We start from the raw sequence: 55200 nt of genomic DNA on the forward strand, positions 1-55200 counted from the left end.
GCCACCAAACTAGCGGCGGTCAGCCCTCGGGATTCGGTTGTGCGGCAGGCAGAAGCGCCCTCACCTCCTCGATGGTCGTCGCTTCCGACGGGTCCTTGTCCGGGCGGTAGCGCACGACGCGGGCGAACCGCAGCGCGACGCCACCGGGGTAGCGCGGCGAGACCTGCACGCCGTCCAGTTCGATCTCGATCACCAGCTCCGGGCGGACCATGACCACCCAGTCGTTCTGCTCGGCGGCGATCTCCTGCAGGGCCTTGGTCTGCCACTTCAGCAGCTCGTCGGTGAGGCCCTTGAAGGTCTTGCCGACCATCACGGGCGGGCCGCCGTCCGGGTCGCGGGCGCCGAGGTGCAGGTTCGAGAGCCAGCCGCGGCGGCGGCCGCTGCCCCACTCGACGCCGAGCACGACCAGGTCGAGCGTGTGCACCGGCTTCACCTTCTGCCAGGCCTTGCCGCGCCGGCCGGCCGCGTAGGGCGAGGCCAGCGACTTCACCATCACGCCCTCGTGGCCCGCGGCCAGCGCCGCCGTGACGACGGCCGCCGCCTCCTCCGGTGAGGGGTCCAGCACGCCCGGGATGACGTGCTCGCCCGCCACCTGCCGCAGTGCGGCGAGGCGGTCGCGCAACGGCTCGTCGAGCAGGTCCTTGCCGTCGAGGTGCAGGCAGTCGAAGAAGTACGGGTGCAGCAGCAGCTCGCGTTCGTCCTGCGCGCCGAACCGGCTCATCGTCTCCTGGAACGGGCGCGGTCTCCCCTCGTCGGTCAGCGCCAGCGTCTCGCCGTCGAGCACCACCGACGTGCACGGCAGGCCTCGCACGAGTTCGACCAGCTCAGGCACCGTCTTGGTGATCTCGCGCAACGTGCGCGTGTAGACGTGGACCTCGTCGCCGGAGCGGTGCACCTGGATGCGCGCGCCGTCGAGCTTGTGCTCCACCACGACGCTGCCGAGCTCGGTCAGCGCCTCGTCCAGTGACTCCGCGGGCGAGGCCAGCATCGGTCGCAGAGGGCGCCCGACCTCCAGCCGGAACGCCTCCAGGACCGGCGCGCCGCCGTCCAGGGCGGCCACGGCGGTCTCCGGTAAGCGGCCGGACAGCATGAACGCGCGCCGCACCGTCTCGCCCGGCACGTCCGCGGCGGAGGCGATCGCGTCGAGCATCACGCCCTCCAGCGCGCCCTGCCGGAGCTCGCCGGTGAGCAACCGACGTAAGAAGTCCTGCTCGGCCTCTGTCGACCGCCCGAACAACGCCGTCAGCAGGTCGACCCGGCGCTGCGCCGAGCCCTTGCCGGACGTCGCGGCCACCTCGGCGAGCGCGGCGTCGACCTCGGCGATCGTCAGTTCGGCACGATCGGCCGCAGGCACGGCCAGATCGACGACGGTGCGCCAGCCCGCACCGATACGACCCTGCCGCGGGGTGCCGATGAGGAACGACACCACCGCGACCACTACGTCCGCCGTCGCCGCGCGCAGCAACGCGGACAGCGCCTTGACCTTGGCCAGGCGCGACCGCGTCGCCGCGACGGCGGCTGACGTGTCGACCACTTCGGAGAGAAGCACGTGTTCAATGGTGCACCCCGGCACTGACAATTTCTGGAGGCGCGGGCTAGGCTGCCCCGCCAACCGTTCTACCTGGGGGTTTACCGAACCATGAACGCTTTCAAGATCGTCGCGGCCGCACTGCTGTTCGCCGCCGCCGCGGTGACGACGCTCAGCGCCACCGGCGACGGCACCGACCGCGAACACATCATGAGCGACCGCGAGCACATCATGACCACCGCTCGCGAGCACATCCTCTAGGCCACCGCGACGTCGGCGATCTCCCTGACCGCCTCGCGCAGACGGTCAGGGGTGAGCGCCGCGTAACCGAGCACCAAACCGGGCCACATGGGCGTGCGCGTGTACTGCGCCAACGCCCAGACGTGCATGCCACGCTCCGCGAGCCTGCTCTTCAACGCGAGGTCGTCCGTCCCGTCAGGCATGCGCAGCACGACGTGCAGACCAGCCGCGACGCCGATGGGCTGCCATGCGGGCAGATGCTCCGCAACGGCCTCCAGCAGCGCGTCCCGCCTCTTCCGGTAGAGCGCGCGCGTACGGCGCAGATGCCGGTCATAGCCACCCGTCCGCAACAGGTGCGCGAACGCGGCCTGCGGGATCGTGCCGGTGCCCATGTCGTTGTACTGCTTGCGTTGCACGATGCCTTCGCGCAGCCGTTCCGGCACCACGAGCCACCCGAGGCGCAACGCCGGCGCCAGCACCTTGCTCGTCGTGCCCTGGTACACCACGTGCTCGGGCGCAAGGGCTTGCAACGCGCTCAAGGCCGGCCGGTCGTACCGGTGCTCGGCGTCGTAGTCGTCCTCGATGATCAACGCGTCCCGCTCGCGGGCCCAGTCGACGAGCGCCCGCCGCCGTTCCGGATGCAGCACCACACCGAGCGGAAACTGGTGTGCCGCAGTGACCAGCACCGCTTTGCAGTCCGTTTTGGACAGAAGATCGACCCTGATGCCCTTGTCGTCCACCGGAATCGGCACGGTGTTCAGCCCGTGCGACCGCAGCATGTTCTCGCCGCCGAAGTGGCTGGGTTCCTCGATCGCGATGCTGCCGTTCAGGATCCGGGCGGTGAGCTGCAACCCGTCCGCCGCGCCGTTGGTGATCACCGCGTCCTTCGCGACGACCGCCCGCACCCGCGAGAGGTAGTCGACGATCTCCTTGCGCAGCCCCACAAACCCGGCCGGGTCGGGATAAGCGAGGTCCTCGTCGGGGAGCTCGGCGAGCGCCGAGCGGTGAGCCGCCACCCACTCGGCGCGGGGAAACGCACCCAACGCCGGCAGCCCGGGCCGCAGGTTGTACCGCCACCGCGGCGGCGGCTCGGGCACACCGCACACGCCGGCCGGTCCGAGGCTCGCGACCGTCGTCCCCGACCCGCGCCGGCTGGTGAGATACCCCTCCGCGACGAGCTGCGTGTACGCCGACGTCACCGTCCCGCGCGCCACGTCAAGCTGCGCGGCCAGATCCCGGCTCGACGGCAGCCGCGTACCCGGCAGAAGCCGCCCGTCCCGGATCGCCCGGCGCAGTTCGACCTCCACCCCACGCCGCCGCTGATGCCCCGGCAACAGCAGCTCACGAAAAGTGGTCCAGTTCGTAGCCATCGAAGTGGAGCTTAAACCTGGACCAGTCCAGCGCAAGGCTGGTGGACATGAAACTCGGGGTGGCCGCGGGAGCGACAGCGGCAACGATCGTCGGAGCGTCCGTTCCGATCACGGGAATGCTCGAGGGCTACCCGGTCCTGACCGGTCAGGCCATGCGCTACGCCCTCGGCGCGGCCGTGTTGCTGCTGGTGGCACGCCGTCTGCCGATGCCGTCATGGCGTGACGTCCCGCCGCTGCTCGGCGTGGTCATCACGGGCATGCTCGGCTTCAACGCCGTGCTCATCGCCGCCCAGCAGTACGCGGAACCGGGCTTCGTCGCCGCCGTCATGGGCGGCGCCCCCATCGCACTGGCGCTGCTCTCCCGCCAACGAACCGCATCGGCCGTAGTGGGCGCCGTGGTGGTGGCGGCAGGCATCGTGCTGTTGTCCGGCGGCGGCTCGTGGCACGGCCCGGGCCTTGCGCTCGCATTGGTCACGATGGCCGGCGAGGTCTGCTTCACCTTGTTCGCCGTGGGAGTCGTACGACGCCTCGGCGTGCTCGGCGTGGCCACCTGGACGTGCATCCTGGCGACGGTGATCGGCGCGGTGCTCGGCACGTTCATCGGCGGCTGGCAGATGCCGAACGCCAGGCAGGGCTTCTCTCTCGCGCTGCTGGCCGTGGTGGTGACCGCGCTGGCCTTCGGACTCTGGTACTTCGCCGTGAACCGCCTGGGCTCCGACCGCGCGGGCGTGCTCATCGGCCTGATGCCGGTCTCAGGCCTGGCAACCTCCGTGCTGCTCGGCGCACAGGAACTCACGCTCGTGTCCGTCGCCGGCGTCACCACGGTCGCACTCGGGTGCGTCATCGGGCTCCGGAGAGGAACGCACGAGCCAACTGGCGCACACGAACCAACGGACGCCCACCACACACACGACGCGGGCCGGGTACCCCCAAATTCAACAATAGCGAACGGGTCTGACACTGCCGGGCAAGTCGTTGTGCCGTAAGAATTTCAGGGTTTGCCGCCGCGGAACGACGCGGTTGCCTCGGCGGCGTCCTTCAGCAGCGAGATCCGGTTCGCGGCCTGGCTGTCGAAGGTGATGAGAAGGGTCAACGCGAACCAGGCGACCGACGCGACGACCCACGCTCCGCCGATGGGACCGGACAGGTTGAGCCCCAGCAACCAGCACCAAGGACAGCGGTATCAACCCAGGAGCAGACCGCGCGCCTTGGTGCCGGCAACTCGTCGAGGCAGCCGCGCACCAGCACTGGATCAGGGGTGGTGACTTCCGCGAGCAGGTCATCGCGGTTCTCGCGGCGGGGCAAGACGATCCACAGGTCGAACGAACGTAGGCGCTGTGCGCACTGCCGGCATCGGTCACGCCAGATCGCTCGACTCACCGGGTCCACGAGGCGAACCTCTCGCCAGAAGCCGGACTCGAGCACTGCGGCGGGCTCGCCCGCAGTCGTGAGCGAGCACTCCTCGTTCTCGGTCAGAGCACGTGGATCCATGAGTGCGTGAGTCAGTTCGAAGAGCCGCCCGAGCAGTCGAAAGTCGCGGTCGAACGGTCAGCCGTCACCCGCGACCACGACCGCCATCTGCCGCACGATCGCCCGCGAGTCGCCGGGCTCAGCGAGAACCCGGTCGAAGATCTCCCGCTGCGCCGCCGTGAACCGCCCGCGCTCCACCAAGGCAACGGCGAGGCTGTGCACGTCGACGTCCGCGGAGTCGCCCTTCGAGTACCAGAACCACACGGCGTGAAGGGCGGCCTCGCGCGGTGCGCCGTACCAGTGCGACGGACGGTTCGGGTTGGGCGCGGACGGGTGCGGCACGCGGTAGCCCAACTCCTTGGCCCGTCGCCGGAGGACGCCGTAAGCGTGCAGTTCGGCCTGCCAGGCGGTGTAGCTCGCGGTCAGCAGTTCCATCGCGCGCGGCAACGCGGCCGGGTCACGGGTGAAGTCACCTGCCACGAACCGAAGGAAGCTCAACGCCGCGTGGAATCCGATCGGCCGGTAGCGGTTCAGGCAGCCGCACAACGCCGTCACGCGACGACCCAGCGGCAGCGACTCGTCGAGGACTTTCCTTCTGTCACTGGAAAAACTCACGAGCTGACCTTCGCGAGCCAGGAAGCAGCCTCGTCGGCGGGCAGCACGCGGGCGATGTCGACGAGAGGCGTCATCATCGGGTAGAGGCGGCCCGTGTTCCACGACCGCTGGTACGGCGGCGGGCCCAGCACGACGACCCGGCGGCCCTCGAACAGCGGGATGTCGGACGGGCGGCCCTCGTTCCAGATCGTGTCGCCGAAGCCGTCGGACAGCTCGAACTGGCCGCGGATTCCGCCCTCTGGCTGGAGGTCCTCGCCCACCGACGCCGCCTCCACCCACGCGTCCAGCGGCGGTTCGCCGGGCACGTGCTCGGGGACCAGGCGGTACGCGAGCAGCGTGTGGAGCTGGAAGTTGTCGCCGAGGCCGCCGATCGTCACCTCGAAACCGGTGCCACTGGGGCGATGCAGCACCAACAGCGGTTCTAGGTCCACGACCATCAGCAGGCCGTAGAGCCAGGAATCGGTTGGCACCGCGGCCAGAAGGCGTGAGCGGTGCGGCAAGCCGGCGCGGACGTCCTCGTCCTGCAAAGGCAGCAGAAGAGCGCGCTCCCAGGTCTCGCCGTCGCCGCGTTCGAAGGCTTCCACCACGCGCAGGACCAACGGCTCCAACGCATCGCACGCGCCGATGTAGAACAACAGGTTGCCGAGCAACTCGTTGACCTGGACGTCCGGCGACGAGGACAGGACCAGGGCCGCCGCCGACATCTCGTCGGGCGAGCGGCCCTGGGCCTCATCGATGAACTTCTCGAACGCGCCCGGCTCGTCCCGGACGACCGCTTCCGCGACCGACGTCAGATCCACGAGCAGCAGGCTAGGCCAGATCGGGCCCCTGCGAGCGGAGATCGTCGACCTTCGACATGGCGTCACGCAGTTCGTCGAGCCACGTGTCCGCGTGCTCGCCGACCAGGCGCACGGCCCATGCCAGAGCGTCTGCCCGTGAACGGGCCACACCGGCTGCTACCAGCGTGTCGAGCACCTGGCGTTCCGGCTGACGCAGGCGCGTCATGACCGGCACGGCCAGGTGCGTGAAGAGTTCGCGCGTGCTGCCCTGCACGGCACCCCAGGCGACCTTGCGGCCGTAGCGGTGCTCGGCCTGGCGGGCGATCTCGATGCGTTCCTCGCGGGTGTCCTCACGCCAGCGCGAGATGCGGCCCGACTCGGCCGCGGCACGCGAGGCGTCGTCGAACTCGCCCTCCAGCGCGGGCAGCGTGCCGACGACCGTGATCTCCTCGCGGTCGATGATCACCTCGGGCGCGCCGGCGAACCAGGCGTCCGGGAGCCTTCCCGCGAACCACGCCGCCGCGTCGTCGGCCGAGGGCAGGTCGGCCTGCTGCCACCCGCCTCGTCCTCGCCATCCACGTCCCATTACAACCACCCTTGATTACATGATTACGTTGTAATCGACGTTACGCCTGCAATCAGCTGGTGGTGTTCGCCGTCAGCGAAGTGACCAGGGCATCTACCGTCACGACGGGCCTGTCGCACACGTAGCCACGGCACACGTAGGCCGCAGGGCCTTCGTCGACCAACGGCCGGTCTTCCAGCAACGGCGCGGACGAGGGCTCTCCGGCCACGACGACGCCGCCTCCGGGGACATGAGCCACCGCCGCCGCCCACAGCGACGCACGGCGCGAGTCGTCGGCACCCACCACGGCCACCTGCAACGGACCGGCTTCCAGCGCCTCGGCGACGGTCAGCCAGTGGCCGGCGAACCGGGGTGCCCGCGCGGCCAGCAGACCGGCCCGCGTGACGGCCTCCGACGCGGCGGTGAAGTACAGCGAAGAACGATCGGCGCCCGATAGCAGGGACGCCGTCGCCAGGGCCGAGGCCAGCGAGGACGCACCGGAGGGCGACGCGTTGTCGGTCGAGTCGGCGGGACGGCGGACCAGGGTCTCGGCGTCGTCGGCGGTGTCGAAGTAGGCGCCGGGCGAGTCCGGGGCGGCGAACCGCGCGAGAGCGGTGTCCAGCAGGCCGCACGCCAGGTCGAGCCACCGGATCGAGCCGGTGACCTGGTGCAACGCCAGCAGGCCGTCGGCGAGGCAGCCGTAGTCCTCCAGCACGCCGAACGACGGTCCCGCCACGCCGTCCCGCGAGGTCCGCAGCAGCCTGCCTTCGACCACGTGCACCGAGGCCAGCAACTCCGCGGCCTCCGAGGCCGCCGCGATCCACGACGGCTCACCGAAGAACGCGCCCGCCTCGGCCAGCGCGGCGATCGCCATGCCGTTCCAGGAGGCGATCACCTTGTCGTCCCGGCCGGGCTGCGGCCTTCCGGCGCGCACCGCCAGCAGCGCGGCCCGCACCTCCTCCCCCGGCTCCGACACGAACCGGAGCGTCGACCTGCCGTCCTCGAAGTTCGGTTCGGAGGTCACGCCGAACGCGGCCGCCGCGTCGCCCAGTTCCTCGAACGACCACACGTAGGTCAGGCCCTCGACGCCCTCGGTGTCCGCGTCCAGCGAGGCCGCGAACCCACCCTCCGCCGTGCGCAGATCCCTCAGCAGGAACGACGCCGTGTCCCGCGCGACCCGCTCGTAGCGGTCAGACCGCGTCACCCGCGTCAGATGCGTGTAGAAGCGAAGCAGCAAAGCGTTGTCGTACAACATCTTTTCGAAGTGCGGCACCACCCACGACGCATCGACGCTGTACCGCGCGAACCCGCCGCCGAGCTGGTCGTACAGGCCGCCGTTGGCCATCGCGTCGGCCGTCGCGGTCGCCATCGAGACGGCCTCGACCGAGCCGGTGCGTTCGTGGTGGCGCAGCAGGAACTCCAGCGCCATCGACGGCGGGAACTTCGGCGCGCCACCGAATCCGCCGTGGCGCCGGTCGAACTCGCCCAGCAACGACACCACGGCGCCCGCCAGCGCGTCCGAGTCCACAGCGGACGGAGGCAGCGGCGCCGCGTGGCGCGAAATCTCTTCCACCACAGCGGAAGCCGACTCCAGGATCTCACCCGGCCGCTCGGCCCACGTCGCCGTCACGGCCTCGATGAGCTGCGTGAACGACGGCATGCCCGGCCGCGGCGACGGCGGGTAGTAGGTGCCCGCGTGGAACGGCCGCGCGTCGGGCGTGAGGAACACCGTCATCGGCCATCCGCCCTGGCCGGTCATGGCCTGCGTGACCTCCATGTACACGGCGTCGACGTCCGGGCGTTCCTCGCGATCCACCTTCACCGACACGAAGTTCGCGTTCAGGAAGGCAGCGACCTCCGCGTCCTCGAAGGACTCGTGCGCCATCACGTGACACCAGTGGCAGGCCGCGTAACCGATGGACAGAAGCACCGGCACGTTGCGCCGTCGCGCCTCCTCGAACGCCTCCGCGGACCAGGGCCACCAGTCGACCGGGTTGTCCGCGTGCTGCAGCAGGTAGGGGCTGGTCGCGTGCGCAAGCCGGTTAGTCATGCCTCCACCCTAAATCGCCTGCGGAAACAGCGACTGTCGATCAGACTCGACCTCGTGTTGCTCACCATGACCACGACGCACCAGCCGGCGACCGATCTCGGCCACCTGCTGCACAAGCATCCCGACCGGGCTCAGTCCTTCACGACGAGCTCGGGCATCGCGCACGTCTTCTACCCGAAGGCGACGAACGAGGAATGCACGGTCGCCCTCCTGCTGGAGGTCGACCCCATCGCGCTCGTCCGAGGTCCCGGCAGCACGCTCACCCAATACGTCAACGACAGGCCGTACGCGGCCGGGTCGTTGCTCACCGTCGCGCTCGGCAGCGTGTTCCGCACGGCCATGAACGGCCGCAGCGAGAGCTACCCCGAGCTCGCCGCGACGCCGATTCCGCTGGTCGTCCGCGTTCCCGCGCTGCCGCACCGGCTCGCGGAGCGACTGTTCACGCCACTCGGTTGGGACGTAACGGTCTCCGAGCACGGCGACTCGCGCTTCGGCGACGTGACGCTGACCGGCACCGTGAGGCTCAGTGACGCGCTGAAGCACCTCTACGTGCTGCTGCCCGTGCTCGACGGCGGCAAGCACTACTGGGTCGCGGCCGACGAGGTCGACAAGCTGCTCAAGGCAGGTGACGGCTGGCTGGCCGCGCACCCGGACAAGGAGCTGATCACCACCCGCTACCTGGCGCGCAAGCGACCGTTGATCACCTCGGCCCTGGAACGGCTCGCGGACGTCGACGAGGTCGAGCCGGAGGAGCTGGACAACGCGCTGGCCGAACCGAAGATCTCCCTTGCCGTGCAACGCAAGGAGGCCGTGATCAAGGCCCTGAAGGACGCGCGGGCCAAGCGCGTGCTCGACCTCGGTTGCGGCGGCGGGGCGTTGCTGCGCGCGCTCGTCAACGAGCCCGAGTTCACCGAGATCCACGGTGTCGACGTGTCCGCGAAGGCGTTGCAGGAGGCCGCGCGCAAGCTGCACCTGGACCGCATGGGCGACCGTCAGCGCGAGCGGATCACGTTGCGGCAGTCGGCTTTGACGTACGCCGACACCGAGCTGGCCGGCTACGACGCGGCGGTGCTGATGGAAGTCGTCGAGCACGTCGACCCGTCGCGCCTGCCCGCGCTGGAGCACTCGGTGTTCACCGTGGCACGACCGGCGACCGTGCTGGTGACGACGCCGAACGTCGAGTACAACGTGCTGTTCGAGACGTTGCCGGAAGGGCAGATGCGCCACTCGGACCACCGTTTCGAGTGGACGCGGGCAGAGTTCGAAGCGTGGGCGGACGGCGTCGCCGAACGCCGTGGTTACCGCGTGCGGTACGTGCCGATCGGGCCGGAGGACGCCGAACGCGGCGCGCCGACCCAGATGGCCGTGTTCAGCCTGGGAGACGAGAACTGATGGAACTGAAGATCCCTGACCTGTGTCTGGTCGTGCTGGTCGGCGCCTCCGGTTCCGGCAAGTCCACGTTCGCGCGCAAGCACTTCCTGCCCACGCAGGTGCTGTCGAGCGACTACTTCCGCGGGCTCGTGTCCGACGACGAGAACGACCAGTCGGCGTCCGCGGCCGCGTTCGACGTGCTGCACTACGTGGCGTCCAAGCGACTGGAGGCCGGGCGCGTCACGGTCATCGACGCGACCAACGTGCAGGCGCCGGACCGCGCCAAGCTGATCGAGGTCGCGAAGAAGGCGAACGTGCTGCCGGTCGCGATCGTGCTCGACACCCCGACCGAGGTGTGCCTGGCGCGCAACGCACAGCGCCCCGACCGCGACTTCGGCGCGCACGTCGTGAAGCGGCACCGGTCGGCGTTGCGGCGCTCGTTGAAGTTCCTCGGCAAGGAGGGCTTCAAGCGCGTCCACGTGCTGCGCTCAGAGTCCGATGTGGACAACTCGACGATCGTGTACGAGCGACTGCTCAACGACCTCAAGCACGAGACCGGTCCGTTCGACGTGTTCGGTGACGTGCACGGTTGCCGTGCCGAGTTGGAGGAACTGCTCGTCGAACTCGGGTACTCGCTGGTTCGCGACGACGAAGGCCGCGCTGTCGACGCGGTCCCGCCTGATGGCCGCAAGGCCGTGTTCGTCGGCGACCTGGTGGACCGCGGGCCGGACACCCCTGGCGTGCTGCGCCTGGTCATGGGCATGGTCGCGGCCGGACACGCCTTGAGCGTGCGCGGAAACCACGAGGAGAAGCTCGTGCGGGCGATGCGCGGGCACAAGGTGACGGTCCGGCACGGGCTGGAGAAGTCGCTGGAGCAGCTCGCGCACGAGTCGGAGGAGTTCCGCCTGGCCGCGACCCGGTTCTGCGACGGGCTGGTCGCGCATTACGTGCTGGACGGCGGAAACCTCGTCGTCGCGCACGCCGGCCTGCCCGAGCGCTACCACGGCCGCGCGTCCGGGAAGGTGCGCAGTTTCGCCTTGTACGGTGACACGACCGGCGAGACCGACGCGCACGGGATGCCGGTGCGCCTGCCGTGGGCGAACGACTACCGCGGGGCGGCGATGGTGCTGTACGGCCATGTCCTGGTGCCCGAGGCCGAGTGGATCAACAACACCATGTGCCTCGAAACGGGCGTGGTGTTCGGCGGGAAGCTGACCGCGTTGCGCTACCCGGAGCGGGAAACCGTTTCCGTGAAGGCACATCAGGTCTGGTACGAGAGCGACGCGCCGTTCCCGCCGAAGGCCGTCGAGCGCGCGCCGGACGTGCTGGCGCTCACCGACGTCACCGGTCTGCGCCGGATCGACACGGCGCTGCTCGGTGCCGTGACGGTCCGCGCGGAGCAGTCGGCTTCGGCGCTGGAGGTCATGAGCCGGTTCGCGATCGACCCGCACGACCTGCTGTACCTGCCGCCGACGATGGCACCTGTCGCGACCTCGCAGCGCGACGACGTGCTGGAGCACCCGTCGGAGGCGTTCGCCGACTACCTCGCGGCCGGTGTCTCGCAGGTGATCTGCGAGGAGAAGCACATGGGCTCGCGTGCGGTGTTGTTGGTGCGCAAGGAAGGCGGTGCGATCTACACGCGCACCGGGCGTGCGTTCTTCGACGGCGCGCTGGGCGTCGAACTGCTCGACGGTGTGCGTTCGGCGTGCGCCGGGCTGTTCGAGGAGTTCGCCACGGACTGGCTGCTCCTCGACGCCGAGCTGATGCCGTGGAACGCCAAGGCGTCCGGGCTGATCCGCGAGCAGTACGCGGCGGTCGGGGCGGCGGCCGGTGGCGCGCTGCCGGTGGCGGTCGACGCTTTGTCCGCGGCTGCCGCTCGTGGCGTGGATGTGGCGGACCTGCTCGCGCGCACGTCGCAGCGTGCTTCGAACGCCGCGGCCTACAGCGCCGCCTACGAGCGGTACTGCTGGCCGACGGAGGGATTGGAGGGCGTGCGGATCGCGCCGTTCCAGTTGCTCGCGGCGGAGGGACAGACGTTCCACGACCGTTCGCACCTGTGGCACCTGTCGGTGTTGGCCCGGCTGGAAGGTCCGTTGTTCCAGCAGACCCGGCACCTGGTGGTCGACGTCGGCGACCCCGCGCAGGTGGCCGCCGGTGTGCGGTGGTGGGAGGAGCTGACCGCGGACGGCGGCGAGGGCATGGTCGTGAAGCCGCTGGCGAACCTCGGCGGACGCGTGCAGCCGGCCGTGAAGGTGCGCGGGCGCGAGTACCTGCGGATCATCTACGGCCCGGACTACACGACGCCTTCGAACCTGTCGCGGCTGCGCAAGCGCGCTCTCGGTCGCAAGCGCGGACTCGCCCTGCGCGAGTACGCCCTGGGCATCGAGGCGTTGGAACGTCTCGTGCGCGGCGAGCCGTTGTGGCGCGTGCACGAGTGCGTGTTCGGAGTGTTGGCGTTGGAATCAGAACCGGTGGACCCACGACTGTGATCCTCGAAGCCGTGATCGGGTCGCACGCCTACGGGCTGGCGACACCCGAGTCCGATGTGGACAGACGGGGCGTGTTCGTCGCGCCCACCGAGTCGTTCTGGCTCCTCGAGAAGCCGCCGACGTCGGTCGAGGGCCCTGCCCCGGAGCAGCTCAGCTGGGAGGTCGAGCACTTCTGCAAGCTGGGCCTGAAGTCGAACCCGACGGTGCTCGAAACGCTGGTGAGCCCGCTGGTGGAGATCAGCACGCCGATGGGGGAGGAACTGCGGGACCTGTTGCCCGCGTTCCTCTCCCGCTACGCCGTGCGAGCGTTCACGCGCGCGACGGAGATGCAGCTGTCGCGCGCGGGCCGCAACCTCAAGCCGAAGCAGCTCATGCACGTCGTGCGGCTGCGCCTGGTGGGCCTTCACCTGTTGCGCACCGGCGTCTACGACATCGCCGCGGACCGTTCGTTGCTTCAGATCCGCGACGGCTCGATGGCCTGGGACGACGCGGTGGCGTGGGCACATCGGCTCGGCGACGAGATCGCTGAGGCTGAGGGCCCGCTGCCCGAGGACCCGGATCGGGCGCGGGTCGAGGACTGGTTGGTGTCGGTGCGCAGGAGGATGTTGTGAGCTACGAGGTACCCGACCTGAGCGAGGTGGTCGCCGAGCAGTCGCACGGCCTGCTGTTCGCGACCGTGTCCGGCGCGCACCTGTACGGCTTCCCGTCGCGGGACTCGGACGTGGACCTGCGCGGTGTGCACGTGCTGCCGCTCCCGGAGGTCCTGGGCCTGCGGCGCGGCCCGGAGACCAAGGAACGGATGTGGGTGCGCGACGGCGTCGAGATCGACCTGGTCACGCACGACGTGCAGAAGTTCTGCAAGCTGCTCACCCGCCCCAACGGCTACGTGCTGGAGCAACTGCTCTCACCGCTGGTCGTGCACACCACGGACGCGCACCGCAAGCTCGCCGACCTCGCAGCGGGATGCCTGACCTCACGGCACGGGCACCACTACCGCGGGTTCGCCGCGACGCAATGGCGGCTGTTCGAGAAGACCGCCGAGATCAAGCCGCTGCTCTACACGTTCCGCGCGCTGCTGACCGGCGTGCACCTGCTGCGCACCGGCGAGGTGAACGCGCACCTGCCGACGCTGCTCGAGAAGCTCGACGGCCCGGACTACCTGCCGGGCCTCATCGAGGCCAAGATCCTCGGCGAGCACCGGGCGCTGGCCGGGGTGCCGAGGCGGCCCGCTCCCGAGCAGTTGGAGGCGGACCTCACCCACTGGCAGGAGGAGTTGCGGCAGGCGCGGGAGACCAGCGACCTGCCGTTGGAGCCGCCGGCGTTCGACGAGGTCCACGACTTCGTGGTGGAGCTCAGGCTGAGCTAGTCCTTCTTCTCGGACGCGGGCTCGGCAGGGGCTTCCTTCGAAGCCTCCGCCGGCTCGTCGAACGACGCCGGCAAGCCCTTGATGTGCTTGTTCATCGACTTCACGAGGAAGAAGATCGCGATGAAGAAGACGATCAGCAGGACGAGGCCGACCGGGGAGGACTTGCCGAAGTCCTCGCCCTGGCCGCCCTTGTCATTGCCGTCGTTCGTGTTCGACGGCTGCACGGCGACGAGCGCCACCGTGCTGCCGAGGGAGAAGTCTGGGGAAAGCACCCCTAGACCTTAACTCCGGCGAACAGGTCGTTCTCCGGCAGAGTCGAGTCCACCTGCGACCGCACGAGCTCGTACTCCTCAGTCGGCCAGATCTCGCGCTGGAGTTCCATCGGGATGGCGAACCAGCGGCTGGTCGGGTCGATCTGGGTGGCGTGGGCCTTCAGCGCCTCGTCGCGGACGTCGAAGTAGTCCGCGCACTCGACCTGCGTGGTCACGCGGTCCATCACGTCCGGGCGGTCGGTGCTCCAGTTCGCGAGCCACTCGGTGTACGGCGACTCGATGCCGCGCGCTTCCATCGCCTCGTGGAACGCGACGATCTTGGCGCGCGAGAAGCCGTGGCCGTAGTAGACCTTCCGCGGCTCCCACGCCTCACCCAGTTCCGGCTGGTACGAGGCGTCGGCGGCGGCGTCCAGGGCTGCCATCGAGATCTCGTGCGTGCGGATGTGGTCCGGGTGCGGGTAGCCGCCGTTCTCGTCGTAGGTCACCACGACGTGCGGGCGGAAGTCGCGGATGGCCTCGACCAGGGACGGCACCGACTCCTCCAGCGGCACGAGGGCGAAGCACCCCTCGGGCAGCGGCGGCAGCGGGTCGCCCTCGGGCAGGCCCGAGTCCTTGAAGCCCAGCCAGCGGTGCTGGATGCCGAGGATCTTGGCCGCGCGGGCCATCTCCTCGCGGCGGACCTCGATGATGTTCTCGAGCACGTCCGGCCTGTCCATCGCCGGGTTGAGGATGCTGCCCGCACCACCGTCGGTACAGGTCACGACCATCACGTCGTGCCCTTCCGCGATGTAGCGAGCCATCGAGGCCGCGCCCTTGCTCGACTCGTCGTCGGGATGTGCGTGCACTGCCATAAGGCGCAGCTTTTCGGCCATGACCCCCGTGGTCCTCCTGTGTGAACGGTCCTGCGACACTCATCAACTGAACGCCGGGCACCATTGTTCCCCAGAGGCCGAGGAGGACGCGGACAAGTGGCACAGCGCGTGCTCCCCGAGGGGCGCTACAGCAAACAGAGCCGCAAGCCGCTGGCCAAGTGGACGCGGTGGGCGTTACTCGCTGTAGCCGTTGCGGTGGGTGCCCTGATCGCCTTCGTCGGTTACCGAAATCTCGGCACTAAACCGATCGAAGCCAAGCAGACCGCGTTCATCCTCCTCAACGACGACCAGGTGAAGGTCAGTTTCGAGGTTTCCCGCGATCAACCGGAGCGCGCTGCCGTCTGCATCATTCGGGCCCGGTCCAAGGACGGGGACGAAGCGGGTAGACGCGAAGTTCTGGTGCCGCCGGGAAATGACGTCGTCGTAGAGACAACAGTTCTCCGCACCTCGAAGCCGCCGGTCACCGGCGAGGTGTTCGGGTGCTCCTACCAGGTTCCCGCCTACTTGTCCACGAGCTAGCGGCCAAGCGGGTGATCTGCGGTTTAAACGGCGAGATGGGGAACAAATCGCCGTCGCTGAACGTTGTCTGCGTGTTACTATTGCCGCTCAAGCACGGCCCCGGCGCGGGCCGTGTTTTTCCGTTCCGGGCCAGCGGCCCGGGAACTATCTGGTGACACGTGTGCACCAGAGCAAGACGAGGAGTTGGTGACCGTGAGCGACACCCAGGTGACCTGGCTGACCCAGGAGGCCTACGACCGGCTCAAGGCTGAGCTGGACGAACTTATCGCGTACCGCCCGGTCATGGCTGCCGAGATCAACGCCCGTCGCGAAGAGGGCGACCTGCGTGAGAACGGCGGCTACCACGCGGCTCGCGAGGAGCAGGGCAAGCAGGAGGCGCGCATCCGCCAGCTGCACGAGCTGCTCCAGGCCGCCAAGGTCGGCGAGGCTCCCACCACCAAGGGTGTTGCAGCACCGGGCACAGTGCTGACGATCCGCTACGAAGGCGACGACGAGGCGGAGACCTTCCTTCTCGCGACCCGCGAAGAAGGCGCGCACGGGGAGATGGAGGTCTACTCTCCCCTGTCGCCGCTCGGCAAGGCGCTGAACGGTGCGAAGGACGGCGAGACCGTGTCCTACGAGCTGCCGAACGGCAAGCAGCAGAAGGTCACGCTGATCTCCGCGGTTCCTTACCAGTCGTAGTCACGCCACATAAACGTGCGAAGGGGCGGTCACCTCGGTGGCCGCCCCTTCACGCGTTCCAATAGCGGCCGCACGCGTGGAGGCACGGGCGTTGACAAAGCAATGGAGGTCGACAAACGACGAACGTGAGGCACGTCAACAATGTGATCGACCACGCGTTGCAGGTCCGCGTTCGACCTCGCGACCATTCGCACGAACAGATCGCCTTGGCCCGTTGTCGCGTGCACCTCGCACACCTCGCTGATAGCGGCCAGCCCTTCGCACACCTCGGCCCGGCGCCCCTGCGCGATCTCGACCGTCGCGAACGCCGTCAGCCCGTAGCCCATCGCGCCGAGGTCGAGCGCCGGCGGGAACCCGGTGAGCACGCCCCGCTCGACCAGTCTGTCCAGCCGGGCCTGCACGGTTCCGCGGGCGACCCCCAGCCTGCGTGAGCATTCGAGGACGCCCAGACGGGGCTCGTCCGTCAAGAGCAGGAGCAGCTTCGCGTCCAGTTCGTCCACGGGCTGGTCAGAGTGCTCACTCTGCTGATCCAAGGGCATAGATCACTATACAAACTGTCCTGTGAATTCGCTGACTGTTGCTCACCCTGCTAGGTCGAATCATGCTGATGGACATGACGCAGCAGCTTGACGACGTGAGCTACGACCAGCTCCGGCAGCTCGTGGGGTTGGTCGACTACGACGCGACCAAGGACCCCTTCCCCGTGCGCGCCATGGACGCCGTGGTGTTCGTCGCGGGCAACGCCACGCAGACCGCGTGGCTCTACCAGGTGGCGTTCGGCATGGAGCTCGTGGCCTACGCGGGCCCCGAGACCGGCCAGCGCACCCACAAGTCGTTCGTGCTGAAGTCGGGCTCGGCCCGCTTCGTGATCCACGGCGGCGTCACGCCCGGTTCCGAACTCCTCGACCACCACCGCCGTCACGGCGACGGCGTCATCGACCTGGCACTGGAGGTCGGCGACGTCGACCAGTGCATCAAGCACGCCCGCGAGCAGGGCGCGACCGTCCTCGAAGAGCCGCACGACGTGTCCGACGAACACGGCACCGTGCGCCTCGCCGCGATCGCGACGTACGGCGAGACCCGCCACACGCTCGTCGACCGCTCGAAGTACGAGGGCATCTACCTGCCCGGTTACGTGGCGCGCAGCTCGTCCGTGAAGCGTCCGGAAGGCGCGCCGAAGCGTCTGTTCCAGGCCGTCGACCACTGCGTCGGCAACGTCGAGCTCGGCAAGATGGACTACTGGGTCGAGTGGTACAACCGCGTCATGGGCTTCGTGAACATGGCGGAGTTCATCGGCGACGACATCGCCACGGACTACTCGGCGCTGATGTCCAAGGTCGTCTCGAACGGCAACCACCGGGTCAAGTTCCCGCTCAACGAGCCGGCGATCGCGAAGAAGAAGTCGCAGATCGACGAGTACCTGGAGTTCTACGAGGGCGCGGGCGTCCAGCACATCGCGCTGGCGACCAACGACATCATCAAGACCGTCACGGCCATGCGCGACGCGGGCGTCGAGTTCCTCGAAACGCCCGACTCCTACTACGACGACCCCGAGCTCCGCGCGCGCATCGGCGAGGTCCGGGTTCCGATCGAGACCCTGAAGGAACATCGCATCCTGGTCGACCGCGACGAGGACGGCTACCTGCTGCAGATCTTCACGAAGCCGATCGGCGACCGCCCGACCGTCTTCTACGAAATGATCGAGCGGCACGGCTCGCTGGGCTTCGGCAAGGGCAACTTCAAGGCCCTTTTCGAGGCGATCGAGCGCGAACAGGAGCGACGCGGCAACCTCTGATGGCGATCCCCCGGTAGGCTGCCTTACGGGGGACTCACATCGGGTGGAGGTGGCATGGCATTCGCGCGACGCGTGGCCGCGGTGATTCCGCTGGTCGGAGCCGTGACCACGGCTGTGGCACTGACCGGCGCGGCGTTCCTGACCGTGGCGCACGCAGGCTGTGACGAGGCCGGCCGCTTCGTCCGCACCGGCGACGCGATCCAGTTCGTCGGCGGCTGTGTGAACGGCGCCGACCTACCGTCGGCTCCGACAGCCGAGGCCGAGAACGTGGACAGGTTCGGCGGCTCGAAGAAGCCTTAGAAGACGCGAAAGGCCCCTCCCGGCCGGGAGGGGCCTTTCGCGTTGCCGGGAGAACTCAGCCCAGGGCTTCGAGCAGGTCAGCCACCAGGTCGTCGCCGGACTCGATGCCCACCGACACGCGGACCAGATCGGCCGGCACCTCCAGCAGCGACCCGGAAGTAGACGCGTGCGTCATCTTCCCGGGGTGCTCGATCAGCGACTCGACCCCGCCCAGCGACTCGGCCAGCAGGAACAGCTTGGTCCGCGCGCAGACCTCGAGAGCCGCCTCCTCGCCACCGTCGACGATGAACGACACCATCCCGCCGAACCGGCTCATCTGCTTGGCCGCGACGGCGTGGCCGGGGTGCGACTCCAGGCCGGGGTAGATGACCTTCTTCACCTTCGGGTGCCGCGTCAGGGCCTCGGCGACCAGCTCGGCGTTGTCGGAGTGCTTCTCCATCCGCAGCTGCAGCGTCTTGATGCCGCGCAACGTCAGGTAGGCGTCGAACGGCCCGGGCACAGCACCGGCACCGTTCTGCAGGAAGCCGAACGCCGCGTCGACCTCCTCGTCAGAGGTGATCAGCGCACCACCCACTACGTCGGAGTGGCCGCCGACGTACTTGGTGGTCGAGTGCAGCACCACGTCCGCACCCAGCTCCAGAGGAGTCTGCAGGGCAGGCGAAGCGAAGGTGTTGTCCACGACCAGCTTCGCGCCGGACTCGTGCGCGACCGAGGCGATGGCCGCGATGTCGCCGATGTTCAGCAACGGGTTCGTGGGCGTCTCGATCCACACGAGCTTCGTCTCGGGACGGATGGCGGCGCGGATCGCGTCCACGTCGGACACGGGTGCCGGCGAGTGGGTGACGCCCCACTGGGAGAAGACCTTGTCGATCAGCCGGAACGTGCCGCCGTACGCGTCGTTCGGGATGACGATGTGGTCGCCGGGCTTGAGGAACGTGCGCAGCGCGGCGTCGGTCGCACCCATGCCGGAGGAGAACGCACGGCCGTAACGGCCGCGTTCGAGCGACGCGAGGCACGTCTCCAGTGCGCGGCGGGTCGGGTTGCCGGTGCGCGAGTACTCGAAGCCCTCACGCAGGCCTCCGACGCCGTCCTGGGCGTACGTCGAGGTCGCGTAGATGGGCACGTTCACCGCACCCGTGGTCGGGTCCGGGTCCTGACCGGCGTGGATCGCCCTGGTGGCGAAGCCGTATGGGGTGCTCATGTCCGAAGGGTACTCACCCATCTGGCCGCCGACCGCAAGTGTCCAAGCAGTGAAAACAGACCAGCCCCCGGCCGTGATGGCCGGGGGCTGGTCGAAGTGCTGCAGAGGGACTTACCAGCCCTGCTGCTGGCCGCCGTAGCCCTGCTGCGGGGGCTGGCCGTAGCCACCCTGCTGCGGGGGCTGCTGCTGCGGGTAGCCGCCCGTGCTCGGCTGCTGCGGGTAGCCACCGGTGCCGGGCTGCTGCGGGTATCCGCCGCCGCCGTAGGACGCGGTGTCCGGCCAGTTGATGACGACCGTGCCGCAGATCTTGTCGGAGTAGGTCTCCTTCTTCGGCTGGTTCCACAACGGCGCGAGGTAGTTGATCAGCGAGCCGATGCCGCAGAGCAGACCGAACGCGTTGTTCAGCAGAAGGCGCAGGAAGGCCACACCGCCGCCGGGCGGCTGCTGCGTGTCCTCCTTGATGACCTTGATCTTCGCGACCTTCTTGCCGATCGACTGGCCAGTGGAACCGCCCTTGAGGACCGTGTTCCAGATGTAGAAGCCGAAGAGACCGCCGTAGCCGACCACGTAGGCGATCAGCACGAAGAGGCCGGCGGAGGACGCGTCACCCGTGCTCGCGCCGATTCCGCTGAAGACACCGATGATCACGGCGGCGACCAGGCCGGGAGCGCCGTAGTCGATGAGGCCCGCGACGGCGCGCGAACCCCACTCGGCGTAGCCGGTCGGAGGCATCGGGGCGCCGTAGCCGGGCTGGCCGTAGCCGCCGGGCTGGCCGTACGGCTGCTGCTGCGGCTGGCCGTACGGGCTCGACTGCGGAGCGCCGTAGGGCTGCTGCGGCTGACCGTAGGGCTGTTGCTGCTGCGGCTGGCCGTACGGGTTGGACTGCGGCGCGCCGTAAGGCTGCTGCGGCTGACCGTAGGGCTGCTGCGGAGCGCCGTACTGGGGCGGCTGCTGGGCGGGGAATCCGCCAGAGCCGGGTCCCTGCGCCGGGAAGCCACCCGAAGCGGGAGGCACCTGCCCGGGGCTGACGACCTGGGTGGCGTCCGCGTTCTGCTGCGGTGCGGCGGGAGCCTGACCAGGCGAGACGACCTGCGTCGCGTCCGGGTTCGGGTATGCCGAAGTCGGCTGCCCACCCCCTGGGACGATCTGCGTGGCGTCCGCGTTGGGCTCCTGCTGCGGCTGACCGCCGAACTGGTTTCCTGGCGGCTGCGGAGCGTTCATCCGGTTTCCAACCCCCTTGGCTGGGCCGTGGGTACGAGTAAGACTGATGATGATCTGGGGCGTCACGCTATCGGACGCACCGGCCTCTACGCTCAGCGACCAGCCAAGAACCCCAGAATGTCCTGCCGAGTTACCACTCCGGCGGGCTTGCCGTCCTCCAGGACGAGAGCGGCGTCGGCGTGCGAGAGCGCGTTCATGGCGATGCCGACCGGCTCACCGGCGCCGAGCGTGGGCAGCGGCGGCGACATGTGCTTGTCGAGGCGGTCGGACAGCTGGGCCTTGCCGGTGAACAGGGCGTCGAGCAGGTCGCGCTCGTTGACCGCGCCCGCGACCTCGGCCGCCATGATGGGCGGTTCGGCGTTGACGACGGGCATCTGCGAGACACCGAACTCGCGCAGGATCGCGACGGCGTCACCCACGGTCTCGTTGGGGTGCGCGTGCACGAGGTCGGGGAGCATGCCGCCCTTGCGGCGCAGCACGTCGCCGACGGTCGCGCCGGTCGAGTCGGGCGGCAGGAAGCCGTAGGACGCCATCCAGCGGTCGTTGAAGACCTTGGACAGGTAGCCGCGGCCGCCGTCCGGGAGGATCACGACGACGACGGCGTCTTCTGGCAGGTCACGGGCGATGCGCAGCGCGGCGGCGGCCGCCATGCCGCAGGAACCGCCGACGAGCAGGCCTTCCTCGCGGGCGAGGCGGCGGGTGGTGTCGAACGAGTCCGCGTCCGAGACCTCGACGATCTGGTCGCAGATGGTCTTGTCGTACGCCTCCGGCCAGAAGTCCTCGCCGACGCCCTCGACCAGGTACGGGCGACCGGTGCCGCCGGAGTAGACGGAGCCTTCCGGGTCAGCGCCGATGACCTGCACGGCGCCGTCGGAGATCTCCTTGAGGTAGCGGCCGGTGCCGGAGATCGTGCCGCCGGTGCCGACGCCCGCGACGAAGTGCGTGATCTTGCCGGCGGTCTGGCGCCAGATCTCGGGGCCGGTCTGGTGGTAGTGGCTCGCCGGGTTCTCCGGGTTGGAGTACTGGTCGGGCTTCCACGCGCCGGGGATCTCGCGGACCAGCCGGTCGGAGACGTTGTAGTACGAGTCCGGGTGCTCGGGCGCGACGGCGGTCGGGCACACCACGACCTCGGCGCCGTAGGCCTTGAGGACGTTGCGCTTGTCCTCGCTGACCTTGTCCGGGCAGACGAACACGCACTTGTAGCCCTTGCGCTGGGCGACCAGGGCGAGCCCGACGCCGGTGTTGCCCGAGGTCGGCTCGACGATCGTGCCGCCGGGCTGAAGTTCACCCGATTTCTCCGCGGCCTCGACCATCCGCAGCGCGATGCGGTCCTTCACGCTGCCGCCGGGGTTCAGGTACTCGACCTTGGCCAGCACGGTGGCCTTGATCCCCGTGGTCAGGGAGTTGAGCTTGACCAGCGGCGTGTTGCCGACCAGATCGACGACGTGCTCGACGTACTCCACCGGTATCTACTCCCTGCTCCCACTCTCCGAGATAGCGGGACGAAGCCTAGCTCTAGTGGCTGCGGAGGTTAATTCGAACAGCGGAACCGACGATTCCACTGGAAAGGGGGTGTTGCGGATGATCGGACTCAGGACGCTGCGTGCTGTGGCGATGACCGCCGCGACGCTCGGAGGCCTGTCGGGCGCCCTGGTCGGATTGCTCACGGAGCAGGGCAGACGTGCTCGGACGGCCATCGGCGTGCTGGAGCACCTGTGGCCGGCGCCGGACGGCGTGTACCTCGACGACGGCCGCGATCCGCTGCGGCTGGCGGTGCTCGGCGACTCGATGGCGGTGGGCGTCGGTGTGACCCATCCCTCGCAGATGCCGGGCGTGCTGCTGGCCCAGGCGCTGGCGGAGGAGGCCGAACGGCCGGTGCGCCTGTCCACCTACGCCATCAGCGGCTCGACCACCCGTGACCTGGTGCCGCAGGTCGACGCGGCCGTGCAGGACGCGCCCCAGGTCGCGTTGATCATCATCGGCGCGAACGACGTGACGTCGCGGATGAGCCCCGCCGAGTCGGGACGGCTGCTGGCCGAGCAGGTGCGCAAGCTGCGCGCGATCGGCTGCGGCGTCGTCGTCGGCACGTGCCCCGACCTGGGGATCGTGCGGCCGATTCCCCAGCCGTTGCGGATGGTCGGGCACCAGTACAGCCTGCGTCTCGCGGCCGCGCAGACCGCTGCCGTGCGCCGGGTGGGCGGCGTGCCGGTGTCGCTGGCGAACCTGCTGGCGCCGGAGTTCATGGCGCGGCACGTCGACATGTTCAGCTCGGACCGCTTTCACCCCAGTTCCGTCGGGTACGAGGCGGCGGCGGGCGTGTTGCTGGCGCCGTTGTGCCAGGTTGCGGGGCTGGGGTCGGGCTGGGGCGCACCTGCTCTGCCGTTGCGGTCGGCGGCCGCTTTGGCGGTCCGGCCATCCCGCGTGCCCGGATGGCTGCAAAGACGGCACGCATGAGTTCCGGAATTCTCGTCACGTGCGCTGGCCGGGGTGAGCGGGCGTTAACTAGGCTCGAAGGCAACCTTGACTCTCAACGAGGAGTTTCGTGATGCCTGAGGCCGTGATCGTCTCCGCCGCCCGCTCCCCCATCGGCCGTGCGGGCAAGGGCTCGCTGAAGGACGTGCGGCCCGACGACCTGGTGGCGCGGATGATTCGCGCGGCACTGGACAAGGTGCCGCAGCTCGACCCCGCGCAGATCGACGACCTGATGCTCGGCTGCGGCCTGCCCGGCGGCGAGCAGGGCTTCAACATGGCGCGCGTCGTGTCCGTGCTGCTGGGCTACGACAACCTGCCCGGCACGACCGTGACCCGTTACTGCGCCTCGTCCCTGCAGACGACGCGCATGGCGCTGCACGCCATCAAGGCGGGCGAGGGCGACGTGTTCATCAGCGCCGGCGTCGAGACCGTGTCGCGGTTCGCCAAGGGCAGCTCCGACTCGTGGCCGGACACCCACAACCCGCTGTTCGGCGAGGCCGAGGCGCGCACGGCCTCCGTTGCCCAGACGGGCGCTTCGGAGTGGGTCGACCCGCGTTCGGTCGACGTCGTGCCGGACGTGTACATCCCGATGGGCCAGACCGCCGAGAACCTGGCTCTGCTCAAGGGGATCTCGCGCCAGGAGATGGACGAGTTCGGCGTCCGCTCGCAGAACCTCGCCGAGAAGGCCATCGCGGACGGCTTCTGGGCCCGCGAGATCACGCCGGTCACGCTGCCCGACGGCACCGTGGTCTCGTCCGACGACGGTCCGCGCGCCGGCGTCACCTACGAGGCCGTGTCCCAGCTGAAGCCGGTCTTCCGTCCCGACGGCCGCATCAACGCCGGCAACTGCTGCCCGCTCAACGACGGCGCCGCGGCCCTCGTGGTCATGTCCGACACGAAGGCCCGCGAACTCGGCATCACGCCGCTCGCCCGGATCGTGTCGACCGGCGTCTCCGGCCTCTCGCCCGAGATCATGGGCCTCGGCCCGGTCGAGGCCTCGAAGCGCGCGCTGGCGCTGGCCGGCCTGTCGGTCTCCGACATCGATCTGGTGGAGATCAACGAGGCGTTCGCCGCCCAGGTGATCCCGTCCTACCAGGACCTCGGAATCGACCTGGACCGGCTGAACGTGAACGGCGGCGCCATCGCGGTCGGTCACCCGTTCGGCATGACCGGTGCGCGCATCACCACGACCTTGATCAATTCGCTGCAGTTCCACGACAAGCAGTTCGGTCTCGAGACCATGTGCGTGGGCGGCGGCCAGGGCATGGCGATGGTCATCGAGCGCCTGAGCTGAGCTTTTGCTCAAGATCTGCAAATTGACGCTTGCAAGTAGCTCCGCTTCACCCGAACGGAGCTACTTGCCTGCCCCCTTTCTGCCGATGAGATGAAACATCGCGCAATGACGTCATCAGGCGAGGGGAAGTCCGTCCCTACCGATGAGCAAGGAGGGGTCGGACATGCCCTACGTGTGGTGGCAAAGCGAATATGACCTGCAATGTCATGCATTCCCCAGAGCCCAGGCCGATGGTTCGCGCAGCTTTTACGAGGCCGTCTGCGAGCATTCGGTGCCCGACGAACGGGTGTCGCGCGCGCAGGCGGGCGCGCTCTGCACGACCTGCCTGATCAAGGTGGGCACCGAACTGCCCGACGTCCGCTGGCGGGTCTAGACCCGTTTCATGCCAACACTCGCCGGTGCGCTCTCCACGAACCCGTGTCGTGCGTAGAGACGACGGCCAGGCGGGTCGGCCAGCAGGTTGACGTACGCGTTCGGCGAGTGCGCGGTGATTCGCTCCAGCAGCGCGCCGAGGATCGCGTCGCCGATGCCTTTGCGTTGATGCGCGGGCAGCACGGCCATGTCGATGATGTGGAAGTACCAGCCGCCGTCGCTGAGCACTCGTCCCATGCCGACGGTCTCGCCCGATTCCACGTGAATGACAATTGCGCTGGCCCATGCGCCGTTGACACCGCTTTCCGCTTCTTCGCGAGTTCGCGCACTCAGCCCGGATTCCTTGCGCAACCGCAGGTAGTCGTCGACCGATGGCGGTTCCATGACGAGCCGATATGCGGAGTCCACCGAATTCCCCCTCAGTTGTGCGCGTTGTTCGCACGATGACGATAGAGGGCGATTCGCGCTTCCTTGGTGTCGAGCTTCTGGAGCCCGTCGACGGCCCTGTCCGCCAACGACTCGTTCTCGTGGTCCAGATGCTCGACCAGGATCGGCAACGCCTCGGGCGAGCGGGCCTCACCGATCAGCGTGAGCAGCAGAACGCGCATGTTCCGCTCGTCCCCTTCACCCCTGAACGCCTCGATCAACTCGCCGAGGTGCTCCGCGGCGTGCCGCTGCAACAGGTAGAACCCGTCGTCCCTGTCCTGTCCGCTGCGACGCAGCAGGCGCATGCCCTCGTCGAACCTCTTCGTCATTTCCCATCCCCCCAGAACGCCGAAAGGGCGCCCCGCCGCAGCGGAACGCCCCTCCAGAACACCCGAAGCGTCAGTCCGAGTTGAAGTACGACAGCAGGCGCAGGATCTCGGTGTACAGCCACACGAGGGTGACGGTGAGACCGAACGCGATCTGCCACGCGTACTTGGCCGGCACGCCGGCCCGGATCGCCTGGTCCGCGGCGTCGAAGTCGATCAGGAAGCTGAACGCCGCGAGACCGATGCAGACGAGGCTGAAGATGATCGCGAGCGTGCCACCGTTGCGCAGGCCGAGGCCGCCGGCGGTGAAGAAGCTCATGATCAGGTTGAACAGCATGAGGACCGCGACGCCGATGATGGCGCCGGTGATCCACTTGGTGAACTTCGGCGTGACGCGGATCGCGCCCGTCTTGTAGACCACGAGCATGCCGGCGAAGACGCCGATCGTGCCGATGATGGCCTGACCGATGACCACGACGCCCTGGCCGGGGTTCTGGGTCCACCGGTCGATCATGCCGCCGATGATCCCGCTGAACGCGCCGAGGAAGACGCCCTCGACGGCCGCGTACGCGATGACGAGCGGCGGGCTCGGCACTCGCTTGAACGAGATGATCAGGCCCAGCACCAGGCCGATGATCGCGGCCGGGAAGAGCAGGACCCACGCCTGCATGAGGTAGGTGACGACCGCCGTGACGGCCACCACGGCGAGCGTGATGCCCGTCTTGGTGACGACGTCGTCGATCGTCATCGGCCGCTCGCTGGTCAGCGGCGGCGGGGCCTGTTGGTAGCCGGCCTGGTCCGGCTGACCGAAGCCTGCGTAGCCTCCGTACCCGCCGCCGGTCGGCAGGTTACGGAAAGCCGGGTTGCTGCTCGAGCGCACCTGGTCCTCCTGTGGCGTTGCTTTACGCCGTCACTGGGTTCAACGAGCACGCTCGGTGCCATGTTCCCCATCGGTAAAGGCGACTTTACCCCCGACGACGATCACACGTGCGCAAATACTGCGCCAACTCCAGAGCGTTATGCGCCTACGGCGTGTCGCGGCGTGTCTGACCCGAAGGACGTAAGGCCCGTCACATTCCAATCACGTTCACACGCTGAGTAGCGAGAGACTTCCTCCTCGTGGCGGCTTGTCCCCGGTCTGGGGGACCGACAGGCTCGCACGCGGGATCTACACAGGTCAGAGGGGATCACGATTCATCATGGGCTGGAAACGTCTGGCCGCCGTGGCGATGGTTTCGGGGCTCGCGCTCCTGACCGTTCCCGCGACGGCGTCAGCGGTCGGCGTCAAGGGCATCGGCCACAACGCGTCAGGGCTCCAGCCCAACGCCACACCGGGTAGCGAGTGGCACGGGTCATACATCTGGCAGGACAAGCAGGTGTGGTGCGTCCAGTACGCGCTGCCCGCGCCGGACAGCAACGTCGGTTACAAGGAAGGCGACGCGCTGCGCACCAAGGCGGGCAAGGACCTCGCCCCGGACGTCGCGGCGAACATCTCCTACCTGCTGCTGCGCTACTCGACGACCAAGTCGCCGGACGAGGCCGCCGCGCTCGCGCACCTGTTGCACAGCTGGACTTCGGCGCCCGACGGTGACGTGCGGTTCGACACGACCGACCCGAAGTACCTCGCCTACAACGCGCCCTTCTACGCCGAGCGGCTTCCGAAGTCCGTCATGGACACCGTCGCGCGCATCAAGACCGACGCCGAGGCCAACCGCGGCCCGTGGACGCTCACCGCGACCGCGCCGAAGGAACCGCTGATCATCGACACGGAGTCCACCTGGACGCTGTCACTGATCAAGGCCAACGAGAAGGGCGTCACGAACGCCCCGATCGACTTCACCCTGACCGACGCCAAGCTGGCCGACGGCAAGACCAGCGGCACGGCCACCACGGGCGCCGACGGCCAGCCGGCCACCGTCAAGGTCATCCCCACCGGCCCGAAGCCGTCCATCGCGGCCGTCGCGGACTCCCCCGCCGACAAGCCCGTCGTGCACTTCCCGATCCAGACCGAGAACATGCAGCGCATGGTCACGACCGGCGGCGAGAAGAAGCTGAACGCCGCCGCGAACGGCCAGGCCAAGACCGCGCCGGGCGTCGTGAAGATCACGAAGATCGACTCCGAGACCAAGAAGGCCATCGCCGGTGTCGCGTTGCGCGTCACGGCCAAGGACCAGACGGCCGCGGCGAAGAAGCAGGACGACACGGACCTGGTCGGCACGGACGGCAAGCCGCTGGTGCTGCAGACCGGCCCCGACGGCACGGTCGAGGTGCCGGACCTGCGCACCCCGCAGGAGATCTGCCTCGTCGAGGTGGCCGCTCCCAAGGGGTACGAGGAGTTCTTCGACCCGAAGGCGCCGCCTGCCTCGTGCGGCACGGTCGCGGCGGGTCAGACGCTCGCGCTGGAGCTGGTGAACAAGCCGAACAAGCCGGTCGTGCCCAGCACGATCCCCGCCGGCGCGGACGGTCAGACGCCGGTCGCGACCGCGTCGTTCGACACGCAGCTGCGTCCGGGCCTGATGCTGACGGTGGGTGGCCTGGTGCTGCTCGGCGCGGCGCTGGCAGGCTTCCTGGTGTGGCGCAGGCAGTGAGTTCCAGGGCTTTTCTGACCGGCACGCTGGTGGCGGGCATCGCCGCCGCCAGCGTGCTGGTCAGCACGTCCGAGACCGAGGTCCTCAAAGGACACGCGGTCGTGGACGAGATCCCGGTCGTCGGACCGGGACCGGTGGCGGACAGCCTGAGCACCGGCCGCGGTCCCGACCTCACCGGGTTGCTCGGCGGGGCGAACACGGCCAACGCCAGGCCGGTCGAACCCACCGCGCAACAGCAGCCCGCGCCGCCCAAGGCCGGTCCGGGTTCCGTGCGGCTGCCCTCGGGCGGCTCGGCCACGCTGGTGCGCAAGGAGGTCAAGGACGGCGTGCTGCCGGTGCCCGACGGCATCGGCGAGGCGACCTGGTGGGGCACCGAGCTCGCGGGTGCCGAGGGCGCGACGGTGCTGGCCGGGCACGTCGACTGGAAAGGCGCGAAGGGCCCGTTCGCGGAGCTGTGGCAGGCGCAGAACGGCCGTGAGGTCGTGATCGCCGACAGCGCGGGCAAGGAGTTCAAGTTCCGCATCAAGCAGATCGAGACCGTCCGCAAGGAAGAGCTGCCCGCACGCGCCGTCGAGTTCTTCGGCCCGCGTGGCCCGCACCGGCTGGTCCTGGTCACCTGCGGTGGCACCTGGGTGGGCGGTCAGCAGGGGTACGAGGCGAACAGAGTGGTCATCGCCGAACCCGTTGAGTGACCAATCGCGCACCTCGCGCAACCCGTTCGGGTAATCAGTCGTCTCCTAAGGTGTGAAGCGGTGGGGATGGTTGACCACGGGCCTGGCTCTGGGGCTGGTTCTGGCGATGGTGATGACCCTGGGGTCGCACAAGGAGCAGACACCTCAGGCGGACTCCGGCCCGTTGCCGATGGCACCCAGACTGCCCGCCCCCAAGGACGCGGGGCCGACGCCGACCGTGCCCGCGGCCACCCAGGAACAGATGCAGAAGCTGTCCTGGATGCACAAGCTCGCACCGGGTGAGAAGCCTCCGCAGTTCGTGCTCTTCTCTTTCGACGGCGCGGTGTCCAAGCAGCACTGGGACAAGATCCTGCCGATCGCGAAGGCCAAGAACGCGCACGTCACCGGCCTGCTGTCCGGCGTCTACATGCTGGCGGACCAGGACGGCAACCAGTACCAGCCGCCCGCCGGACTCAAGCGCGGCCTGTCCGACATCTCGTTCGGCGGCACCAGGCAGGACATCACCTCCCGGATCGGCTACCTGAACCAGGTGATCGCCGACGGCCACGAGATCGGCACGCACTACAACGGCCACTTCTGCTCGAACGGCTCCCAGCCGTCGGTCGACAAGTGGGACACGGCGGCCTGGAACGCGGAGCTCGACCAGTTCAGGCAGATCGTGGACAAGTCGCGCGCCGCCGGCCTCAACCTGCCCGCCGACGCAGTCCGAGGTGGACGGACGCCGTGCCTGGAAGGCAACTGGGACCAGGCTTTCCCCGCGATGGCCTCGCACGGGCTCGTCTACGACACCAGCAAGGTCGCGCTCGGCGTGCAGTGGCCGACCGTCCAGAACGGACTGTACGAGTTCCCGATGCCCGAGGTGCGCGTTCCCGGGCTGGCCAAGCAGGTCGTGATGATGGACTTCAACCTCTGGTACTCGCTCAACCAGGCCAAGGAACAGCCGGAGCGCGCGGCCGACTTCGCCCAGATCGTCCTCGAAACGTACAAGTCGGTGCACCAGGCCGCGTTGAACGGCAACCGCGCGCCGATCGTCGTCGGCAACCACTTCAACGAGTGGAACGGCAACGCGTTCTCGACGGCGATGGAGCAGTTCATGGAGTTCGTGTGCGACAAGCCGGAGACGGTGTGCGCCACCTACACCGAGGTGATCCAGTGGATGCAGCTGCAGGATCCGGCGGTGCTGGACCAGCTCCGCCGGATGCCCGCTGCGCGCAACTGAGCTGCTAGCCGTCGGTGGAGATGATCCGGTCGTCGTTCGCGCCGGGTGAGCCGTTGGCGTCCTGATTGGACGTTCCGAGCCACAGGGTGCCGTCCGGCGCCGTGGTCACCGCGCGCACGCGGCCGTAGCCCGTGAACACCGCCTGCGGAGTGCCGAGCGTGGTGCCGCTGACCGGGATCTTCCACACGCGCTTGCCGGTGACCGCGCCCACGTACAGGGAGTTCTTGTAGTAGGCGATGCCGGTCGGGCCGGCCTGGCTGGTGGACCACGTCTTGACGGGGTTCGTCATGCCGGCGGTGTTGCAGTTGCCCTCACACGTCGGCCAGCCGTAGTTCTTGCCGGCCTCGATCCGGTTGATCTCGTCGGTCGTGTTGTTGCCGAACTCCGTGGCGTACGCGGTGTTCCCGATCCAGGTGATGCCCTGGACGTTGCGGTGGCCGATCGAGTAGACCACGCTGCCGGCGCGAGGGTTGCCGGCAGCGGGCTGGCCCGCGGCGTCGAAGCGGAGGACCTTGCCGCCCAACGAGTTCCAGTTCTGCGCGTTGGCGGTGTTCTGGCCGTCGCCCGTGGTGGCCCACAGGAAGCCGTCCGGACCCCATTCGAGGCCGCCGCCGTTGTGGTAGCGGTTCTTGGGGATCCCGGTCACGATCGGCTGCGGCGTACCGCCGAGCTGCAGCTTGGCGACGCGGTTGTCGCTGGCCGTCGAGTAGTAGATGAAGACTGAGTTGTCGGTCGCGAAGCTCTTCGACACGGCGAGGCCGAGCAGGCCGCCCTCACCGCCGGTCGTCTGGGCCTGTTCCACCGTGTCCAGTTCGGTCACGGTGGTGCCCTTGATCTTCTTGATCTTCCGGGTGTCCCGCTCGGTGAAGATGCCGCTGCCGTCCGGCAGGAACTCGATGTCCCACGGGATGTCGAGCTTCGTGGCGAGTGTCCGTTCAGCCAGGACGGAGGGATCGTCCTGGGCCGAGGCGGGCATCACGCAGAGGGATGCGGCCACGGCAGTGCAGGCCGCCACGGCTGCGATACGACGAGCACGCATGTGCTCTCCTTCGGGTCCGCTCGTGAATTAGGCTGCGGCGGCGGTGTTGCAGGGCGTATTTACGCAATCACAGATCGAAGTGACCCGCAACAGTGGTCGGAGGTTCCGGTATTCCCGGCCGCCAGGTGGGCGAAACAAGACGATTTCCCTCCGATGACTTCAGGTAACTTCGTGGACGGTCTAGACCTTGACCGGCCGGAAGACATACCGTGTGAGTCGCCGCCGCGCCCCAACGGAAAGCGCTTGCCTGCCCAGTCGGGCAGATGAGCAGGACACCCGAGGAGTTGCGCCATGAACGTTGCCGTCACCACCACCGAGACCAAGCTCCCCGAGGTCAAGCGCGAGTGGGTCAAGCCCGACTTCCGCGACTTCGAGACCCCGATGGAGGTCACCGCCTACGCGGCTCGCAGCTGACGTCAGGCTTCGCGCCGGGGTTCCCAGCTGACGCCGGGGACCCCGGCTCCCGCGCGTCGTTCCTGGTAGACCTAGGAGTTTGCGTCCATGACTGCCGTCTCTCCCGCGGAGTTCGTCGCCGAGCTGCGCGCCCTCGCACCCCGGTACTGGGACAGCCACCCGTTCCACCTGCGCATGCACGCCGGCCAGCTGAGCAAGCACGAGCTGCAGGCGTGGGCCGCGAACCGCTGGTACTACCAGCGCTGCATCGCACAGAAGGACGCCGCGATCCTCTCGAACTGCCCGTCGCCGGAAATCCGCCGCCAGTGGCGTGAGCGGATCGTCTGGCACGACGGCACGCAGCCGGGCGAGGGCGGCGCGGAGAACTGGATCCGCCTCGCGGAAGCCGTGGGGCTGACGCGGGAAGAGGTGCTCGACGAACGGCACGTGCTGCCCGGCACGCGTTTCGCCGTCGACGCCTACGTGAACTTCGCGCGCACCAAGCCGTGGGTCGAGGCCATCGCCTCCGGCCTCACCGAGATGTTCTCGGGCGCGTTGATGCGCAAGCGCCTGGCGGCGTTGCGGGAGCAGTACCCGTGGATCGCCGAGGAGGGTTTCGCCTACTTCACCAACCGCATCCAGGCGGTCGCGGGCGAAGGACAGGCCACTGTGGACATCGTGGTCGCTCATTCGCTGACCCGCGAACAACAGTTGGCCGCCGTCGACGCGCTGTCGTTCAAGTGCGACGTGCTGCGGGCCGTGCTGGACGCCGTCGACTACTACTCGGGCAAGGGCAAGCCGTGACGACCGCCGTCGCGCTGGACGCCGTGCCGCGGATCCGGCGCGGCGTGAAGTGCACCTACGACCAGATCCGGGAGGCGCACGTCGTGCTGTTCCCCGAGGGCGTGCTGGTGCTGAACGAGACCGCGGCTTCCGTTGTGGCGCTTTGTGACGGCGTCCGATCCGTGGGAGACATCGCCGTCGTGCTGGCGGACGAGTACGAGGGTGTCGAGCCGGAGGACATCGCTTCGCTGGTCGCCAGGATGGTCGAACGAAGGGTGGTGGACGTCGATGGCTGAGGCGCCTTTCGGCCTGCTCGCCGAGCTGACACACCGGTGCCCGTTGCAGTGCGGCTACTGCTCGAACCCGCTGGAGCTGGTGCGACGCGACGCCGAGCTGTCGACCGAGGACTGGCGGCGGGTGTTCGACCAGGCCCGGTCGCTGGGCTGCCTGCAGATCCACCTGTCCGGCGGCGAACCGCTGCTGCGGCCGGACCTGCCCGAGCTGGTGGCGCACGCGAACAGCCTCGGCTGCTACGTCAACCTGGTCACGTCGGGAGTCGGCCTCTCGCGCGATCGGTTGCGGGAACTGGCTTCCCTCGGCGTCGACCACGTGCAGCTCTCCCTGCAGGACGCGACGAAGGAGGGCAACGACCGGATCGCGGGCATCAAGGCGTTCGACCGGAAGATCGAAGCCGCGGCCCACGTTCTCGACGAGGGCCTGCCGCTGACGGTCAACACCGTGCTGCACCGGCAGAACCTCGACAACATCGCCGGCATCATCGCGATGGCGGAGCAGATGGGTGCCGAGCGACTGGAGCTCGCCAACACCCAGTACTACGGCTGGGCGCTGCGCAACCGCGCGGTGCTGCTGCCCACGCGCGCCCAGCTCGCCGTCGCCGACCCGATCGTGGCCGCGGCGCAGGAACGTCTGCGGGGACGGATGGAGATCGTCTACGTCATCGCGGACTACCACGAGGCCCACCCGAAGCCCTGCATGTACGGGTGGGGCGCGCGGCAGCTCACGGTGGCACCGAATGGCGACGTGCTCCCCTGTCCCGCCGCCACGGTGATCTCGTCGCTGACGATCGAGAACGTGCGCGACTCCTCGTTGCACGAGATCTGGCACGACTCGCCGTCGTTCAACGCCTTCCGCGGGTTCGAGTGGATGCAGGACCCGTGCCGCTCGTGCCCGCGCAAGGAGATCGACTTCGGCGGGTGCCGCTGTCAGGCGTTCCAGCTGACCGGTGACGCCGCCGCGACCGATCCCGTGTGCTCCCTGTCGCCCGCGCGGTCCACTGTGGACCTGATCCTGGAGACCGAGATGGCGCCGGCCGAGGTGCCCGCGATGGCGATGAGGAAGATGCGGTGAAGGCGGTTCTGCTCGGCACGACGGCGGGTGGCGGTTTCCCGCAGTGGAACTGCGCGTGCGCCCTGTGCGTGCGCGCTCGTTCCGGCTCGTTGCCCTCACGATCCCAGGACTGCCTGGCGATCAGCGGCGACGGCACCGACTGGTGGCTGGTCAACGCCTCCCCGGACATCCGGACGCAGATCGCCGCGTGCTCGTTCCTGAACCCCGGCCCCGGCGCGCGCGACACCCCGTTGCGCGGGGCCCTGTTCACCGACGCGGAGCTCGACCACACCCTCGGGCTGCTGACGCTGCGCGGGGGCGCCGGCCTGACGGCGTGGGCTCCAGGCCCGGTCTTGCACGCGTTGCAGGACCAGTTCGACCTGCGCACGGTGATCGACGGCTATGCGCCGGTGGCGTGGCGTCAGGTCGAGGCCGACCAGTCGTTCTCGCTCGGCGGGCTGCGCGTGTCGGCGATCCCGATCAGCGGCAAGCGGCCGAAGTACGCCCGTTCGTCCACTGTGGATGGACATTGGGTGGTCGCGTACCGGTTCGAGGACCTCGTCTCCGGTGGCGTGCTGGTGTACGCGCCCTGCCTGGCGTCGTGGCCCTCCGGTTTCGACGAGGTGGTGGCCGAGGCCGACTGCGTGCTGCTGGACGGCACTTTCTACGCGGCCTCGGAGATGGGGTCGGCGACCGGCAGCTCGTCCGGCCAGGCCGCGATGGGGCATCTGCCGATCTCCGCGAGCCTGCCCGAGCTGCGACGATTCCCGTCCGTGCGCCGGCTCTACACGCACCTCAACAACACCAACCCGGTGCTCGACCCGTCGTCCCCGGAGTTCTCGAAGGTGCGGGAGGCCGGCGTCGAGGTTCCGTTGGACGGCACGGTGATCGAGCTGTAGATCGGCCACAATCACCGGATGTCCTACGTGATCGGTGGCCGGCCGCTGGCAGCGCGACTCGACGCGGAGATGCCGTCGTTCGTGCGGCAGGTGATCGCGTCGCTGGTCGAGCGCGTGCCCGCGTACGCCCAGCTGCCCGCGGAGGAGCTCGACGGCGACATCTACCGCGTCACCGAGCACGCCCTGCGCGCGTTCGCGGCCGTACTGGCTTCGGGCTCGTTGCCCTCGGCCGACGAACTGCGGTTCCTGCGCGAGTCGGCGGCGCGGCGGGCCGAGGAGGGCGTGCCGATCGACGTGGTGCTCACCGCGTACCACGTGGGCATCCAGGTCGTGTGGGAGACGCTGGTGCCCGAGGCGCGGCCGGAGGAGATCTCGGACGTGCTCGCGCTGAACGCGTTGGCGCTGCGGTACTTGCAGCTCGTGACGCCCGTGGTGAGTGCCGGGTACCTCGACGAGCGGCAGACGATGTTCGACGACGAACGCTCGGCGCGTGCCACGTTGCTGACCGGTCTGCTCTCCGGAACCGTGCAGGCGTCCGGGCCGTACGTCGTGCTGGCGCTGCACATACCGCCGCATCCGGACGAGCTGCTGGAGGGCGTGGACGCGGCGGTCGCCGGGCGGCGGAAGCTGCGCCGCCTGCGGACCGAGCTCGAACGGCACAGCCGCGAGCCGGTGCTGTCCTCGCTCACGCCTGATGGCGGTCTCGCGTTGCTGCCGGGTGAGGACCCGCCGCTGGAACGGATCTTCGCCGACGTGACCCGTTCGGCGGGGACACCGGTGACGGTGGCGGCGGTCGCGGCCTCACCCTCCGAGGTCGCGGCCGCCGCGGTCCTGGCGCGCGAGGTGCTGGCCGTCGCGGTGCGGTCGGGGCCGGGCCTCTACCGGCTCGCCGACGTGTTGCTGGAGTACCAGCTGTCCCGGCCGAGCGCGGCCCTCGGACCGCTCGCGTCGATCGTCGGGCCGCTGACCGAGGAACTCGTGCAGACGCTGGAGGTCTACCTGCGGCGCGGGTCGCGGCGGCCGGCTGCCTCGGAGCTGCACGTACATCCGAACACGGTGGACTACAGGTTGCGTCGAGTCGCGGAGCTGACCGGGCTGGATCCGACGCGGATCGAGCACGTCACGCTGCTCGCGGCGGCTCTGGCGGCGCGGAGGGCGCGCTGACGCAGGGGTACCCCCTGGCTGGGACCCCCTGCGTCACAACTTACGCAGCGGGTCCGACAAGATCCGTTGCCTTCGCCACCGCGGTGCCGAAGGCCTTCATGCCGGCCGCGTTCGGGTGCAGCGGCGCCGCGATCGTCGTCGGGATCAGGCCTTCCAGGTAGCGGTCCGCGGGCTTGGCGCACGTGTCGTGGCCGACGCTGACCGCGGCGAGGTCCACGTAGGTCGCGCCGCGCTTCTCCGCTTCGGCCTTGGCGGTGGTGCTGAGCAGGTTCACCGAGGCCTGCAGGTAGTCGCTGTCGCGCGCCCAGATCGGCTGGACCGGGTAGCAGCCGCCGGGACGGATGTAGGTGCCGTAGCCGGTGACGAGGATCTTGGCGTGCGGCGAACGGCGCTTGACCTCGTCGAGGGCGGCGCCGAACTCCGGTGCCCACTTCGCGATGTCCGCGGCCACCTTGTCCCCACCCGCCGTCAGCCGGTCCCTGCACGACAGGCCCACCGGCTCGGGCAGCAGGTTGATGCAGCCCAGCGCGGTCTGCACGAGGCCGACGTCGTTGCCGCCGATCGTGATCGACACCAGGTCGGTGGTGGGCTTGAGCGCGTCGTACTGCGGCTTGACGAACCCGAACTGGCGGCCCGCGAAGTCGTCGGTGGTGGCACCGGAGCAGGTGACGTCGGTGAGCCTCGCGCCGAGGAGCTTGGCCGCCACCTGCGGGTAGTTGTTGTTGCTGCTGCGCAGGCACCACAGCGCCGGGTCCTGGTTCGGGATCAGCGGACCGGCCGCCGCCGAGTCGCCCAGGGCCACGTAGTCGAGGGTGTCCGCCTGGGCGGTACTTGTTCCGGCGACCAACATCGCCACGACAGCCAACCCGGCCACGATTCGCATCCCGATCCTCCAACGCCGTTGTCAGGTCTGCTCATCGTGGTGGCTCAGGTCACTTGCGCGGGTGGGACGTTGCCCAGAGTCATCCGGTCGTGTTTGTGACCGATCACAATGGGCCCCGTGACTCCTGGGGAACTCCTCTCGTTGGCCGCGCAGTCCTGCGTGGACGCTGCCAAGCTGCTGCGCGACATGCGCGTCGACGTGTCGTCCAAGGGCACGTTCGACCAGGTCAGCACGGCCGATCTGGAGGTGGAGGCGTTCCTGCGGGCGGCCCTGGTCGCCGGTGCTCCCGGCTCGGCCGTGGTCGGCGAGGAGCTGGGCAGCTCGTCCGCCCCGCTCACCTGGTACGTCGATCCGATCGACGGCACGCGGAACTTCGTGCGCGGCATCCCTCTCTCGTGCATCTCCGTAGCCGCGGCGGTGGACGGCGTGCTGGTCGCGGGCTGCGTGCTCGACCCGTTCCGCGACGAGCTGTTCACGGCGGCCGTCGGCGTTCCGTTCCGCGTCACCTCCACGGGCCTCACGATCCCGCCCGGCACGAGCCCGCGGCCGCTCGTGCTGACCGACATCCCGTTGCCCGGCAGCCCGTACCAGGGCGAGATGGAGCTCCTGAACGACCTGCTGGGCATCGCGGACGTGCGCCGCGTCTACTCGACGGCCCTGTCGCTCGCTTGGGTCGCGACGGGCAGAGCGGACGCGGCGGCGAACATCGGCATCCACCCGTGGGACGTCGCGGCGGGCGCGGTGCTGGTCCGCGAGGCGGGCGGGGAGTTCCGCGAGATCGGCGTCAACGGGTTTGTCGCCGGACGGGGTGAGATCGTCGGCTGGCTGGCCGAACGAATGGAAGGCATCGTCTCGTGATCGATCTCAGCGGCAAGGTCGTGCTCGTCACCGGCACCGCCGGCGCCATCGGCAACGGCATCGCTCTCCGGTTCGCCGACGCGGGCGCCCGCGTCGTCCGCCACCGGGGCCTCGAGGACGGCGACCTGCGCACGTCGGCCCAGCGCGTGGTCGACGACGCCTTCGCGCGGCACGGCAGGCTGGACGCAGTGGTCAACAACGCGGGCATCCAACCCGTGGAACCGTTGCCCGACATGACTTCCGCGCAATGGCAGTCCGTCATGGACGCCAACCTGACGGCCCCGTTCGCCGTCACCCAGGCCGCCGTCGCGCACCTCCCGGCGGGCGGCTCGGTCACGCACATCGCGTCGATCGAGGGCACGCATCCGGCACCGGGCCACGCCCACTACGCCGTCTCGAAGGCCGGGCTGATCATGCACGCCCGAGCGGCCGCGCTGGAGTACGGACCGCGCGGGATCCGCGTCAACACGGTCTCGCCGGGCCTGATCGCACGGCCCGGTATCGAGGAGCAGTGGCCGGAGGGCGTAGCGCGCTGGCAGGCCGCCGCGCCACTCACCCGCCTCGGCACGCCGGAGGACATCGGCAACGCGTGCGTGTTCCTGGCCAGCGACCTCGCGACGTGGATCACCGGCCACGACCTCGTGGTGGACGGCGGAGTGACGGCCCGACCGACCTGGTGATTCCCGTCACAACATCGCAACCTCACGTGACCCTACGTAGCTACGCGTGCGCGTAGCCCAGTTCGTACAGGATCGACAGGGCACAAAGTCCCACTACTGCAGTTCCACTAATGGGTGACGATATCCCCAGGTCAGCAGCAGTAGGTAATCCGTCGAACACAGTGCGTATCAATAGGCTATGGAATGTCTCAACTCGGTCACATGTCAAATTTTGACTACCCCGAGTGATAACAGGCACGTCCCTTTCGTCGAAACCTCAACCAGTCGCACTGGACCAGAGGGGGACGGACGACATGACATCTGAAACGCCTGAGTTCCGACCGATTTCCCGCCGCACGCTGTTCGCCGCCGCACTCGGTGGTGTCGCGGTGGGCGTCGTCGGCAACAGCCTGTTCGCGGGAGCCGCCCATGCGGCGCCCAAGGCAGGCCGCAAGAAACTGCTGATCGGCAGCGTCGACCACCTCGGCAACGGGCTGCTGCAACTCGCCGACCCGAGCCTGACAGGCGAGCAGACGACCGTGGCCGTCAACGGCCAGCCGAACGGGATCGCGGGTTCGCCCGACGGCCTGAGCGCTTACGTGGGGACGGTCTTCGGGCCGGGACTGAGCGTGGTGGACGTCGACGGTGCCCGAGTCACGAACGAGGTCGCCGTGGGCGGGTTCGCCAACGACGTCGTCGTGTCGCCCGACGGCAAGTTCGTGTACGTCGCGACCGGGTCCAGCGGTGGCGGTGGTTCCCGCGGGCACGTGGCCGTGGTGGACGTCGCGACCGGCGAGGTGCGCGCGCTGATCAAGGCAGGTCTGCTGCCGCACACGCTGGCGCTGACGCCGGACGGCAAGCAGCTGTTCGTGGGGGACGAACGGGCCAAGGGCATCACGATCATCGACACCGCGAAGAACGCCGTGTCGGGTTCGTTCAAGACCGAGAAGTCGCCGTTGCAGCTCGCCATCGACCCCAAGGGCAAGAACCTGTACGTGGCGTCGTCGCGTGAGCTGATCACGTTCGACCTGCGCGGCGGGAAGTCCGGTTCGACCGAGCTCGAAGGCGTGCCCTGCGGGCTGGCCGTGCACCCGAACGGGACGTTCGCGGTGGTGAGCCTCTACACGGGCCGCGCCACCGACTCCCAGCTGGTGACGGTGAACATCAACTCCAACAAGGTCAGGACCAAGGAGGGCAACGGCAAGGCGAACGGTCCTCTGGCGATGAGCAAGGACGGTGGCCGCGCGTTCGTTCTGGACAAGAAGGGTCGCAAGACCACGTCCGCGGACACCTCCACCGGCAAGCCGGACAGCTCATTGACGACCCCCAACTCGAACACGCCGACCTGCGTCGCGTTCGTCGAGACCGCCTGAGCGCCGGAGGGAACCCGAGATGCCTTTCTCCATGTCCGTGAAGACCTTGGACTACACCCCTTCGTGGCCGACCTACCCCAGCCTCTGGATGGGCGGCTACTGCGGCGCTCCCCGCGGCAACCAGGGCGTGACCGACCGCAGGCTGCGCGCGCAGTGCGTCGTGATCGACGACGGCGCCGGCCCCAAGGTGATGCTCCGCGTCGACGTCGTGAGCATCCCCCGCTACGTCCACCAGGCGATCCGCACCGCCGTGCTGCCGTTGGTGGGCAACAACAACGGCCGCTTCCTGATCATCTGCAGCCACACTCACTCCGGCCCGATGATCGGCACGACGCGCCCCAGCCCGTACGTGATGATGGACCTCACGGCCGCGGACATCAGCGCGATCGAGGGCACGACCACGGTGTTCATCAACCAGATGATCGCCCTCGTGCAGCAGACCGTCGCGATGGCTCGCACGCCGGTCACCTTGTGGTACAAGGAAGGCAACGCGACGATCGGCTACAACCGTGCTGAGGAGCCCAACGTCCTCACCACGATCAGCGCGCTGATCGCCCGTCGCACCAGCGACAACGGCCTGCACACCGTCCTGTTCGGATACGCCTGCCACGCCGTGTCGCGCGGCAACGACAGGATCTTCTGCAGCGACTGGCCCGGTGCCGCCACCGACGTGATCAGCAACGCGCTGGGCGTCCAGGCGTTGTTCTTCCAGGGCGCCGCCGGCGACCAGGAACCCAACGACCCGCACTCCCCCAGCATGGCCACGAGCCTCGGCACCACGCTGGGCAACGCGGTCGTGTCGATGGTGAACTCGGGCGGCTGGAACGCGGTCAACGGCCCGGTCAGCACGTTCTACAACGAGATCCAGATCCCGCTGTCCGTCGACTTCGGCGACCCGGCCGCGGTGATCCGCGCCCGCAACTCCTACAACGACCGGCTCGACACGTTCCCGCCGGACGACTTCGCCTACCGCCACGCCGAGGTGATGATCGAGCAGATCCACGGCGACGGCCTGCCCAAGGTGTTCCCGATGCCCATCCAGCGCTGGAACCTGGGCGGCCTGAACATCCTCGCGATGTCGCACGAGGTCCTCTCGCAGTACGAGGTGACGCTGCAGAGCCAGACCCCGGGCTGGCTGTGGATCATGGCCTACGCCAACGAGACCGAGGGCTACGTCGCGGCCAACGGCGTCCTGCAGGCAGGCGAGGCGAAGCACTTCGGCTACGAGGCCGGCTGGACCGACGAGGACCAGCTGTCGGGACCCGGCTCGTGGACGACGTTCTACGCCTGGCCCGCACCGCTGAAGTTCTCCCCGAGCGGCGCCGCCGGACCGGGGACCACCGAGCGTCTGGTTCTCGACGCCTGCACCGCCATGCTGAACCTCTGAGGGGTGGAGTGAGACATGCCAGGACCCAGCACCACGTTGTCGGCCCGCTACGGCCTCGCTCCGGTCTATCCGTGCGACACCGCAGGCGACCTGTACCTGTTCGAACACTCGACGCCGGCCACCGGCACCTTCGTCTGGGGCGAGAGCTACCAGATCGGTGCAGGCTGGCAGGGCCGCGTGCTCGCCGGCCCGAGCGGGTGGACGTTCAGCATCACCACCGGCGGTGAGCTGAGACTGTTGCACTACAACGGAACCACGTGGGACAGCTTCAACGGCAACGAGTACCTCGTGCTCGCCCAGGGCTGGTCCTACACCGCGGCGAACACCCGCTACCGCATCTCGGTCGACGAGGACGGCGTCATCTACACCCTCGACGCCGCGGGCAACCTCAAGGCGCACTACTTCAACTTCACCACCCAGCAGTGGGCGGTGCAGGGCGCACTGCTGGCCACGGGCCTGACCCAGTACAACGCGATCGTCGCAACGAGCCGTGGCGTGGTCTACGCGCGCAACGCGGCCGGCGCGATGTACCGCTACTACATCAACTTCTGGTCCGGCCCGACCGCGACGTGGGTGACCCCGGCCTCCCCCGTCACGACGGGGTGGCAGAACCTGAAGAACTTCAGCTCGGCCGGCGGCGAGACGTTCTACGCCGTGAACCAGACCAACGGAAACCTGCTCTGGTACAGCTACAACCCGGTGACCAACGCGTGGAAGAACGCCAAGATCATCGGCAGCGGGTGGAACAACGAGCAGGACGTCGTCGTGCAGACCAACGCGTGCAGCCGGTTCCCGTGGGACACCGCCTGCAACTCGTTCGGGATGCAGGACGGCGGGGCCGTGATCACGCGCCTGAACCAGGTGAAGAAGAACTAGATCCGCTCGACTTGGGCCCGTCCTCGGCACTGCAGCCGGGGGCGGGCCTTTCGCGTGACCAAGACCACACCCCAGGCGCGCCACTCACCCGGCTCGGCGTCCTCCTGAACGCGTACCAAGATCAACTAGTGATTACTCTCCGCTCTTCCCCGGACACCGTTCGGAGGCGAGCGGATCTCGTTCAGACGTCGGCGAAACCACCGCCGAGAACGAGTGAAATGCCTGATCAAGCACCAGATTCTGGGGTGGATTCAGATGGTGCCCCCGACGGGATTCGAACCCGTACTGTGATCCTTTTAAGGGACCTGCCTCTACCGATTGGGCTACGGGGGCGCGGTGAGCCTAGGCCTTGATCGTCGGCTTGTGTGAGCCGATGGTCTTTTCTCGCCCGAGCGGCCCAGCGAATTGGACTAGAGCGAGCATCCGGCTAAGCGTCGAACGGTCCCGAACATCAGCGTGCCCTCCCCGCTCCGAGCAGCTCCTTGAAGCGCAGCGCCACCCAGTCGTGCACGGCCGCGGAGACGCTGTTGTCGCCCGCCCTGTGTTCGAACCAGCGCCAGTCGCAGTTGACGTTGATCTCCAGGAACACGTGGTCGCCGCTGCCGGTCACGAGCAGGTCGAACGCCGCCACCTGGACTCGCCAGTGGCGGGCCAGGGCGAAGAGCCTGTCCGAGAGGGACGCGGGGACCGAGGTCGGCGTGACGCGGACCGCGTCCGGGTCCACCCAGAGTTGGGCCGGGTCGAGTTTGTCGACCTGGTAGGCGATGCAGCGATCGCCCACGACGAACACGCGCAGCTCGGTGTCCGAGGGGACGTACTCCTGGACGATCACCGGTGCGGGTTCTGGGGCGTCTGAGGCCCTGGAGGTCTCGAGCGGGCGTGGGAACAGGCCGTGTTGCACGCCCGGGCGTGGTTCCAGGAGGTGTCGGCCCGCCGTTTTTACGATGCAGGCGCCGCCGCCTGGGCGGGTGCGGCCTGGACGGGTCGTGACGGCCGTGCGGGGCACGCGCAACCCGAAAGCAGAGGCGTCGGAAAGCTGCGTGAGACGGTCCAGGTGCGTCGAGAAGCGTGACGGGTTCACGTGAGCCCAGTCGGAGCGCGAGGACAGCCAGTTGGCCACTGAGGCCCATTGGTCGACGGCGTAGGCGCCGGCCAGGGTTCCCGGTTCGATCGGGATGGCGGAGAGTTCGAAGTGGCGGCGCCAGACCAGCAGGGGGCGCAGGAGCCAGCGGTCGAGTTCGACCAGGGGCTGGTCGGTGTAGACCGAGAGCGGGAGGTCGACGCAGCGGTCGGCGTCGATTCGGGCCATCCGGATACCGCGCTCTGCCAGTGCGATGGAGAGTTCGTTCATCTCCATGTCGGCGGCGCGGGCCAGGACGAGCACGCAGGGTTGCGGGTTGCCGTCGCCCTCGTCGACCATGCCGAGGCGGTGGACCTGTTCCTGGAAGTCCAGACACTTGGGCGGGGAGCGGAAGAGATATTCCTGGCCCTGGAGCAGAAGTGGTCTGGCAGCCTCGGACGGGGCACCTGGCACCCGCCCGTCAGCCGACCTGCTCAATCGTCCTTCTTGCTGCGGAAAACCTGCCCCGCCTGCGCGTACTCTGCGGCGTACTGCGCCAGCGCGGGGTCCTCGATCTCGCCACGACGAAGCTGTGCGGCCAGCTCCTCGAGAGACATCGGGATCACCTCTCTCCCCACATGGCGAATCACGCATTCAGGTGATGCACCAGCCGTAGTCTCCGAAACACGTAACGCAATGTCAAGGCGACCCTCGAAGCTTTACTCCGATTGGGCGCTTAAGTTCCGCCTGCAGTCCAGCGAAGTGCCCCGAACGAGGGGTCGTCCGGGGCACGACGTCACTCACAGAGAGTGAAGGTCAGCTTTGCACTGCGCGATCGAAGTCGGACTTCGGGTCGTTGATCTGGCCCAGAGCCACGACCTCGCGGCCGTAGAACAGCGCCTGCGTCCAGTCCATCAGCACGCGGAGCTTGCGGTTCACGGTCGGCATGAACGCGACGTGGTAGCTGCGGTGCATGAACCACGCCGGCACGCCCTTGAAGCGCAGGCCGAACACGTCCGCGACGCCCTTGTAGAGGCCGAGGCCCGCGACCGAGCCGAGGTACTTGTGGAAGTAGTCCTTCGGCTTCTGGCCGCGCAGCGACGCGACGATGTTCTTCGACAGCAGCTTCGACTGACGGATGGCGTGCTGCGCGTTCGGCACGCACGTCGCCGTCGGGTCCTCCTCGGTGCGCGAGAGGTCCGGCACCGCGGAGCAGTCACCGGCGGCCCACACGCCGTCGAGGCCCTGGACCTGCATGGCGGCGGTGCACCGGACGCGGCCGCGCTCGTCGAGCGGGAGGTCCGTGTTGCGCAGCACCGGGTTCGCCTTCATGCCGGCGGTCCAGATGATCGTGTCGGAGTCGAACTCGGTGCCGTCGTCGAGGATGACGTGGCCACCCTCGAGCGACTTCACGCGGGTGTCGAGGTAGATCTTGATGCCGCGCTTCTCCAGCGCCTCGACCGTCCAGGCGCCGAGCTTGGCGGACACCTCGGGCATGATGCGGCCCATCGCCTCGACGAGGACCCAGTTCATCTCTTCGGGCTTCAAGCCCTCGTAGTACCGAAGCGCATACCGCGTCATGTCCTCAAGCTCGGCGAGCGTCTCGATGCCCGCGAAGCCACCACCGATGACGACGAAGCTGAGCAGCTTCTTGCGCAGTTCCGCGTTGTTCGTGCTCGCTGCCTGGTCCAGGCGCGACAGCACGTGGTTGCGGACGTAGATCGCCTCGCCGATCGTCTTCATGCCGATGCCGACCTCGGCCAGGCCGGGGATCGGAAGCGTGCGTGAGATCGCACCCAGCGCGGAGACGAGCACGTCGTACTCGATCTCCTCGACGTGGCCGTCCGACAGTTCGGCGGTCACGATCTTGCGCGCGTGCTCGATCCTGGTGACGCGGCCGGTGACGACGTGGCAGCGCTTGAGCACCTTGCGCAGTGGAGCGACGACGTGGCGCGGCTCGATCGAGCCGGCCGCCGCCTCAGGCAGGAAGGGCTGGTAGGTCATGTGCGGCTGCGGGTCGATTACCGTCACGGACGCCTCACCGGAGCGCAGTTTCTTCTGCAGTCCGAGAGCCGTGTACATCCCGACGTACCCACCGCCGACAATGACGATTCGTGTGGGTTGCGACTTCACAGCAGCCATACACATATGGTCGCACCAGGACCCCCTTTTTCGCGCGTCTGAAGGGGCTGTTGTGACTACCGTCGCGCGGTGACGCCGGACACGATCGCGGCTGACCTGCGACTTGAGTCAAAGTTGAGGCGTTCTCCCTGAGAGGGACGATTCAGATCCTCAGCGCGACGACCCCGATGAGGACCGTCAGAGCCCCCAGTCCGAGCACCTCCACGAGCCCGATACCGGCACCCGATGGGGCGAACGCCGCGAAGGCCGTGACGACAAATGTGATCACTTGGACAATGGCGAACCGGCGCGCTGGTGCTTTCAGCGCAGCGGGCTCGATTTTCGTTTTCACCGGAACGACCGCCGCGAGCGCGGACGTCACGTGAATGAGGTGCAGCGCCGGAATCATGATCAACACGCCGAGCCGCAACGGGTGCCCGTCGGCGAACGCCATCGCCAGCGCCGCGTAGCCGATCAGCAGGGCCGCGCACGCGCTTCCCGGCATGAGCGCGGTGAGCACCGTCAGCACCGCGACGATCAGCAACGGCGCGATCGACGACGACTCCAGGTGCAGGATCAGCGCCACCGGCAACGCGGCGAGCACGATCGCCAGACGCATCAGCACTCGCGCGTCACCGCCACCCCGTGCTCGGCCATGCGCCGCAGCCGCAGCCGGTGCTCTGCGGAGATCATCTCGGCCGCGACCTCACCCCACGCGGTCTCCCGGTCGGGCTTCAGCTCCAACGGCAGCGTGTTGATCGCCAGCACGACATGGCCGTGTTTGCGCGTCTGCACGGCCAGCTCCGCGATGTCGTCGTCGAGGAACGGTGACAACAGCACGACCACACATCCGTGCGGAAGCTTGCGCAACGCAACGCGTGACGACCACCCGGCGGCCTGCACACACACGACGAGCTGCGTGCGGATGCGCATCAGGTGACGCCGCCCGACGCCGGAACGCACGTTGAGCTGCGGGCGTGACAGGTCCATCAACCCCACCCGGTCGCCCTGCCGCAGGTAGCCCGCGGCCATCGACGCCGCCCGCCGCACCGCGCGGTCCAGGCTGCCACCGGGACGCGTCGTGGCCCCGTAGTGCGGCGAGGCCCAGTCCGCCACGTCCGAACCGACGTCGGCACGGGTGTCGAGGGCCAGCACGATCTCCGCGTCGGCCTCGGCGTGCCGTTCGCGGACGTGCACGGTGCCCGTGCGGGTCGTGACGCGCCAGTCGATGCGCTTGAGCCTGTCCCCCGGCTGGAACGCCCTGATGTCGCGCAGCTCGGTCGAGTCGCCGGCGCGCGGCGAGCGGTGGATGCCGACCAGACCGGCGGGCCGGGGCGGCAGCGGGCCGGCGGGGTGGTGCTCGACCGGCGGCAGGATCGTGCGGACGTGCTCGGTGCCGACGATCGGCCCGTAGACGTGCAGGCCGTCCGGTCCGGCGAACAGGTGGTCGAGCCGCAGGTCGACACCGGGTCCCCACGCGTCGCGCCGGATCTCCACCGGCAGGTCGGGTGAGTGCGCCGGGACCGCCTTGACGACGCCGGGCAGCTTGACCACGGCGATCTCGGCGTCCGCGCCGTCGAGGTGCGCGACGGTGTGCACGACACCGGCGCCCGCCCCGCGCGGCACCGGACGCACGCTGACCGCGGGCGTGCCTTTCGGTTTGGTCGTGAGCAGCACGGACAGGATCAGCGGCACGCCGAACAGCACCAGTTCGACCTGGTGCAGGAACATCCCGCCGACGACGAGCCCCACGCCCAGCCAGACGGCGCGCGAGTAGGCGTCCGTCGGATGCCAGTGCGCGCCGTGCGACTGGGCGAACGCCTCCCTGATCTTGTCCGCTCTGCTCATGAGCTGGGCGGGCCCGGAACCTTGCCGAGCAGTTCGGTGACGACCTGCACGCCGTTCACGCCGGACGTCCACGTCTCGGGCTTCATCACCAGCCGATGCGCCAGCACGGCGACCGCGCACTCCTTGACGTCCTCGGGCGTCACGTACCCGCGATCGTCCAAAATGGCCAGTGCGCGGGCGACGAGCACCAGCGCCTGCGCACCTCGTGGCGACGCGCCGACCTCGACGGACTGATGCCTGCGCGTGGACACGGCCAGATCAACGCAGTACCGCAGGAGATCGTCGTCCACTGTGGTCTTCTCGAGCTCGGCCTGCAGCTCGGCAAGCCGGCCTTCGGCCAGCACCGGCGGCACCACGGCGTCTTCCTGCTGCCGCGCGATCCGCCGCCGCAGGACCTCGACCTCCTCCTCGGGCGGCGGATAGCCGATGTCGAGCCGCACCAGGAACCGGTCGAGCTGCGCCTCGGGCAACGGGTAGGTGCCCTCGTACTCGACGGGGTTCGAGGTCGCGAGCACGTGGAACGGCGTGGGCAGCGGGAACGTGCGCCCCTCGACCGTGACCTGCCGCTCCTGCATGGCTTCCAGCAGCGCGGACTGCGTCTTGGGCGGCGTGCGGTTGATCTCGTCGGCGAGCAGCAGACCGGCGAAGACGGGCCCCTGGTGGAACTCGAACTCGCGGCTGCCGGGGTCGTAGAGGAACGACCCGGTGACGTCCGCGGGCAGCAGGTCCGGCGTGCACTGCAGGCGGCGGAAGTCGAGGCTGAGCGCCTGCGCGAGCGAGCGCGCGATCAGCGTCTTGCCGAGGCCCGGCACGTCCTCCAGCAGCACGTGCCCGCCGGCCAGCACGGCGGCGAGCGCGAGCCGCAGCGTGCGGGTGCGTCCGACGACGACCTTGCCGATCTCGTCGAGGACCGCCTCGGCCTCGTGTGCGATGGTCACTCGACCCTCCTGAGCCTTTCCGCGAGTTGCTTCGGATCGGGCATCTCGGACGCCTCGATCCCCAGTCGTGCGAACCGGGCGCGGAACCGTTCCTGGTAGCGCCTCGGCTCTGCCGCCGCCTCCTCCAGCCTGCTCGCGAGCGTGCTGGCGTGCGCGGAACTGATCGAACCGGGCGGCGGCGGCGCCGAGCTCCAGACGATGTCGGTGGCCCGCGGCAACCTGGTGACCAGCACGCCGAACGCGGTCGGCGGCACCGCCAGCGCCGCGGCCCACGCCGGTGAGGCGCCGAGCCACCAGATCACCACGCCGATGATCACCCCGACCACCAGCGCCAGCACGGTTCTCATGCGAGCTCCCGGACGATGCGGCCCAACTCCTGTTGCGCCTGTTGAGCTTGCGCGGCCGTCACGTCCTCATGCCCGAACCGCGCGCGTTGGTAGAGATCCTTGAGCACCACGGCGTCGACGCCGAGCTTCTCGGTGAACTCGGTGGGCGTCTGGTGCGGCTGCCGGGGTTCCGCGGCTTCGAGCGCGAGCCAGGCGGCGATCACGGCGTCGCGCGGCGGCCGGTTCGGGTGCTCGGTGAACTCCTGCAACGCCTTCTCGACGCGCCGCACGACCGCCGACTCCCCGACCTCGCCGCTCTCGACGTCCACACCCCGCACGCCTCTCGGGCGCCGCCACCGGGGCAGCTCGAACGCGAGGATGATCCCGACCAGTCCGAACAGGACCAGCCCGGCGAGCAGCACCAGGTACACGGTCACCGGCACGGCGAGCGCGTCCGGCAGCTCGCTGGGCATCGGAATGTCCATCTGCGGCGCGCGGTCCTGCGGCGGCGGGCGGTCGTCCAGGCGGTTGACGAACGTGACCGGCGACGTGCCACTGGCCGCGACGACGACGATCAGCAACGCCGCCACCGCCACCCCGGCCCGCCACCACTTCATGCCGGACAGCCTTACACGCACCAGCGGAGTTGGGATGATCCTTTGGCCAACTTGCTAGTCGAACGACTCCGCGGGCACCAACCCGGCCAGGAACGACCGGAAGTCGGGCGCCAGCGCCAGTTCCGACTCACCGTCGGCGTCGAGCCAGACAACCGACGGCTCACCGGCCGGACCGCACGCGCGGTAGTCCAGGGCGATCCACCAGTGGCCGTCCCCCGTCAGCAGCACCACAGGTGACGGCAGGCCCCACTCCTCGACCAGGTAGGGCGTGTCGAGCAGCGACGTCGTGCGCTCCGCGACCCCGATACCCATCAGGCTGTCGAACGGGGCGTGGTCCTGCGCCCACGAGTTCGGCTCGCTCGGGAACGCCGACCGTTCGTCCACGACCACGCCGCCGTTCTGCACGCGCAGCAGGTCCAGCAGCGCTTCCGGGAGTCGCACGCCGAGGAGCTTCTCGGCGTCGCGGACGGCCTCGTCGGTGAGGGGCTGCTGCACGCCGTACGGGCTGTCGCTCCAGAACTTCACGGCGCACATTCTGAGGCACCGCCGACGGCTAGGGTTCGCGAATGGAGTTGACCATGGACCTCGGCGAGAGACAGGCGCGTCAGTACGAGTGCGGCTGCTGCAACGCTCCCATCGAACGCGTGTGGAACTTCGTCCACCGTGACGGCAAGGCTCACGCGGTGTACTTCGCCAACTCCTATCACCACCAGGATCAGCCGCACGAGACGTGGATCGACGTCATCCTGGGCACGTGGGGCGCGGACGTGGTCGACGACCACGTGACGTTCGGCTGCCGCGTCGGGCCCGTCGTGGACAGTCCCGCGCCCGCGGCGACGCTGGTGCAGGCGTGCATGGACGGTTCGACGGGACCGGTGCACGGCACGGTGCTGTCCCGGGAGGACGGCCTGGCCCATCCGCGCCTGCCGGAGTTCTGGGAGGTCGTGGACTTCGTGCTGGCCAACGACCCGACGGTCAACTCTCACCTGTACGGATAGCCGCCCATCAGCTCATCGCCCGCTTCAGCACGTCCTGAAGCATCTCCTGCGTGAGCTTCCCGGTGAACGTGTTCTGCTGCGAAACGTGGTAGCAGCCGAACACCCGCAGCCCACCCAGCTCCACCTCCACCCCGTGCCCGAACTTGGGCCGCGCGGACCCCAGCAACGGCAGGAACGCCTGCCACCCGAACGCCCCGAGCACCACCACGGACCGCAGTGACGTCATCAGCCCGAGCTCCTCGCGCAGGAACGGCGAGCACCGGTCACGTTCGGCGGGCGTCGGCTTGTTCGCGGGCGGCGCGCATCGCACCGGGGACGCGATCCGCACGCCGTAGAGCTCCAGGCCGTCGTCCAAGGACACCGACGTGGGCTGCGAGGCCAGGCCGACCTCGTACAACGCCCGGTACAGGAAGTCGCCGGACCGGTCACCGGTGAACATCCGGCCCGTCCGGTTCGCCCCGTGCGCCGCGGGTGCGAGGCCCACGATGAGCAGCGAGGCGTCCAGGGGCCCGAAGCTCGGCACCGGCCGGCCCCAGTAGTCCCAATCCATGAACGCCGCGCGCTTCTCCCGCGCCACGGTCTCGCGCCACTCGACCAGGCGTGGGCACGCTCGACAGGCCGTTATTCGATCGTCGAGTTCCGTAGTGTTGCTCCCATGTCCGAGGAGAAGACCGAAGAGAAGCCCGAGTCTCCCGCTGATGATCTGGTCACCACCCAGCACAGCATCACCGTCAAGGGCCGCGAGCTGAACTACACCGCCACCACCGGGCGGATCGTGCTCAAGGAAGAGGTGATGAAGGACGGCGTGTTCGAGGGTCACAAGCCCAAGGCCGAGGTCTTCGTCACCACGTACACACTCGACGGCGCCGACCCGCTGAAGCGGCCGGTGACGTTCGCGTTCAACGGTGGACCGGGTTCCGCCAGCGTGTGGCTGCACATGGGGCTCCTCGGGCCGCGCCGGGTCCTCAGCGGCGACGTCGGCAACCTCACCGCGCCGCCGTACGGGATCGCGGACAACGAGGAGAGCCTGCTCGCCGAGAGCGACCTCGTGTTCATCGACCCTGTGTCGACCGGGTTCTCCCGGGCCGCGCAGGGTGAGAAGCCCGGCAACTACCACGGCTACCAGCCCGACATCGAGTCCATCGCCGAGATCATCCGGCTCTGGACCGCGCGCAACGGCCGTTGGATGTCGCCCAAGTTCCTCTGCGGCGAGTCGTACGGCACGCTCCGCGCGGCCGGGCTGGCCGAGCACCTGCAGAAGAAGCACGGCATGTACCTCAACGGGCTCATGCTGATCTCGAGCGTGCTCGACTTCGCGACGCTGGAGTTCAACGAGGGCCACGACCTCGGCTACACGCTCTTCCTGCCGACGTACGCGGCCATCGCGCACTACCACGGCCTGCACGGCGACCGTCCGCTCAAGGAGGTGCTCGCCGAGGCCGAGGAGTTCGCGGTCCGCGACTACCCCTACGCCCTCGCGCGCGGCAACCGGCTGACCGACGTGGAGCGCGCCGCGGCGATCGAGAAGCTCGCGCGGCTGACCGGTCTGTCCGAGGAGTACGTGGACGCGGTCGACCTGCGCGTCGAGCACATCCGGTTCTTCACCGAACTGCTGCGCCGCGACCGCAAGACCGTCGGCCGCATCGACGCCCGCTTCACCGGCTGGGACACCGACTACGGCCGCGAGGGCATCTCCGCGGACCCGTCGATCGACGCGATCCTCGGCCCGTACTCCGCGGTGCTCAACCACTACCTGCACGCCGAGCTCGGCTACTCGAGCGACCTGCCGTACGAGGTTCTCGCGCGGGTCATCGAGAACTGGTCGTACAAGGAGTTCGAGGGCCGCCACGTCACGACGGCGGGCAAGCTCTCGGCGGCGATGCGGGCGAACCCGCACCTCAAGGTGCACGTCGCGTTCGGCTGGTTCGACGGCGCCACGCCGTACTTCGCGGCCGAGCACCTGATCGCGCACCTGCAGATCCCGAAGGAGCTCACGGCGAACATCGAGTCGGCCTACTACCCGGCCGGCCACATGATGTACGTCCACGAGCCCAGCAGGATCCAGCAGTCCGAGGACCTCGCGGCGTTCGTGCGGAACTCGTCCAACACGTGATCCTCGACCTGTCCGACGACACCGTCCTGCACGAACTGTGGACGGTGCAACGGCTGGCGTACGCCGTCGAGGCCGAGCTCATCGGCTTCGACGGCATCCCGCCGCTGCACGAGTCAGAAGACGAACTCCGCGCCTGCGACGAGATCTTCCTCGGGCTGCACGACGAGGAAGGCCTCGCCGGCGCGGTGTCCTACCGGCTCGACGGGTCCACTGTGGACATCTGCCGGCTGGTCGTGCACCCGCGGGCGCACCGCCGCGGCATCGCGTCGAAGTTGCTCGACGCGTTGCCGCCGGGACCGCAGACGGTCAGCACCGGTACGAAGAACGAGCCCGCGCTCGCGTTGTACCGCAAGCGCGGGTTCGTCGAGACCGGCACGCGCGAGGTCGCTCCAGGGGTGACGCTCACGGACCTGAGCCGGTGATCATCTTCCTCAACGGGACGTCCAGCTCCGGCAAGTCGAGCATCGCGGCGGAACTGCTGAAGGTGCTGGACACCCCGTACTTCCTCATGGCTGTCGACGCCTTCGGCGCCATGCGGTCGGTCGAACGAACGCTGGAGCTCGACGGACCCGAGCTGACCGACGTCCTGCGCCGCACGAGGGCAGGCTTCCACCGCGCCGTCGCGGGCATGGCGCACGCGGGCAACGACGTAGTGGTCGACCACGTGCTGAGCGAGCCGTGGCGCCTTCAGGACTGCCTCACCGTCCTGGACGGCCTGGACGTCGTGTTCGTGGGCGTGCACTGCCCTCCAGAGGAGCTGGAGCGGCGCGAACAGGCGCGAGGCGACCGGGTGCCCGGTGTGGCGGCGAAACAGCTGCAGAGCGTCCATCAGCACGGGCTTTACGACTTCGAGGTCGACACCAGCCTCAGCAGTCCGCGGGAGTGCGCCGAGGCCATCAAGGCATCTCTGGCGCGGCCACCGCGGGCGTTCGAGGCGTTGCGTCTTCGCTGACGGGCCGCCGGGCCGAGTCGACGCGCACGCCCGTCTCGGCGTGCAGGTACTGCACGCGCAGGAACTTGATGCGGTTGCCAGGAACGACGACGCGCTCCCAGTTCTGACCGATGACTGTGGTCTTCTTCTCGTCGCCGCCTGTCACAGGCTCGCCGACGTAGGTCAGCTTCGCGCCTTCCAGGACGATCTCGCGGGTGTTCGGATCGCCGACCGCGTCGTAGGAGCGCATGAAGCCGAAGAACGAGTTTCCGTCCTCCAGCATCACGTGCACCCAGCACACCGTGTTCTTGGGGCGATCCTCTCGGAACACTTTGACCCACGCCGACTGCTTGCCGAGCGACCGCGGTTGCCGTCGCCTGAGGGCCAGCACGGAGTCGAACGCGACGGCCAGCGCGCACGCCAGCGCCAGCTCCGCGACCGCGCTGTAGCCGATGAGCGCCACGTTCTGCTTCACGTAGTCGGGCTTGGCCACCAACGCCGTCAGGTCGACGAACAGTTTCCAGCCGAACCACTTCGAGGTCGCGACGTGGACGCCGAGCAGGATCACGGTCGAGATCACCGTGAAGGCGAGGCTGCTGAGCGCGACTCGCGACGCCTCGCGGAAGACCGTCTCCTTGGCGCCCGCCCGGCGCTGTTCCCGACGGAGCTCGAAGACGATGCCGGGCGCGACCAGGGCGAGGAACGAGGCCAGCGCCCCGATCGTCTGCGGAACCACTAGTCGATGCTGCCGGAAACGGGAGGCGGCACCAGTGCCTCCGCGTCGTGGTAACCGTACGGCGGCTTCCCCGGCTGCTGGGGACCTTCTTCGACGTCCTCGTCGTAGCTTTCTTCGGGAACGGGAGAGCCGGGAACCGACTCAGGAGTGCCATAAGGACCGGTCATGCCGACTCCGTGGGTAGAGCGTCCGACGCCGGAACCAAGCTAGCACCGCCGCGCGCACCGACGTCCGGGAACGAGAAAGGGCCGCGCCCGCAGGCACGGCCCTTCCAGCACGAATGCGATCAGACGACCGCGCGCTCCTCCGCGAAGTGGCACGCGGCGGGGTGACCGTCGTTGCGCACCACGAGCTCGGGAACCTCGGTGGCGCAGATGTCCTGCGCCTTCCAGCACCGCGTGCGGAACCGGCAGCCCGAGGGCGGGTCGATCGGCGACGGCACGTCACCCGTCAGGCGGATGACGTCGCGCCGGCCGCGCTGGGTCGGGTCCGGCACCGGCACGGCGGACAGCAGCGCCTGCGTGTACGGGTGCATCGGCCGCTCGTAGATCTCTTCCTCGGTGCCGATCTCGACCATCTTGCCGAGGTACATCACGCCGACGCGGTCCGACAGGTGGCGGACCACCGACAGGTCGTGCGCGATGAAGACGTACGACAGTCCCATCTCGGACTGCAGGTCGCCCAGCAGGTTCATGACCTGCGCCTGGATCGAGACGTCCAGAGCCGACACCGGCTCGTCGCACACGATCACCTTGGGCTTCAACGCGAGCGCGCGGGCGATGCCGATGCGCTGGCGCTGACCGCCGGAGAACTGGTGCGGGTACCGGTTGATGTGCTCCGGGTTGAGACCCACGGTCTCCAGCAGCTCCTGGACCTTGCGCTGCCGGTCGCCCTTGGGCGCGACCTCGGTGTGGATCTCGTACGGCTCACCGACGATGTCGCCGACCGTCATGCGCGGGTTCAGCGACGTGTACGGGTCCTGCAGCACGATCTGGATGTCGCGACGCAGCTTGCGCAGCTCCGAGCCCTTCATCGCGAACATGTCGCGACCCTCGAAGCGGGCAGAGCCCGACGTCGGCGGCTCCAGGCGCATCAGCACCTGGGCCAGCGTGGACTTGCCACAACCGGATTCGCCCACGACACCAAGGGTTTCGCCCTTGTTGAGCGTGAACGAGACGCCGTCGACGGCCTTGACGTGGCCCACGGTGCGCTTGAACAGCACGCCGACGCGGACCGGGAAGTGCTTGACGAGGTTCTCGACCTCGAGGATTGGCTCAGCCACGAGCGACAACCTCCTCCGCGATGTGGCACCGGCTGGTGCGGCCCATGCCGAGGTTGTGCACGACCGGCACCTCGGTGGAGCACCTGTCGAACACGCGCGGGCAGCGCGGGTTGAACGGGCAGCCGGGTGGGATGTTGGTCAGCGACGGCGGCAGACCCTTGATGGTCTTGAGCTCCTGGCCGCGCAGGTCGACGCGCGGCAGGGACTCGAGCAGCGACTCGGTGTACGGGTGTCCCGGCGCGCGGAACAGCTCGTACACGTCGGCGTGCTCGACGATGCGGCCCGCGTACATGACGGAGATCCGGTCCGCGACGTCGGCGACGACGCCGAGGTCGTGGGTGATCAGGATCATGCCCATCTCGCGCTCCCGCTGGATCTCCGCCAGCAGGTCCATGATCTGGGCCTGCACGGTGACGTCCAGCGCGGTCGTGGGCTCGTCCGCGATCAGCAGCTCCGGGTCGAGCGCCAGCGACATC

At 68.7% G+C, this 55200-nt stretch carries 63 protein-coding genes and 1 tRNA gene (1 of these 64 only partly in view); 31 read left to right on the forward strand and 33 right to left on the reverse strand.

All coding sequences use genetic code 11. From position 1 onward, the window contains the following. Positions 1 to 19 precede the first annotated feature (19 nt). A complete protein-coding gene (locus ACH413_RS23040; RefSeq protein WP_360037934.1) occupies positions 20 to 1549 on the reverse strand; it encodes an ATP-dependent DNA ligase in 1530 nt (509 codons plus the stop codon). Between the two features lie 90 nt (positions 1550 to 1639). Between ACH413_RS23040 and ACH413_RS23045 the strand changes: the two genes are divergently transcribed. Continuing rightward, entirely contained in the window at positions 1640 to 1789 is a 150-nt protein-coding gene (locus ACH413_RS23045) for a hypothetical protein (protein ID WP_360037937.1), read from the forward strand. On the opposite strand, the gene ACH413_RS23050 is transcribed toward ACH413_RS23045, so the two are convergent. Continuing rightward, positions 1786 to 3138 carry a PLP-dependent aminotransferase family protein gene (locus ACH413_RS23050; protein WP_360037940.1) on the reverse strand — a complete coding sequence of 451 codons (1353 nt, stop codon included), beginning with the start codon at positions 3136 to 3138 and terminating at the stop codon, positions 1786 to 1788. The genes ACH413_RS23045 and ACH413_RS23050 overlap by 4 nt on opposite strands. Before the next feature lie 47 nt (positions 3139 to 3185). On the opposite strand from ACH413_RS23050, the gene ACH413_RS23055 reads away from it, so the two are divergent. Next, complete coding sequence (locus ACH413_RS23055) at positions 3186 to 4124, forward strand: DMT family transporter (protein ID WP_360037943.1); 939 nt, start codon at positions 3186 to 3188, stop codon at positions 4122 to 4124. Positions 4125 to 4129: 5 nt separating this feature from the next. Here ACH413_RS23055 and ACH413_RS23060 read toward each other — a convergent pair whose 3' ends face one another. From ACH413_RS23060 to ACH413_RS23080, 5 genes are all read right to left on the reverse strand, one after another. Next, positions 4130 to 4300, reverse strand: a complete 171-nt coding sequence (locus ACH413_RS23060; RefSeq protein ID WP_360037946.1) for a hypothetical protein — start codon at positions 4298 to 4300, stop codon at positions 4130 to 4132. Positions 4301 to 4686: 386 nt separating this feature from the next. After that, positions 4687 to 5223, reverse strand: coding sequence for a hypothetical protein (locus ACH413_RS23065; protein ID WP_360037949.1), 537 nt, complete (start codon positions 5221 to 5223; stop codon positions 4687 to 4689). Beyond that, positions 5220 to 6023: a hypothetical protein gene (locus ACH413_RS23070; protein WP_360037952.1), complete on the reverse strand. Its 804-nt coding sequence runs from the start codon at positions 6021 to 6023 to the stop codon at positions 5220 to 5222. Before ACH413_RS23070 ends, ACH413_RS23065 begins: the two co-directional genes overlap by 4 nt. Before the next feature lie 10 nt (positions 6024 to 6033). Continuing rightward, positions 6034 to 6588, reverse strand: coding sequence for a hypothetical protein (locus ACH413_RS23075; protein WP_360037955.1), 555 nt, complete (start codon positions 6586 to 6588; stop codon positions 6034 to 6036). Between the two features lie 52 nt (positions 6589 to 6640). Further along, positions 6641 to 8617 (reverse strand): thioredoxin domain-containing protein, encoded by a 1977-nt coding sequence (locus ACH413_RS23080; RefSeq protein ID WP_360037958.1) that lies wholly within the window; start codon positions 8615 to 8617, stop codon positions 6641 to 6643. A gap of 54 nt (positions 8618 to 8671) precedes the next feature. On the opposite strand from ACH413_RS23080, the gene ACH413_RS23085 reads away from it, so the two are divergent. Genes ACH413_RS23085 through ACH413_RS23100 form a run of 4 tightly spaced genes read left to right on the forward strand, consistent with a single transcriptional unit; the run spans position 8672 to position 13843 of the window. Next, a complete protein-coding gene (locus ACH413_RS23085) occupies positions 8672 to 10009 on the forward strand; it encodes a 3' terminal RNA ribose 2'-O-methyltransferase Hen1 (protein WP_360037961.1) in 1338 nt (445 codons plus the stop codon). Beyond that, a complete protein-coding gene (locus tag ACH413_RS23090; protein WP_360037964.1) occupies positions 10009 to 12477 on the forward strand; it encodes a polynucleotide kinase-phosphatase in 2469 nt (822 codons plus the stop codon). Before ACH413_RS23085 ends, ACH413_RS23090 begins: the two co-directional genes overlap by 1 nt. 11 nt (positions 12478 to 12488) lie before the next feature. Continuing rightward, positions 12489 to 13088 carry a DNA polymerase beta superfamily protein gene (locus ACH413_RS23095; protein ID WP_360037967.1) on the forward strand — a complete coding sequence of 200 codons (600 nt, stop codon included), beginning with the start codon at positions 12489 to 12491 and terminating at the stop codon, positions 13086 to 13088. Then, positions 13085 to 13843: a DNA polymerase beta superfamily protein gene (locus ACH413_RS23100; protein WP_360037970.1), complete on the forward strand. Its 759-nt coding sequence runs from the start codon at positions 13085 to 13087 to the stop codon at positions 13841 to 13843. The genes ACH413_RS23095 and ACH413_RS23100 overlap by 4 nt, the downstream gene beginning before the upstream one ends. On the opposite strand, the gene ACH413_RS23105 is transcribed toward ACH413_RS23100, so the two are convergent. Further along, entirely contained in the window at positions 13840 to 14115 is a 276-nt protein-coding gene (locus ACH413_RS23105) for a hypothetical protein (RefSeq protein ID WP_396425140.1), read from the reverse strand. The two genes, ACH413_RS23100 and ACH413_RS23105, sit on opposite strands and share 4 nt — an antisense overlap. 2 nt (positions 14116 to 14117) lie before the next feature. After that, positions 14118 to 14987: a mycothiol conjugate amidase Mca gene (gene mca / locus ACH413_RS23110; protein ID WP_360037973.1), complete on the reverse strand. Its 870-nt coding sequence runs from the start codon at positions 14985 to 14987 to the stop codon at positions 14118 to 14120. Between the two features lie 96 nt (positions 14988 to 15083). On the opposite strand from mca, the gene ACH413_RS23115 reads away from it, so the two are divergent. Both ACH413_RS23115 and greA read left to right on the forward strand, forming a co-directional pair. Next, positions 15084 to 15506 carry a DUF4307 domain-containing protein gene (locus ACH413_RS23115; RefSeq protein ID WP_360037976.1) on the forward strand — a complete coding sequence of 141 codons (423 nt, stop codon included), beginning with the start codon at positions 15084 to 15086 and terminating at the stop codon, positions 15504 to 15506. 183 nt (positions 15507 to 15689) lie between these two features. After that, on the forward strand, positions 15690 to 16187 hold the full coding sequence (greA, locus tag ACH413_RS23120) for a transcription elongation factor GreA (RefSeq protein ID WP_319971601.1): 498 nt from the start codon (positions 15690 to 15692) through the stop codon (positions 16185 to 16187). A gap of 29 nt (positions 16188 to 16216) precedes the next feature. On the opposite strand, the gene ACH413_RS23125 is transcribed toward greA, so the two are convergent. After that, positions 16217 to 16726 carry an Lrp/AsnC family transcriptional regulator gene (locus ACH413_RS23125; RefSeq protein WP_319980305.1) on the reverse strand — a complete coding sequence of 170 codons (510 nt, stop codon included), beginning with the start codon at positions 16724 to 16726 and terminating at the stop codon, positions 16217 to 16219. A 74-nt stretch (positions 16727 to 16800) separates the two neighbouring features. Between ACH413_RS23125 and hppD the strand changes: the two genes are divergently transcribed. Together hppD and ACH413_RS23135 are read left to right on the forward strand one after the other, a co-directional pair. Beyond that, positions 16801 to 17982 (forward strand): 4-hydroxyphenylpyruvate dioxygenase, encoded by a 1182-nt coding sequence (gene hppD, locus ACH413_RS23130; protein ID WP_360037979.1) that lies wholly within the window; start codon positions 16801 to 16803, stop codon positions 17980 to 17982. Between the two features lie 54 nt (positions 17983 to 18036). Then, on the forward strand, positions 18037 to 18282 hold the full coding sequence (locus tag ACH413_RS23135) for a hypothetical protein (RefSeq protein WP_093602603.1): 246 nt from the start codon (positions 18037 to 18039) through the stop codon (positions 18280 to 18282). A gap of 55 nt (positions 18283 to 18337) precedes the next feature. Here ACH413_RS23135 and ACH413_RS23140 read toward each other — a convergent pair whose 3' ends face one another. The 3 genes from ACH413_RS23140 to ACH413_RS23150 all read right to left on the reverse strand — a co-directional run bounded on the left by ACH413_RS23140 (position 18338) and on the right by ACH413_RS23150 (position 22167). Continuing rightward, complete coding sequence (locus tag ACH413_RS23140) at positions 18338 to 19483, reverse strand: cystathionine gamma-synthase (RefSeq protein ID WP_360037982.1); 1146 nt, start codon at positions 19481 to 19483, stop codon at positions 18338 to 18340. A gap of 111 nt (positions 19484 to 19594) precedes the next feature. After that, on the reverse strand, positions 19595 to 20704 hold the full coding sequence (locus tag ACH413_RS23145) for an RDD family protein (RefSeq protein WP_360037985.1): 1110 nt from the start codon (positions 20702 to 20704) through the stop codon (positions 19595 to 19597). A 92-nt stretch (positions 20705 to 20796) separates the two neighbouring features. Further along, the gene (locus ACH413_RS23150; protein WP_360037988.1) at positions 20797 to 22167 is read right to left on the reverse strand and encodes a cystathionine beta-synthase; all 1371 of its coding nucleotides are present in this window, start codon (positions 22165 to 22167) and stop codon (positions 20797 to 20799) included. Between the two features lie 118 nt (positions 22168 to 22285). Between ACH413_RS23150 and ACH413_RS23155 the strand changes: the two genes are divergently transcribed. The 3 genes from ACH413_RS23155 to ACH413_RS23165 all read left to right on the forward strand — a co-directional run bounded on the left by ACH413_RS23155 (position 22286) and on the right by ACH413_RS23165 (position 24843). Then, the gene (locus tag ACH413_RS23155) at positions 22286 to 23158 is read left to right on the forward strand and encodes an SGNH/GDSL hydrolase family protein (RefSeq protein ID WP_360037991.1); all 873 of its coding nucleotides are present in this window, start codon (positions 22286 to 22288) and stop codon (positions 23156 to 23158) included. Between the two features lie 91 nt (positions 23159 to 23249). After that, a complete protein-coding gene (locus ACH413_RS23160; protein ID WP_360037993.1) occupies positions 23250 to 24470 on the forward strand; it encodes an acetyl-CoA C-acetyltransferase in 1221 nt (406 codons plus the stop codon). Positions 24471 to 24633: 163 nt separating this feature from the next. Beyond that, on the forward strand, positions 24634 to 24843 hold the full coding sequence (locus ACH413_RS23165; protein ID WP_360037996.1) for a hypothetical protein: 210 nt from the start codon (positions 24634 to 24636) through the stop codon (positions 24841 to 24843). Here ACH413_RS23165 and ACH413_RS23170 read toward each other — a convergent pair. The 3 genes from ACH413_RS23170 to ACH413_RS23180 all read right to left on the reverse strand — a co-directional run bounded on the left by ACH413_RS23170 (position 24840) and on the right by ACH413_RS23180 (position 26474). Next, on the reverse strand, positions 24840 to 25250 hold the full coding sequence (locus tag ACH413_RS23170) for a GNAT family N-acetyltransferase (RefSeq protein WP_396425141.1): 411 nt from the start codon (positions 25248 to 25250) through the stop codon (positions 24840 to 24842). The two genes, ACH413_RS23165 and ACH413_RS23170, sit on opposite strands and share 4 nt — an antisense overlap. Before the next feature lie 11 nt (positions 25251 to 25261). Next, positions 25262 to 25597: a HEAT repeat domain-containing protein gene (locus ACH413_RS23175; RefSeq protein ID WP_360038002.1), complete on the reverse strand. Its 336-nt coding sequence runs from the start codon at positions 25595 to 25597 to the stop codon at positions 25262 to 25264. 70 nt (positions 25598 to 25667) lie between these two features. After that, on the reverse strand, positions 25668 to 26474 hold the full coding sequence (locus ACH413_RS23180; RefSeq protein WP_360038005.1) for a Bax inhibitor-1/YccA family protein: 807 nt from the start codon (positions 26472 to 26474) through the stop codon (positions 25668 to 25670). A gap of 319 nt (positions 26475 to 26793) precedes the next feature. Between ACH413_RS23180 and ACH413_RS23185 the strand changes: the two genes are divergently transcribed. From ACH413_RS23185 to ACH413_RS23195, 3 genes are all read left to right on the forward strand, one after another. After that, the gene (locus ACH413_RS23185; RefSeq protein ID WP_360038008.1) at positions 26794 to 28182 is read left to right on the forward strand and encodes a SpaA isopeptide-forming pilin-related protein; all 1389 of its coding nucleotides are present in this window, start codon (positions 26794 to 26796) and stop codon (positions 28180 to 28182) included. After that, complete coding sequence (locus ACH413_RS23190; RefSeq protein ID WP_360038011.1) at positions 28167 to 28874, forward strand: class F sortase; 708 nt, start codon at positions 28167 to 28169, stop codon at positions 28872 to 28874. Before ACH413_RS23185 ends, ACH413_RS23190 begins: the two co-directional genes overlap by 16 nt. A gap of 70 nt (positions 28875 to 28944) precedes the next feature. Beyond that, entirely contained in the window at positions 28945 to 30093 is a 1149-nt protein-coding gene (locus ACH413_RS23195) for a polysaccharide deacetylase (RefSeq protein WP_360038013.1), read from the forward strand. Positions 30094 to 30097: 4 nt separating this feature from the next. Here ACH413_RS23195 and ACH413_RS23200 read toward each other — a convergent pair whose 3' ends face one another. Further along, the gene (locus tag ACH413_RS23200; RefSeq protein ID WP_360038016.1) at positions 30098 to 31132 is read right to left on the reverse strand and encodes a PQQ-dependent sugar dehydrogenase; all 1035 of its coding nucleotides are present in this window, start codon (positions 31130 to 31132) and stop codon (positions 30098 to 30100) included. Positions 31133 to 31423: 291 nt separating this feature from the next. Here ACH413_RS23200 and pqqA point away from each other — a divergent pair, with 291 nt between their 5' ends. From pqqA to ACH413_RS23230, 6 genes are all read left to right on the forward strand, one after another. Then, a complete protein-coding gene (gene pqqA / locus ACH413_RS23205) occupies positions 31424 to 31546 on the forward strand; it encodes a pyrroloquinoline quinone precursor peptide PqqA (RefSeq protein ID WP_166045134.1) in 123 nt (40 codons plus the stop codon). 87 nt (positions 31547 to 31633) lie between these two features. After that, positions 31634 to 32329, forward strand: coding sequence for a pyrroloquinoline-quinone synthase PqqC (pqqC, locus tag ACH413_RS23210; RefSeq protein ID WP_360038019.1), 696 nt, complete (start codon positions 31634 to 31636; stop codon positions 32327 to 32329). Beyond that, positions 32326 to 32604: a pyrroloquinoline quinone biosynthesis peptide chaperone PqqD gene (gene pqqD, locus ACH413_RS23215; RefSeq protein ID WP_360038022.1), complete on the forward strand. Its 279-nt coding sequence runs from the start codon at positions 32326 to 32328 to the stop codon at positions 32602 to 32604. The genes pqqC and pqqD overlap by 4 nt, the downstream gene beginning before the upstream one ends. Further along, the gene (gene pqqE, locus ACH413_RS23220; RefSeq protein ID WP_360038025.1) at positions 32597 to 33676 is read left to right on the forward strand and encodes a pyrroloquinoline quinone biosynthesis protein PqqE; all 1080 of its coding nucleotides are present in this window, start codon (positions 32597 to 32599) and stop codon (positions 33674 to 33676) included. The genes pqqD and pqqE overlap by 8 nt, the downstream gene beginning before the upstream one ends. Further along, complete coding sequence (pqqB, locus tag ACH413_RS23225) at positions 33673 to 34554, forward strand: pyrroloquinoline quinone biosynthesis protein PqqB (RefSeq protein ID WP_360038028.1); 882 nt, start codon at positions 33673 to 33675, stop codon at positions 34552 to 34554. The genes pqqE and pqqB overlap by 4 nt, the downstream gene beginning before the upstream one ends. 18 nt (positions 34555 to 34572) lie before the next feature. Beyond that, positions 34573 to 35718, forward strand: coding sequence for a helix-turn-helix domain-containing protein (locus ACH413_RS23230; protein ID WP_360038031.1), 1146 nt, complete (start codon positions 34573 to 34575; stop codon positions 35716 to 35718). A gap of 40 nt (positions 35719 to 35758) precedes the next feature. Here the strand turns inward: ACH413_RS23230 and ACH413_RS23235 are convergent, their stop codons facing one another. Continuing rightward, entirely contained in the window at positions 35759 to 36601 is an 843-nt protein-coding gene (locus ACH413_RS23235) for an SGNH/GDSL hydrolase family protein (protein WP_360038034.1), read from the reverse strand. A 117-nt stretch (positions 36602 to 36718) separates the two neighbouring features. Between ACH413_RS23235 and ACH413_RS23240 the strand changes: the two genes are divergently transcribed. From ACH413_RS23240 to ACH413_RS23260, 5 genes are all read left to right on the forward strand, one after another. Next, a complete protein-coding gene (locus ACH413_RS23240; protein WP_360038037.1) occupies positions 36719 to 37459 on the forward strand; it encodes an inositol monophosphatase family protein in 741 nt (246 codons plus the stop codon). Continuing rightward, entirely contained in the window at positions 37456 to 38139 is a 684-nt protein-coding gene (locus ACH413_RS23245) for an SDR family NAD(P)-dependent oxidoreductase (RefSeq protein WP_360038040.1), read from the forward strand. Before ACH413_RS23240 ends, ACH413_RS23245 begins: the two co-directional genes overlap by 4 nt. A 293-nt stretch (positions 38140 to 38432) precedes the next feature. Beyond that, positions 38433 to 39491, forward strand: a complete 1059-nt coding sequence (locus ACH413_RS23250) for a YncE family protein (protein WP_360038043.1) — start codon at positions 38433 to 38435, stop codon at positions 39489 to 39491. A 19-nt stretch (positions 39492 to 39510) separates the two neighbouring features. Beyond that, a complete protein-coding gene (locus tag ACH413_RS23255) occupies positions 39511 to 40878 on the forward strand; it encodes a hypothetical protein (protein ID WP_360038046.1) in 1368 nt (455 codons plus the stop codon). A gap of 15 nt (positions 40879 to 40893) precedes the next feature. Further along, a complete protein-coding gene (locus ACH413_RS23260; RefSeq protein ID WP_360038049.1) occupies positions 40894 to 41754 on the forward strand; it encodes a tachylectin-related carbohydrate-binding protein in 861 nt (286 codons plus the stop codon). Positions 41755 to 42010: 256 nt separating this feature from the next. Here ACH413_RS23260 and ACH413_RS23265 read toward each other — a convergent pair. The 10 genes from ACH413_RS23265 to ACH413_RS23310 all read right to left on the reverse strand — a co-directional run bounded on the left by ACH413_RS23265 (position 42011) and on the right by ACH413_RS23310 (position 49189). Then, positions 42011 to 42087: transfer RNA gene (locus ACH413_RS23265), tRNA-Leu, on the reverse strand. A gap of 118 nt (positions 42088 to 42205) precedes the next feature. Next, a complete protein-coding gene (locus tag ACH413_RS23270; RefSeq protein WP_360038052.1) occupies positions 42206 to 43312 on the reverse strand; it encodes a hypothetical protein in 1107 nt (368 codons plus the stop codon). Next, positions 43309 to 43431, reverse strand: a complete 123-nt coding sequence (locus ACH413_RS23275) for a hypothetical protein (RefSeq protein ID WP_256238980.1) — start codon at positions 43429 to 43431, stop codon at positions 43309 to 43311. The genes ACH413_RS23270 and ACH413_RS23275 overlap by 4 nt, the downstream gene beginning before the upstream one ends. A 199-nt stretch (positions 43432 to 43630) precedes the next feature. After that, complete coding sequence (locus ACH413_RS23280) at positions 43631 to 44956, reverse strand: NAD(P)/FAD-dependent oxidoreductase (protein ID WP_360038055.1); 1326 nt, start codon at positions 44954 to 44956, stop codon at positions 43631 to 43633. 142 nt (positions 44957 to 45098) lie between these two features. Further along, on the reverse strand, positions 45099 to 45560 hold the full coding sequence (locus tag ACH413_RS23285) for a hypothetical protein (protein ID WP_360038058.1): 462 nt from the start codon (positions 45558 to 45560) through the stop codon (positions 45099 to 45101). Further along, complete coding sequence (locus ACH413_RS23290; protein WP_360038060.1) at positions 45554 to 46783, reverse strand: DUF58 domain-containing protein; 1230 nt, start codon at positions 46781 to 46783, stop codon at positions 45554 to 45556. The genes ACH413_RS23285 and ACH413_RS23290 overlap by 7 nt, the downstream gene beginning before the upstream one ends. Further along, positions 46780 to 47721 carry a MoxR family ATPase gene (locus ACH413_RS23295; RefSeq protein ID WP_360038063.1) on the reverse strand — a complete coding sequence of 314 codons (942 nt, stop codon included), beginning with the start codon at positions 47719 to 47721 and terminating at the stop codon, positions 46780 to 46782. Before ACH413_RS23295 ends, ACH413_RS23290 begins: the two co-directional genes overlap by 4 nt. Continuing rightward, the gene (locus ACH413_RS23300) at positions 47718 to 48068 is read right to left on the reverse strand and encodes a hypothetical protein (protein WP_360038066.1); all 351 of its coding nucleotides are present in this window, start codon (positions 48066 to 48068) and stop codon (positions 47718 to 47720) included. The genes ACH413_RS23295 and ACH413_RS23300 overlap by 4 nt, the downstream gene beginning before the upstream one ends. After that, positions 48065 to 48664 (reverse strand): DUF4129 domain-containing protein, encoded by a 600-nt coding sequence (locus ACH413_RS23305; protein ID WP_360038069.1) that lies wholly within the window; start codon positions 48662 to 48664, stop codon positions 48065 to 48067. Before ACH413_RS23305 ends, ACH413_RS23300 begins: the two co-directional genes overlap by 4 nt. A gap of 54 nt (positions 48665 to 48718) precedes the next feature. Next, positions 48719 to 49189, reverse strand: coding sequence for an SMI1/KNR4 family protein (locus ACH413_RS23310; RefSeq protein ID WP_360038072.1), 471 nt, complete (start codon positions 49187 to 49189; stop codon positions 48719 to 48721). Between the two features lie 41 nt (positions 49190 to 49230). On the opposite strand from ACH413_RS23310, the gene ACH413_RS23315 reads away from it, so the two are divergent. Continuing rightward, entirely contained in the window at positions 49231 to 49662 is a 432-nt protein-coding gene (locus tag ACH413_RS23315) for a hypothetical protein (protein ID WP_360038075.1), read from the forward strand. 7 nt (positions 49663 to 49669) lie between these two features. Here the strand turns inward: ACH413_RS23315 and ACH413_RS23320 are convergent, their stop codons facing one another. Continuing rightward, entirely contained in the window at positions 49670 to 50287 is a 618-nt protein-coding gene (locus ACH413_RS23320; RefSeq protein WP_396425151.1) for a uracil-DNA glycosylase, read from the reverse strand. 30 nt (positions 50288 to 50317) lie between these two features. On the opposite strand from ACH413_RS23320, the gene ACH413_RS23325 reads away from it, so the two are divergent. From ACH413_RS23325 to ACH413_RS23335, 3 genes are read left to right on the forward strand one after another with little or no spacing between them, the layout of a single operon-like run. Beyond that, a complete protein-coding gene (locus tag ACH413_RS23325; protein WP_360038078.1) occupies positions 50318 to 51775 on the forward strand; it encodes a peptidase S10 in 1458 nt (485 codons plus the stop codon). Then, complete coding sequence (locus ACH413_RS23330) at positions 51772 to 52197, forward strand: GNAT family N-acetyltransferase (RefSeq protein ID WP_360038081.1); 426 nt, start codon at positions 51772 to 51774, stop codon at positions 52195 to 52197. Before ACH413_RS23325 ends, ACH413_RS23330 begins: the two co-directional genes overlap by 4 nt. Continuing rightward, complete coding sequence (locus ACH413_RS23335; RefSeq protein WP_360038084.1) at positions 52194 to 52727, forward strand: AAA family ATPase; 534 nt, start codon at positions 52194 to 52196, stop codon at positions 52725 to 52727. Before ACH413_RS23330 ends, ACH413_RS23335 begins: the two co-directional genes overlap by 4 nt. On the opposite strand, the gene ACH413_RS23340 is transcribed toward ACH413_RS23335, so the two are convergent. The 4 genes from ACH413_RS23340 to ACH413_RS23355 all read right to left on the reverse strand — a co-directional run. After that, on the reverse strand, positions 52672 to 53442 hold the full coding sequence (locus ACH413_RS23340) for a DUF6338 family protein (protein WP_360038087.1): 771 nt from the start codon (positions 53440 to 53442) through the stop codon (positions 52672 to 52674). The genes ACH413_RS23335 and ACH413_RS23340 overlap by 56 nt on opposite strands. Continuing rightward, positions 53442 to 53609: a hypothetical protein gene (locus tag ACH413_RS23345; RefSeq protein ID WP_360038090.1), complete on the reverse strand. Its 168-nt coding sequence runs from the start codon at positions 53607 to 53609 to the stop codon at positions 53442 to 53444. The genes ACH413_RS23340 and ACH413_RS23345 overlap by 1 nt, the downstream gene beginning before the upstream one ends. Before the next feature lie 119 nt (positions 53610 to 53728). Continuing rightward, positions 53729 to 54724: a dipeptide ABC transporter ATP-binding protein gene (locus ACH413_RS23350; protein WP_360038093.1), complete on the reverse strand. Its 996-nt coding sequence runs from the start codon at positions 54722 to 54724 to the stop codon at positions 53729 to 53731. Continuing rightward, positions 54717 to 55200: the 3' portion of an ABC transporter ATP-binding protein gene (locus ACH413_RS23355; protein ID WP_360038096.1), read on the reverse strand. The gene runs 503 nt beyond the window's last position; the window shows 484 of its 987 coding nt (coding positions 504-987); its start codon lies off the right edge, out of view; it ends in the stop codon at positions 54717 to 54719. The genes ACH413_RS23350 and ACH413_RS23355 overlap by 8 nt, the downstream gene beginning before the upstream one ends.

This window comes from Lentzea sp. NPDC020367, assembly GCF_044387305.1.
Classification (GTDB): domain Bacteria; phylum Actinomycetota; class Actinomycetes; order Mycobacteriales; family Pseudonocardiaceae; genus Lentzea.

Excerpts from the sequence above, each read along its gene's own strand:
- ACH413_RS23175 (WP_360038002.1), bottom strand. The coding sequence starts at position 25,597 with ATGACGAAGAGGTTCGACGAGGGCATGCGCCTGCTGCGTCGCAGCGGA.
- ACH413_RS23185 (WP_360038008.1), top strand. The coding sequence starts at position 26,794 with ATGGGCTGGAAACGTCTGGCCGCCGTGGCGATGGTTTCGGGGCTCGCG.
- ACH413_RS23305 (WP_360038069.1), bottom strand. The coding sequence starts at position 48,664 with ATGAAGTGGTGGCGGGCCGGGGTGGCGGTGGCGGCGTTGCTGATCGTC.
- ACH413_RS23135 (WP_093602603.1), top strand. The coding sequence starts at position 18,037 with ATGGCATTCGCGCGACGCGTGGCCGCGGTGATTCCGCTGGTCGGAGCC.
- ACH413_RS23050 (WP_360037940.1), bottom strand. The coding sequence starts at position 3,138 with ATGGCTACGAACTGGACCACTTTTCGTGAGCTGCTGTTGCCGGGGCAT.
- ACH413_RS23165 (WP_360037996.1), top strand. The coding sequence starts at position 24,634 with ATGCCCTACGTGTGGTGGCAAAGCGAATATGACCTGCAATGTCATGCA.
- ACH413_RS23255 (WP_360038046.1), top strand. The coding sequence starts at position 39,511 with ATGCCTTTCTCCATGTCCGTGAAGACCTTGGACTACACCCCTTCGTGG.
- mca (WP_360037973.1), bottom strand. The coding sequence starts at position 14,987 with ATGGCCGAAAAGCTGCGCCTTATGGCAGTGCACGCACATCCCGACGAC.
- ACH413_RS23275 (WP_256238980.1), bottom strand. The coding sequence starts at position 43,431 with ATGTCTCTCGAGGAGCTGGCCGCACAGCTTCGTCGTGGCGAGATCGAG.
- ACH413_RS23140 (WP_360037982.1), bottom strand. The coding sequence starts at position 19,483 with ATGAGCACCCCATACGGCTTCGCCACCAGGGCGATCCACGCCGGTCAG.
- ACH413_RS23160 (WP_360037993.1), top strand. The coding sequence starts at position 23,250 with ATGCCTGAGGCCGTGATCGTCTCCGCCGCCCGCTCCCCCATCGGCCGT.
- ACH413_RS23315 (WP_360038075.1), top strand. The coding sequence starts at position 49,231 with ATGGAGTTGACCATGGACCTCGGCGAGAGACAGGCGCGTCAGTACGAG.
- ACH413_RS23075 (WP_360037955.1), bottom strand. The coding sequence starts at position 6,588 with ATGGGACGTGGATGGCGAGGACGAGGCGGGTGGCAGCAGGCCGACCTG.
- ACH413_RS23080 (WP_360037958.1), bottom strand. The coding sequence starts at position 8,617 with ATGACTAACCGGCTTGCGCACGCGACCAGCCCCTACCTGCTGCAGCAC.
- ACH413_RS23345 (WP_360038090.1), bottom strand. The coding sequence starts at position 53,609 with ATGACCGGTCCTTATGGCACTCCTGAGTCGGTTCCCGGCTCTCCCGTT.
- hppD (WP_360037979.1), top strand. The coding sequence starts at position 16,801 with ATGACGCAGCAGCTTGACGACGTGAGCTACGACCAGCTCCGGCAGCTC.
- ACH413_RS23300 (WP_360038066.1), bottom strand. The coding sequence starts at position 48,068 with ATGAGAACCGTGCTGGCGCTGGTGGTCGGGGTGATCATCGGCGTGGTG.
- ACH413_RS23045 (WP_360037937.1), top strand. The coding sequence starts at position 1,640 with ATGAACGCTTTCAAGATCGTCGCGGCCGCACTGCTGTTCGCCGCCGCC.
- ACH413_RS23230 (WP_360038031.1), top strand. The coding sequence starts at position 34,573 with ATGTCCTACGTGATCGGTGGCCGGCCGCTGGCAGCGCGACTCGACGCG.
- pqqE (WP_360038025.1), top strand. The coding sequence starts at position 32,597 with ATGGCTGAGGCGCCTTTCGGCCTGCTCGCCGAGCTGACACACCGGTGC.
- ACH413_RS23145 (WP_360037985.1), bottom strand. The coding sequence starts at position 20,704 with ATGAACGCTCCGCAGCCGCCAGGAAACCAGTTCGGCGGTCAGCCGCAG.
- ACH413_RS23250 (WP_360038043.1), top strand. The coding sequence starts at position 38,433 with ATGACATCTGAAACGCCTGAGTTCCGACCGATTTCCCGCCGCACGCTG.
- ACH413_RS23200 (WP_360038016.1), bottom strand. The coding sequence starts at position 31,132 with ATGCGTGCTCGTCGTATCGCAGCCGTGGCGGCCTGCACTGCCGTGGCC.
- ACH413_RS23125 (WP_319980305.1), bottom strand. The coding sequence starts at position 16,726 with ATGCCCTTGGATCAGCAGAGTGAGCACTCTGACCAGCCCGTGGACGAA.
- ACH413_RS23055 (WP_360037943.1), top strand. The coding sequence starts at position 3,186 with ATGAAACTCGGGGTGGCCGCGGGAGCGACAGCGGCAACGATCGTCGGA.
- ACH413_RS23155 (WP_360037991.1), top strand. The coding sequence starts at position 22,286 with ATGATCGGACTCAGGACGCTGCGTGCTGTGGCGATGACCGCCGCGACG.
- ACH413_RS23260 (WP_360038049.1), top strand. The coding sequence starts at position 40,894 with ATGCCAGGACCCAGCACCACGTTGTCGGCCCGCTACGGCCTCGCTCCG.
- pqqC (WP_360038019.1), top strand. The coding sequence starts at position 31,634 with ATGACTGCCGTCTCTCCCGCGGAGTTCGTCGCCGAGCTGCGCGCCCTC.
- ACH413_RS23235 (WP_360038034.1), bottom strand. The coding sequence starts at position 36,601 with ATGCGAATCGTGGCCGGGTTGGCTGTCGTGGCGATGTTGGTCGCCGGA.
- pqqA (WP_166045134.1), top strand. The coding sequence starts at position 31,424 with ATGAACGTTGCCGTCACCACCACCGAGACCAAGCTCCCCGAGGTCAAG.
- ACH413_RS23090 (WP_360037964.1), top strand. The coding sequence starts at position 10,009 with ATGGAACTGAAGATCCCTGACCTGTGTCTGGTCGTGCTGGTCGGCGCC.
- ACH413_RS23325 (WP_360038078.1), top strand. The coding sequence starts at position 50,318 with ATGTCCGAGGAGAAGACCGAAGAGAAGCCCGAGTCTCCCGCTGATGAT.
- ACH413_RS23280 (WP_360038055.1), bottom strand. The coding sequence starts at position 44,956 with ATGGCTGCTGTGAAGTCGCAACCCACACGAATCGTCATTGTCGGCGGT.
- ACH413_RS23290 (WP_360038060.1), bottom strand. The coding sequence starts at position 46,783 with ATGAGCAGAGCGGACAAGATCAGGGAGGCGTTCGCCCAGTCGCACGGC.